This window comes from Burkholderia sp. AU4i (assembly GCF_000466765.1).
In the GTDB taxonomy this organism is placed as follows: Bacteria; Pseudomonadota; Gammaproteobacteria; order Burkholderiales; family Burkholderiaceae; genus Burkholderia; species Burkholderia cepacia.
In genome coordinates this window covers 1-57,671 of record NZ_ASSI01000012.1, presented here as the reverse complement: position 1 = coordinate 57,671, position 57,671 = coordinate 1, and the positions used below count along the sequence as shown (strand labels likewise).

General features: G+C 66.7%; 42 protein-coding genes and 1 pseudogene (1 of these 43 running past the window's edge). 7 read left to right on the top strand and 36 right to left on the bottom strand.

From position 1 onward, the window contains the following. From L810_RS01475 to uvrA, 10 genes are all read right to left on the bottom strand, one after another. A protein-coding gene (locus L810_RS01475; RefSeq protein WP_021156572.1) for an MFS transporter crosses the window boundary here: on the bottom strand, positions 1–559 show its 5' end (the start). The gene continues 800 nt to the left of window position 1, outside the view; the window shows 559 of its 1,359 coding nt (coding positions 1–559); the start codon lies at positions 557–559; the stop codon falls past the left edge of the window. Next, entirely contained in the window at positions 552–1,262 is a 711-nt protein-coding gene (locus tag L810_RS01470) for a hypothetical protein (RefSeq protein WP_021156571.1), read from the bottom strand. Before L810_RS01470 ends, L810_RS01475 begins: the two co-directional genes overlap by 8 nt. A 2-nt stretch (positions 1,263–1,264) precedes the next feature. Further along, positions 1,265–2,068 (bottom strand): 2OG-Fe(II)-dependent halogenase WelO5 family protein, encoded by an 804-nt coding sequence (locus tag L810_RS01465; protein WP_051392124.1) that lies wholly within the window; start codon positions 2,066–2,068, stop codon positions 1,265–1,267. Positions 2,069–2,114: 46 nt separating this feature from the next. Further along, the gene (locus L810_RS01460) at positions 2,115–4,499 is read right to left on the bottom strand and encodes a TonB-dependent receptor plug domain-containing protein (RefSeq protein WP_226193276.1); all 2,385 of its coding nucleotides are present in this window, start codon (positions 4,497–4,499) and stop codon (positions 2,115–2,117) included. A gap of 752 nt (positions 4,500–5,251) precedes the next feature. Beyond that, positions 5,252–5,683 (bottom strand): ExbD/TolR family protein, encoded by a 432-nt coding sequence (locus tag L810_RS01455; RefSeq protein WP_042972778.1) that lies wholly within the window; start codon positions 5,681–5,683, stop codon positions 5,252–5,254. A gap of 12 nt (positions 5,684–5,695) precedes the next feature. After that, positions 5,696–6,118, bottom strand: coding sequence for an ExbD/TolR family protein (locus L810_RS01450; RefSeq protein ID WP_021156566.1), 423 nt, complete (start codon positions 6,116–6,118; stop codon positions 5,696–5,698). 12 nt (positions 6,119–6,130) lie between these two features. Next, positions 6,131–7,066: a MotA/TolQ/ExbB proton channel family protein gene (locus tag L810_RS01445; RefSeq protein ID WP_021156565.1), complete on the bottom strand. Its 936-nt coding sequence runs from the start codon at positions 7,064–7,066 to the stop codon at positions 6,131–6,133. Between the two features lie 69 nt (positions 7,067–7,135). Beyond that, the gene (locus L810_RS01440; protein WP_021156564.1) at positions 7,136–7,831 is read right to left on the bottom strand and encodes an energy transducer TonB; all 696 of its coding nucleotides are present in this window, start codon (positions 7,829–7,831) and stop codon (positions 7,136–7,138) included. Between the two features lie 108 nt (positions 7,832–7,939). Further along, positions 7,940–8,980, bottom strand: a complete 1,041-nt coding sequence (locus L810_RS01435) for an LLM class flavin-dependent oxidoreductase (RefSeq protein WP_021156563.1) — start codon at positions 8,978–8,980, stop codon at positions 7,940–7,942. Between the two features lie 875 nt (positions 8,981–9,855). Then, a complete protein-coding gene (gene uvrA / locus L810_RS01430) occupies positions 9,856–15,756 on the bottom strand; it encodes an excinuclease ABC subunit UvrA (RefSeq protein WP_021156561.1) in 5,901 nt (1,966 codons plus the stop codon). 256 nt (positions 15,757–16,012) lie between these two features. On the opposite strand from uvrA, the gene L810_RS01425 reads away from it, so the two are divergent. Together L810_RS01425 and L810_RS01420 are read left to right on the top strand one after the other, a co-directional pair. Then, on the top strand, positions 16,013–16,396 hold the full coding sequence (locus tag L810_RS01425) for a c-type cytochrome (RefSeq protein WP_042972777.1): 384 nt from the start codon (positions 16,013–16,015) through the stop codon (positions 16,394–16,396). Positions 16,397–16,608: 212 nt separating this feature from the next. After that, positions 16,609–16,992: a hypothetical protein gene (locus tag L810_RS01420; protein WP_042972776.1), complete on the top strand. Its 384-nt coding sequence runs from the start codon at positions 16,609–16,611 to the stop codon at positions 16,990–16,992. 110 nt (positions 16,993–17,102) lie between these two features. Here the strand turns inward: L810_RS01420 and L810_RS01415 are convergent, their stop codons facing one another. The 9 genes from L810_RS01415 to L810_RS01375 form a co-directional block, all read right to left on the bottom strand. After that, positions 17,103–17,429, bottom strand: a complete 327-nt coding sequence (locus L810_RS01415; protein WP_021156559.1) for a high-potential iron-sulfur protein — start codon at positions 17,427–17,429, stop codon at positions 17,103–17,105. Between the two features lie 139 nt (positions 17,430–17,568). Next, entirely contained in the window at positions 17,569–17,910 is a 342-nt protein-coding gene (locus L810_RS01410) for a cytochrome C oxidase subunit IV family protein (RefSeq protein ID WP_021156558.1), read from the bottom strand. A gap of 8 nt (positions 17,911–17,918) precedes the next feature. Beyond that, positions 17,919–18,653 carry a heme-copper oxidase subunit III family protein gene (locus L810_RS01405; protein WP_021156557.1) on the bottom strand — a complete coding sequence of 245 codons (735 nt, stop codon included), beginning with the start codon at positions 18,651–18,653 and terminating at the stop codon, positions 17,919–17,921. Then, entirely contained in the window at positions 18,650–19,261 is a 612-nt protein-coding gene (locus L810_RS01400) for a cytochrome c oxidase subunit 3 (RefSeq protein ID WP_021156556.1), read from the bottom strand. Before L810_RS01400 ends, L810_RS01405 begins: the two co-directional genes overlap by 4 nt. After that, positions 19,258–21,012 carry a cytochrome c oxidase subunit I gene (gene ctaD / locus L810_RS01395; protein ID WP_021156555.1) on the bottom strand — a complete coding sequence of 585 codons (1,755 nt, stop codon included), beginning with the start codon at positions 21,010–21,012 and terminating at the stop codon, positions 19,258–19,260. The genes L810_RS01400 and ctaD overlap by 4 nt, the downstream gene beginning before the upstream one ends. Before the next feature lie 13 nt (positions 21,013–21,025). After that, complete coding sequence (locus L810_RS01390) at positions 21,026–22,177, bottom strand: c-type cytochrome (RefSeq protein ID WP_021156554.1); 1,152 nt, start codon at positions 22,175–22,177, stop codon at positions 21,026–21,028. Between the two features lie 104 nt (positions 22,178–22,281). Then, positions 22,282–22,797, bottom strand: coding sequence for a hypothetical protein (locus tag L810_RS01385; RefSeq protein WP_021156553.1), 516 nt, complete (start codon positions 22,795–22,797; stop codon positions 22,282–22,284). 197 nt (positions 22,798–22,994) lie between these two features. After that, entirely contained in the window at positions 22,995–23,504 is a 510-nt protein-coding gene (locus L810_RS01380) for a hypothetical protein (RefSeq protein WP_027792800.1), read from the bottom strand. A gap of 119 nt (positions 23,505–23,623) precedes the next feature. Then, entirely contained in the window at positions 23,624–23,839 is a 216-nt protein-coding gene (locus L810_RS01375) for a DUF3820 family protein (RefSeq protein WP_027792801.1), read from the bottom strand. A 164-nt stretch (positions 23,840–24,003) separates the two neighbouring features. Between L810_RS01375 and L810_RS01370 the strand changes: the two genes are divergently transcribed. Further along, the gene (locus tag L810_RS01370; protein ID WP_021156550.1) at positions 24,004–24,192 is read left to right on the top strand and encodes a hypothetical protein; all 189 of its coding nucleotides are present in this window, start codon (positions 24,004–24,006) and stop codon (positions 24,190–24,192) included. 308 nt (positions 24,193–24,500) lie between these two features. Here L810_RS01370 and L810_RS01365 read toward each other — a convergent pair whose 3' ends face one another. Together L810_RS01365 and L810_RS01360 are read right to left on the bottom strand one after the other, a co-directional pair. Then, positions 24,501–25,163, bottom strand: coding sequence for an OmpA family protein (locus L810_RS01365; protein ID WP_021156548.1), 663 nt, complete (start codon positions 25,161–25,163; stop codon positions 24,501–24,503). A 127-nt stretch (positions 25,164–25,290) separates the two neighbouring features. Next, the gene (locus L810_RS01360) at positions 25,291–29,943 is read right to left on the bottom strand and encodes a YadA-like family protein (protein ID WP_021156546.1); all 4,653 of its coding nucleotides are present in this window, start codon (positions 29,941–29,943) and stop codon (positions 25,291–25,293) included. Positions 29,944–31,379: 1,436 nt separating this feature from the next. Here L810_RS01360 and L810_RS01355 point away from each other — a divergent pair. From L810_RS01355 to L810_RS01340, 4 genes are all read left to right on the top strand, one after another. After that, positions 31,380–32,213, top strand: a complete 834-nt coding sequence (locus L810_RS01355) for a response regulator transcription factor (protein ID WP_021156543.1) — start codon at positions 31,380–31,382, stop codon at positions 32,211–32,213. Further along, positions 32,206–34,554: a sensor histidine kinase gene (locus L810_RS01350; protein ID WP_042972773.1), complete on the top strand. Its 2,349-nt coding sequence runs from the start codon at positions 32,206–32,208 to the stop codon at positions 34,552–34,554. The genes L810_RS01355 and L810_RS01350 overlap by 8 nt, the downstream gene beginning before the upstream one ends. A 276-nt stretch (positions 34,555–34,830) precedes the next feature. After that, positions 34,831–36,351: a sensor domain-containing diguanylate cyclase gene (locus L810_RS01345; protein ID WP_021156540.1), complete on the top strand. Its 1,521-nt coding sequence runs from the start codon at positions 34,831–34,833 to the stop codon at positions 36,349–36,351. A 336-nt stretch (positions 36,352–36,687) separates the two neighbouring features. Next, on the top strand, positions 36,688–38,646 hold the full coding sequence (locus L810_RS01340) for a phosphatase PAP2 family protein (RefSeq protein ID WP_021156538.1): 1,959 nt from the start codon (positions 36,688–36,690) through the stop codon (positions 38,644–38,646). A 169-nt stretch (positions 38,647–38,815) separates the two neighbouring features. On the opposite strand, the gene L810_RS01335 is transcribed toward L810_RS01340, so the two are convergent. From L810_RS01335 to L810_RS01270, 15 genes and pseudogenes are all read right to left on the bottom strand, one after another. Continuing rightward, positions 38,816–40,459: a DUF2334 domain-containing protein gene (locus tag L810_RS01335; protein ID WP_021156537.1), complete on the bottom strand. Its 1,644-nt coding sequence runs from the start codon at positions 40,457–40,459 to the stop codon at positions 38,816–38,818. A gap of 17 nt (positions 40,460–40,476) precedes the next feature. Then, the gene (locus L810_RS46800) at positions 40,477–40,743 is read right to left on the bottom strand and encodes a hypothetical protein (RefSeq protein ID WP_124467537.1); all 267 of its coding nucleotides are present in this window, start codon (positions 40,741–40,743) and stop codon (positions 40,477–40,479) included. 725 nt (positions 40,744–41,468) lie between these two features. Then, positions 41,469–41,744: pseudogene (locus L810_RS01330) on the bottom strand (hypothetical protein); the annotation flags it as partial. Between the two features lie 11 nt (positions 41,745–41,755). Further along, positions 41,756–42,943, bottom strand: a complete 1,188-nt coding sequence (locus tag L810_RS01325) for a M20 aminoacylase family protein (protein WP_042972770.1) — start codon at positions 42,941–42,943, stop codon at positions 41,756–41,758. Positions 42,944–43,012: 69 nt separating this feature from the next. Then, positions 43,013–44,482, bottom strand: a complete 1,470-nt coding sequence (locus L810_RS01320) for an aldehyde dehydrogenase family protein (RefSeq protein ID WP_021156533.1) — start codon at positions 44,480–44,482, stop codon at positions 43,013–43,015. Positions 44,483–44,674: 192 nt separating this feature from the next. Then, positions 44,675–46,000: an NAD(P)/FAD-dependent oxidoreductase gene (locus tag L810_RS01315; protein ID WP_021156532.1), complete on the bottom strand. Its 1,326-nt coding sequence runs from the start codon at positions 45,998–46,000 to the stop codon at positions 44,675–44,677. 2 nt (positions 46,001–46,002) lie between these two features. Then, positions 46,003–46,737 (bottom strand): cupin domain-containing protein, encoded by a 735-nt coding sequence (locus L810_RS01310; RefSeq protein WP_021156531.1) that lies wholly within the window; start codon positions 46,735–46,737, stop codon positions 46,003–46,005. Between the two features lie 91 nt (positions 46,738–46,828). Continuing rightward, positions 46,829–47,293, bottom strand: a complete 465-nt coding sequence (locus L810_RS01305) for a helix-turn-helix domain-containing protein (RefSeq protein ID WP_021156530.1) — start codon at positions 47,291–47,293, stop codon at positions 46,829–46,831. Positions 47,294–47,400: 107 nt separating this feature from the next. Next, a complete protein-coding gene (locus L810_RS01300; protein ID WP_042972807.1) occupies positions 47,401–48,678 on the bottom strand; it encodes an FAD-dependent oxidoreductase in 1,278 nt (425 codons plus the stop codon). Positions 48,679–48,875: 197 nt separating this feature from the next. Further along, the gene (locus tag L810_RS01295) at positions 48,876–50,750 is read right to left on the bottom strand and encodes an ABC transporter ATP-binding protein (RefSeq protein WP_021156527.1); all 1,875 of its coding nucleotides are present in this window, start codon (positions 50,748–50,750) and stop codon (positions 48,876–48,878) included. Continuing rightward, positions 50,750–51,709 (bottom strand): ABC transporter permease, encoded by a 960-nt coding sequence (locus L810_RS01290; protein WP_021156526.1) that lies wholly within the window; start codon positions 51,707–51,709, stop codon positions 50,750–50,752. The genes L810_RS01295 and L810_RS01290 overlap by 1 nt, the downstream gene beginning before the upstream one ends. Positions 51,710–51,739: 30 nt before the next feature. Then, the gene (locus L810_RS01285; protein WP_021156525.1) at positions 51,740–52,693 is read right to left on the bottom strand and encodes an ABC transporter permease; all 954 of its coding nucleotides are present in this window, start codon (positions 52,691–52,693) and stop codon (positions 51,740–51,742) included. Between the two features lie 79 nt (positions 52,694–52,772). Continuing rightward, positions 52,773–54,359, bottom strand: a complete 1,587-nt coding sequence (locus tag L810_RS01280; RefSeq protein ID WP_021156524.1) for an ABC transporter substrate-binding protein — start codon at positions 54,357–54,359, stop codon at positions 52,773–52,775. A 741-nt stretch (positions 54,360–55,100) separates the two neighbouring features. Beyond that, on the bottom strand, positions 55,101–56,639 hold the full coding sequence (locus L810_RS01275; RefSeq protein WP_021156522.1) for a methyl-accepting chemotaxis protein: 1,539 nt from the start codon (positions 56,637–56,639) through the stop codon (positions 55,101–55,103). Between the two features lie 173 nt (positions 56,640–56,812). Then, complete coding sequence (locus L810_RS01270; protein ID WP_021156521.1) at positions 56,813–57,481, bottom strand: haloacid dehalogenase type II; 669 nt, start codon at positions 57,479–57,481, stop codon at positions 56,813–56,815. Positions 57,482–57,671: the final 190 nt, after the last annotated feature.

Genomic DNA, 57,671 nt, shown 5'->3' with positions numbered 1-57,671 from the left:
TCGCCCAGGCGCAGAGCGCCAGGCTGATCGCGATGAACGGAATGTTGATCAGGAACGCGTCGTGCCAGTCGAGCGCGCCGGCGAACAGGCCGCCGATGATCGGGCCGAGCGCCAGCCCGACGCCGTTGGCGCCGAACAGGATCCCCAGCGCCTTGCCCTGTTCGTTCTCGTCGAACGTATAGCTGACGATCGCGCCCGATACCGTGTACAGGATCGCGCAGCCGATGCCCTGCAGGAAGCGGAACCCGACCAGCAGCCAGAACTGATGCGCGATACCGGCCAGCAACGAAGCCGCGCCGAAGATCACGAGGCCGACGATCAGCAGCTTCTTGCGGCCCAGGTTGTCGGCCAGCGTCGCAACCGGCACCATGAACGCGGACAGCGCGACCATGAAGATGGACGTGATCCACTGCGTCGTCTGGATCGGGATCGAAAAGTCGCGGCCGATCGCCGGAAGAATCGTGTTGACGACCGTGAGATCGATACATCCCAGGAAGCTCGCGATACAGATGCCGGTCAGCCCGACGTATTTCCGAACCTTGCTCGATGAATTAGTCATGCGCCAGTGCCTCGGTTTCCTCGTCTGCGTGCGACTGCGACTTTTTCTTGAACTTGACCGCCAGCCAGTTGGCGCGGGCATCGCTCCCGTTCTGCACGAAAATCTCGCGGGTCTTGCTCATCGCGGCGGTCATCTGCTTCGGGTAGATGATGAAATCGATGCCGTCCCGCGCCCACATCGGCATGATGATCGGGCATTCCTCGAGAATGTAGAAGAGCGAGCGATAGAACGCGTCCTCGTGTTCGCGGGTGCCCTGCACGAGCCCGTTCCGCTCCGCGAACACGCCGATGGTGTCGTTGATCGCATAACGGTATTCGGGATTCGAGTAGTACTCGTTCGTGATCATATGGTAGTACTGCGAATAGTCGTCGCGGCGCAGCAGGTCATCCCATCGCAGGATCTCGCGCCGCATCGACAGTTTCGCGAGGGTTCCCTCGTGGTCCCGCAGCCACGCGTCGCCGCGGTCGCGGCTTTTCTGATAGTTGCTGCGCGCGGAGCCGGTCGCATAGTTGTGGCGCTGCAGCGTATCGGCCACGCCGATCACGCATTGCCCGAACCCCGCCACGTTGATCTTGTCGACGGTCGCCGCCAGCTTTTCGCCTTCGTGATATTCCTTGCCGACGCTGATCAGCAGCAGTGCCGTCTTGCCGACGTACTCGTGTGCCTGAAATTTTCCTTGTGCCTGCAATGAAACCTTGTACATGGTCAGCTCCAGTAAACTAAGGGTTCGGTAACGGATTTGATGCCGACGAAGGCACTCAACGTGACCCGGTCGGTGCCCCGGACGGGGCGAACCGCGTGGATGAAACGCGGATTCAGGAAGATCAGGTCGCCCACCTCCGGCTTGATCACCAGGTCGGGCGCGCCCACCTGCTCGCGGCCGATCCCGTAGTGGCGATCGCCCTTGAGCGCTTCGTATTCGCGCGCATCGGGTGCGACGCGCCAGAGTTCCAGCTCGCCGCCTTGCGGCGGCACCTGCAGATAGATGTTGGCCGACAGCTGATACTGCAGCGCCCATCCGGTGCCTGCCGGCAGCGTCCATTCCAGGTTGTCGATGTGCGGCTCGAGATCCACGCCGGGCGTCAGGTAGCGGCACACGCCGACGAAGCACTTGCTCCCGTCCACGCTCAGCAGCCGTGCCCCTTCGGGCCACGCGTCGTCGAGCAGCGTGCGGAACCGGTCGACCGGCGACGCCAGCTCGCCGAACAACGTCCGAACGCGCTCGATGTTGGCGCGCGCATGCCGGTGATACGCCTGCCGCACCTCTTCGGATCGCACCTCCGCGTACGCGATGCCGAGCCGCGTAAATTCGGCTGCGTGACCCAGCGCGCCCCGGTCGGGATGGGCGAACAGCTGCTCCTCCGCTCGCCGGACGACCGCCGGCGGCGTGAACGCACGAATGCGTATCGCGAGCGCATTGCCTCTGCACAAATCGAGAATGTGATCGGCGCACAGCGACGTTTCGTCGACGTCGATCACTGCATGGTCAACCTCTGCCGGTCGGTTCATGGCGTGATGGAATGAAGGAGTGAAGGAAGTAAGGAAGCCACGCGCATCAGAGCAGGTAGCGGGCGCGCAGGTAATAGAAGCCGCCGTTGATGCCGATCGGCGACGACACGATGTCGTACTGCGTGCCCAGGAACTGGTTCTCGGACGGCAGCTTGCTCGGGTACACGTTGAACAGGTTGTTCGCGCCCACCGCAATTTCGAACTTGCGTGTCATCGCGTAGCGCAGCTCGACGTCGGTGACGTATCGCGCCGCGTTCGTGAAATGCGCGAAGCGCGTCGTCGAAAATGCATTCGGGCCGCTCCAGTAGCTCTCTTCGCCGGAGGTCGTGCCGTAACGCGTTTCATGCAGGCTGAGCGCCCATTTGTCACGGTGCCAGGTGCCGCCGACGATGATCTTGTTCTTCGGCGTCGACGACGTGATGTAGCCGACCTGCTGCGCGTTCAACAGCGTGTTGCCGTTGGTGTCGCGGCCCACGCTCGTCACGCTCGTCGTGTTGAAGTTGATGCCGAGATCCCAGTCGACGCTCCCCCACCTCGCGAAGTTGCTGTGATACGTGGCCAGGATGTCGAGGCCGCGCGTGCGCGTATTCACGCCGTTCGTGAAATAGTTCGCCGTCACCGACGGCAAGCCCGCCGGCAACGTGATGCCGGCCTGCGTCAACGCATCGATCGCGGCCTGTCCGCTATAGGTGCCGCCCTGCACGATCCGGTCGCGGATGTTGATCTGGTACGCGTCGATCGTCACGTTCAGGTTCGGCAGCGGGTTGAGCACGAGCCCGATATCGAAGTTGGTCGACTTCTCGGGCTTGAGCGGCGTCGCGCCGAGGTTGCGTGCGGCCTGCGAGTTCGGGGCCAGTTGCCCGTAGGCGGAAAGCGGCGAGATGTTCAGGTTCGTGAAGTACTGCTGCGCGAGCGACGGCGCGCGAAAGCCGGTGCCGACGCTTCCGCGGACCGCGATGCGCGGCGTGATGTCGTAGCGCGTCGAGACCTTGCCGTTGGTCGTGCTGCCGACGTCGTTGTAATGCTCGAAGCGCCCCGCGAGATCCACCTGCCAGTTCGGCGCGAGCCGGGTAGCGAGATCGATGTAGGTGCCGAGCACCTCGCGCGATTTCGACAGCGCACTGAGCGGCGACAGGCCCGGCAATGCCTGGCTGCCCGCACCGTAGGTCGACGCGGGATCACCCGCGCCGACCGTGTAGCTTTCGTGGCGATGCTCGGCGCCGACCGACACGTTGAGCGGCGCGGGCAGCAGCGGCAGGTGGAATGCACGCGACAGGTCCAGGTTGTTGGTCCACTGCGTGTTCGTGAAGGTCGACAGGCGGAAGCCGGTCGGCGTCGATCCGGTCGCGGCGAACAGGCTCGTGTTCGCCGAATTGACCATGCCGATGCCGATGTTGTCACGGCCGTAGGTCGAACTGATGTCCCATGCCCAGCCGAGCAGCCGGTCGCCTTTCACGCCCGCGGTCAGCGAAAAGTCGTTTTCGTTGATCGTTTCCTGCGGCGTGAAGCCGTTCGGATAGAGCGCGGGCAGGACCGACGGCAACCGGTAATTCTGGTAGCTGCCGCCGCTCCGGTGCGCATACGTGCCGAAGCCGTACAGCTTCGCGCCGCCTTCGAGCAGGTAACCCGCGTTGAAGGCGACCGATTCCCGCGTGCTGGCAGGCGACCCGAGAATCAGATTGTCGTTCCGGCCGGTTCGCGGATCGGCACCGGTTCGCACCGTGTGATTCTGCCGGTTGTATTCGGCGCTCAGGTCGACATAACCGGCATCGCCGAGCCTCAGCCCGATGGTGGCCGCATTGTTCTGCGCGAGGCCGTCGCCCTGATAGGTCTGGCCGGTCGTGTTCGACACCTCGCCACCCTGGTAATTCGACTTGAGGATGACGTTGATCACGCCGGCAATCGCATCCGAGCCGTATTGCGCAGATGCGCCGTCACGGAGAATCTCGACATGGTCGATCGCCGTGACCGGGATCAGGTCGACGTCGACACCGGTCGATCCTTGCTGCGGCCCGCGGTTCAGCGACACATTCGCGGTCGAATGGCGGCGCTTGCCGTTCACGAGCACCAGCACGTAATCGGGGCTCAGCCCGTGCAGCGTCAGCGCGCTGGTCAGGTTGCCCGCATCGCCGCGCATCGCCTGGCGCGCGATCGACGGCGAGAGCTGGACGAGTGCGTCGCGCAGGTTGCCCTGCCCGGTGCGCCGCAATGCGTCGCCGCTGATCACTTCCACCGGGGCGGCGGCATCGCGCACTTTGCGCGCGCTTTCGCGCGTGCCGGTCGTGACGACGACGTCCTGAACGGTGACGACGACGTCCCGGGTATCGCCGGCAGGCGCCGGTTCCGGCTTCGTGCCCTGTGCCCACGCGGCGCTGCCGGCGGTAATCCAGCAGGCGGCCAGCGCCAGCGAGCGGCAACGGGGGATCCTCACGCGCGCGATGTCGTTTCTCTGATCAACCACTTCAAGGCCCTCATTTCAGCGAGCCGCGAAGTATCGTTTCATTCTCGCGTCACGCTTCTCGTTTGTTTTGATATCAGTGCGTGACGAATCATCCTCCTGGTGTAATCGTTTGTTAAATAACAAATACGCATTTTCATTTATCAATTCATCCGACAATTAGCGGCCTTGCGCACGATTACGCAATCACGCAGAAAATGTTGCGATTGCGTGGCGAATGGAAATGGCGCCGGTTAAATCGGCAGATATTGACGATGCCCGATTTGAATAATTAAAGGGAATATGCGCACGTTTGTGAAATATCGATTTCGCTCGACAAGCTGCGCATTGCATGTCCGAACCGATGGGCCGGAAAGTATCGTGACGATGTCGACATCATTGCGATGGCGGAACGATCGCAGCCCGGCGGCCCCGCTCCGCTTCGAGCCGTCTCCGCTGATGGGGGTGGCCGGCTTAGGAGGAAAGTATCGGTTTCTCGATGCGAATGGATGGCCGGTCGCCCGGCGTATCCGTTTGCAGCGTGGCAGGTGATCTGCTCGTGCGGAAGCGCCGGGCCTGGGCAACACGTTTGCGTCACCCGGCCGGCAAATGCGATTCACGCGGGGTTGCGCGAAGTTTCGTGACAGTGCGGCGATTGCGCATGCAGCGGCACCCGAGAGGATCGCGCGATCGCGTGCGACCCGGCGGGATACGACTCGATCCACGCCATCGTTCTTTCGAGCCGCTCACTCCATGTACTGCTCGTTGCCGATCAGGCCGATCTTCGTCGCGCCTTCGCGCTGGGCCGAGGCCAGCACTTCGGCCACCGCCTTGTACGGTGCGGACTTGTCCGGGCGCAGCCGGATCTCGTCCTGGTCGGCCTCGGCCGCCACCGCGTGGAACTTCGCATCCAGCGCGGCCCCGCCGCTCACTGCCGCGCCGTTCCAGTTGACTGCCCCGTCCGCACCGATGTCGATCTGCACCACCTGGGGCGGATGCGGCGGTGGCGGCGGCGTCCCCACCGGCAGGTTCATCTTCACCGAGTGCATCTGGATCGGGATCGTGATGATCAACATGATCAGCAGCACCAGCATCACGTCGATCAACGGCGTGGTGTTGATGTCCACCATCACGTCCGGCTCGTCCTTGCTCCCTCCGGAGCCTACGTTCATACCCATCGTTCGAACTCCCTAGCCCCCGCGCGCGGGCGGCTGCGTGATGAAGGCGACCTTGACGACCCCGGCCCGCTCGCATGCCGCGACGACCCGGCCGATGTACTGATACGGCGTCGCCTGATCGCCGCGCACGTGCACGTCCGGCTGCGGCGCCTGCGTCGAAATCTCCTTCAGCCGCGACACCAGCGTCGGAAGGTTCACATGCTCGGTGCCCCAGAAAAGGTCGCCCTGCCGGTTCACCGCGATCTCGATGCTTTTCGGCTGGGTCTGCAGCGGCTGGACGCGCTCCGCCGGCAACTGCACCTGGATCGTGTGCGTCACCACCGGGATCGTGATCAGGAAGATGATCAGCAGCACCAGCATCACGTCCACGAGCGGCGTCGTGTTGATCGCCGAGATCACCTCGTCGTTGTCGTCACCGCCGACACTGATTGCCATGACGCGCCCCGCTTACGACTGAACCGCCAGCGCCTGCGGCGACTGTGCCGCCGGCGTCGCGATGCGGCCCGCCGCGCGCCTGCCGCCCGCGAGCAACACCGTGTGCAGTTGCGCGCCGAAATCGCGCACGCGTTCCATCACGGACTTGTTGCGACGCACGAGGAAGTTGTAGCCGAGCACGGCCGGCACGGCGACCGCCAGGCCGATCGCGGTCATGATCAGCGCCTCGCCCACCGGGCCGGCAACCTTGTCGATCGACGCCTGGCCCGCGATGCCGATGGCCGTCAGCGCGTGATAGATGCCCCACACGGTGCCGAACAGCCCGACGAACGGCGCGGTGGAGCCCACCGTGCCGAGAAACGCCAGGCCGTCCTGCAGGCGGTTCGACACGCTGGTGATCGAGCGCTCGATGTTCAGCTCGATCCAGGTGTTGCGGTCGACCGAATCGAGCAGCGCGGTGTCGTGGTGCTCGCCCGCCTCGATCGCATTCTCGGCGATGAAGCGAAACGGCGACGTATCGTCGAGCTGGGCGGCACCCTCGGCCAGCGTCGGCGCATTCCAGACCTGCTCGTCGGCCGACTTCGCGCGGCCGTTCGCGCGTGCCTGCTCGATGAACTTGGTGACCATGACGTACCAGCTGCCGAGCGACATCACCACGAGCAGCCCCAGTACGAAACGCGCGACGAAGTCGCCGTTCGCCCACAGCGCGCCCAGGCCGTACGGGTTCTCGACGGTGGCCGACGTCGCGGGTTCGGGCGGCGGCACTGCATGATCAGCCGCACTTGAGGCAGCCGGTGCCGCCGAGGTCAGTGCCACGCCGGAGGTTGTCTGGCTCGCGGATGCCGGCGCTTGCTGTGCAAGCACGGCTTGCGGGGCGATCAGCGTGCCGCCGATGCCGGCCGATATCATCAGACTTGCCGCGACTGCGGCGCGAAAACGCTTGTTCATAAGGACTCCGTATGCGTCATGTGTCGATTCGAAAAACCGGCCCGGTCGAACGGCTTGCCGTGGCCTGCGTCAATTCAGGTTGAAGGAAAACGGTACCCGCACACGCACGGATTGCCCCTGGGCGATACAGTTGAAGCGCTTGACCGCGTTGAGCGCCGCACGATTGAGCACCGGGTCGGCCGGCTGCGCGACCCGCAGGTTCGTGACGCGGCCGTCCGGATCGACGGTGAATTCGACGGTCACGTCGCCCGTGATGTTGTTGTCCTGCGCCTCCGCCGGGTAGACGATCGACGACCGCACCTCGTCCGAATTCGGGCAGACCACACCGATCTCGCGATTCACCGGCTTGGCAACCGGCACGGGCGCCGGCGCGGGCGGCGCCTCGTGCACCGGTGCGCTCGGCGCGGGCACGTCCTGATGCGTGATGGTGGCGGGCGGCGCGGCCTGCACGTGCACCTCCGGCGGCGGCACGAACGGCGGCGGCGGCGCCGTCACCCGCGGCTTCGACACGACCTTTTCGACCGGCTTCGGTGGCGGCGGCGGAGGCGGCGGCTTCACCGATGCGATGATGCGTGCCTCGATCGGTTGCTGGACGATCTGGACGACCCGGGTCGCGAGACCGTTCACGAGCGCCCAGATCAGGACGAGATGCAGCGCAATGGCGATCGCGATGCCGCCGAAGCGGCGTACCGGATGCGTCTGCTTGTTGCCGAAGCGGCGCGGGCGGCCGATTGCCGCGAGCCGGGATGGAGAAGCGGTGGTCATGTTCGGTCCAGTTGCAACGAGATCGAAGGTGCGGCGTGCCCGGCGGCATCCGGTCCGTCGCCGACTCCGATCACGTGCGCCATTCGATGGAATGTCATGTCGATCGCATCAGGCCGCGGCGGGCTCGCGTCGGTCAACCGGCTGCCACCCGAGTGCCGGGGCGATACGCGTGATGAAATCGTCGAGGATCTGCCGGTAGTTCTCGAACGGCAGGTCGTAAGGCAATTCGAGGCGCAGCTCCCGCACCTGCCCGACCACCGGGTCGGCCAGCAGCCGCTCCACGATCTCGTCCGAGCTGCCGACGAGATCCGGCGCGAACAGCGTGCGCCGCTCGCCCTGCGGCGCCAGCGTGCGGGCGTGGCGCGCGTCGGCAAATGCGCGATAGCGTTCGCGCTCCTTCGCGCTCGCGCCGTCGGTCGGGACGATCACACGCCCCAGCGCGATCCGCGGTTCGTGAGCTTCATGCCAATGGTCGCGATACAGATCCAGTTGCCGCAACTGGGCGTCGATATGGCTATCGGTGCCCTCGCCCGTGGTTATATTGCCGATCAGCAGGTTGAACCCGTTCCTGGCGGCCCATTCGATCGAGCGCCTGGAACCGCCCCCGTACCAGAGTCGCCCCGTCAGGCCCGGCGCAAACGGGCTCACGCGAGGCCTGACCCGCCCCGCAGCCGATTCGACGAACGTGTCGTCGTCGCCGAGCCAGTCGCCGGCGAGATTGCGGCGCAGGCGTGCCACACGCGCATGCGAGAAGTCGACGAGATCCGGATCGGTGTCGAACAGCCGCTCGCCCAGCAGCGCGCCGTGATTCGGCGCGCCCGCGCTGAGCCCGACATTGAGCCGCCCGCGCGAGAGCACGTCGACGGTGGCGAGATCCTCGGCCAGCCGGAACGGATTCTCGTATCCCATCTGGATGACCGCGGCGCCCAATCCGATCCGGGTCGTGCGCTGGCTCGCCGCCGCGAGAAACGTGGCGGCCGACGACACGGCGCGCTCGAGATGACGTTGCCGCACCCACGCGCTGTCGTAACCGAGCGCCTCGCCCGCGCTGAACAGTTCGAGCGTCTGCTCGAATCCCGCCGCCGCGTCTTCACCGGCGTAATTGCCCGGTGTCAGGAAGGCAATGTGATCAATGCGGACGTTGCTCACTTTCGTATCCTTCGTCATTGGGTCTGTCTGGTGGTACACGCGCCGCGCGCTGTCGGCCCGGGATCTGCCCGATCCGCCTGTCGACAGGCATGACGTACGACCGGCACGGCACCATCGACCGGAACGCGCGCGTTCACCTCTTTGGCGATCGGTTTTTTATCGGGGATCGAAAAAAGGAAACGAGACATCGAACTCAACCTCGCGAATGGCCGGGCTGACCGGATTCAAACTTTCATGAAAAAGCGTCGAACAGGCAGGCAATCTCGGATGTCGATTATGGAGAACGTGCGACTGACCCGTTGCAGTCATTTCTTCTATGGATATGACGCGCGCATCAAAACAGATAGCGCGTGCACACATAATGAAAATCGAGATTGATTCAGGCGTGGCCGTACAAACCCGGGCAGTCGCACAAGGGGAACGTGCGATTCATGCGCCCGCGATAATGCGGCCCGGAAACCTGGACGATGAAGAAGAGAACCCGACCGTCACACCCGACGGGGTTCGATGCAAAGGTGCTGCACTTGAAACGCCAAAGGCAAGCGGACGCTGGCCGCTCTGGCGCAACGATTCGACGCGCAGCCGAACCCGATCACGCAATGGATGCGACAGCGCAGAAACGCGTGGGGGATATGTTTCAACTGACGGGCACGCAATCGAGCGAGCGATCGACAGACCTGACGGCGCCGCATGCAGGAATGGCGCCGGTCTACACCAGAAAACGAAGCTCCGATAGCGCGAGGCTTCGCGCATCGGAAGCGGGGTAACGGCGCCACACCGGAGCCATTACCCCACGGCTTGAAAGAACAGAACCGAGCCCGTTAGCCAGGAGGCAATCCCCCTGGCACCGGTGCCGTCAACACGAAGTGTCGCGCTCACCCGACCCGCGCTTCTCCCTCGCGCTCGGCTTCCCCTTCGCCCGTGCCCGTGCCCGTTCGCGCGAGCACCGGCTTGAGCGCCTGCCCCGTATGGCTCGCGCGCACCTGCACGAGCGCTTCCGGCGGCGCCGCCGCGACGATCGTGCCGCCGCCCACGCCGCCTTCCGGCCCGAGATCGATGATCCAGTCGGCTTCCGCGATCACGTCGAGGTCGTGCTCGATCACGACGACGCTGTGCCCCGCATCGACGAGCCGGTGCAGCACGCGTATCAGCTTCGCGACGTCCGCCATGTGCAGGCCGACCGTGGGCTCGTCGAGCACGTACAGCGTGTGCGGCGCCTTCTGGCCGCGCCGCGTGATGTCGTCGCGCACCTTCGTCAGCTCGGTGACGAGCTTGATGCGCTGCGCCTCGCCGCCCGACAACGTCGGCGACGGCTGGCCGAGCGTCAGGTAGCCGAGGCCGACATCCTTCATCAGCTGCAACGGATGCGCGATGTTCGAGATCGGCGCAAAAAACTCCACCGCCTCGTCGATCTCCATCGTCAGCACGTCGCCGATGTTCCGGCCGCGCCACGTGACGGCGAGCGTCTCCGGGTTGAAACGCTGCCCGTGGCACACGTCGCACGGCACCTTCACGTCGGGCAGGAAGCTCATCCCGATCGTGCGCACGCCTTGCCCTTCGCATGCGGGGCAACGCCCGTCGCCGGTGTTGAACGAGAAGCGCGACGCCGTGTAGCCGCGCGCACGCGCTTCCAGCGTATCGGCGAACAGCTTGCGGATCGTGTCCCACACGCCGATATAGGTGGCCGGACACGAGCGCGGCGTCTTGCCGATCGGCGTCTGGTCGACTTCGAGCACGCGGTCGATCTGCTCCCAGCCGCTCAGCGATTCGCAGCCCTGCCACGCATGCGTGACGTTCAGCGACGGCCGCGGCGCACTGCGCGCGAGCACGCTCGAACGGCGGTTGGCGGCCGGCGCGTCCTGCTGCGCGGCCTTGCGCGCGCGGCGCGTGGCCGGCGACGACAGCACCGAGCGGCCGACCGCGTCGAGCAGGTTCGTCATCAGCACGTCGCGCGCGAGCGTCGACTTGCCCGAACCGCTCACGCCCGTGACCGCGACGAGCCGCGCGAGCGGAATGCCGACCGTGACGTCGCGCAGGTTGTGCAGCCGCGCGCCGTGCACGGTCAGCCAGGCTTCCGGCACGGCCGCGCCGCCCTTCCTGCCCGGCAGGCTCACGCTGCGGCGTGGCTGCAGCGGATGCGTCATCGGCTGCGCGAGCAGGCGGCCCGTCACGGAATTCGGCTGCGCGGCCAGATCGGCGACCGCGCCCTCGGCGACCAGCGTGCCGCCGCGCTTGCCCGCGCCCGGGCCGACGTCGATGATGTGATCGGCACGGCGGATCGTGTCCTCGTCATGTTCGACGACGACGAGCGTGTTGCCCTTGTCGCCGAGCTTGCGCAGCGCATCCAGCAGGATCTGGTTGTCGCGCGGATGCAGGCCGATCGTCGGTTCGTCGAGCACGTAGCAGACACCCTGCAGGTTGCTGCCGAGCTGCGCGGCGAGCCGGATGCGCTGCGCTTCGCCGCCCGACAGGCTCGGCGCCGCGCGATCGAGGCTCAGGTAGCCGAGCCCGACTTCCTCGAGAAACGCGAGGCGGCTGCCGATCTCGCTGACGATGTCGCGCGCGATCTGCGCGTCGCGCCCCGTCAGCTCCAGCCCGTCGATCCAGCGGCGCGTGTCCGACACCGTCCATTGCGCGACCTCGACGATCGGATGCGCGTCGAACGTCACCGCCCGCGCGGACGGGTTCAGCCGCGTGCCGTTGCAATCCGGGCACGGCTCGTTGCCGACGCCTTCCGGTTCCTGTTCGTCCGACGGCAGCGTCTGCTCGCGGCCGCGATCGTCCCCGGCGAGCACCGTGTCGTCATACGCGGCGCGCTGTTCGCGCGTGAGCGTGACGCCGGTGCCGACGCAGGTCGTGCACCAGCCGTGCTTGCTGTTGTACGAGAACATCCGCGGGTCCAGCTCCGGGTAGCTCGTGCCGCACACCGGGCACGCGCGCTTGACCGACAGCACCTTGACCGTGCCGACCCGCGCGGTCGAATGATCGTTCTGCATCGCGTCGTGCAGCCCGTCGAGCGGCGCGAGCAGATGCATCACGCCCTTGCCGAGTTCGAGCGTCTCGTCGAGCACGCGTCGCAGTTCGGCTTCGTTGTCGGGGGACACGACGATATCGGCGACCGGCAGCTCGATCGTATGCTCGCGGAAGCGGTCGAGCTTCGGCCACGGATCGACCGGCACGAACTCGCCGTCGACGCGCAGATGCGTGCTGCCGCGCGCCTTCGCCCACTTCGCGAGATCCGTATACACGCCCTTGCGGTTCACGACGAGCGGCGCGAGCAGCCCGACGTGTTCGCCGCGATGATCGCGCAGCAACTGCGCGGCGATCGATTCGACGGATTGCGACGTGACCGGCGTGCCGTCGTGGATGCAATGCTGCAGGCCGAGCTTCACGTACAGCAGCCGCAGGAAGTGCCACACCTCGGACGTGGTCGCGACCGTGCTCTTGCGCCCGCCGCGCGACAGCCGCTGCTCGATCGCGACGGTCGGCGGGATGCCGTACACCGCGTCGACCTCGGGGCGGCCGGCCGGCTGCACGATCGAGCGCGCATACGCGTTCAGCGATTCGAGGTAACGGCGCTGGCCTTCGTGGAACAGGATGTCGAACGCGAGCGTCGACTTGCCGGAACCCGACACGCCGGTGATCACGTTGAACTTGCCGTGCGGAATGTCGACGTCGAGCGCCTTCAGGTTGTGCTCGCGCGCGTTGACGATCCGCACGACGTCCTCGCCTTCGATCGCACGCCGCTCGCGCGCCGCGTTCAGCACGGCCTGCAGCGGCTTGCCTTCGTCGGCGAGCGCCATGTCGGCGTCCATCGCGCGTTCGTACTGCAGCAGCGCCACGCCGGTATGCGATTCGGCGCAGGCTTTCACGTCGTCGGGCGTGCCCGCACACAGCACGAGGCCGCCGCCGTCACCGCCTTCCGGGCCGAGATCGATCAGCCAGTCGGCCGCGCGGATCACGTCGAGGTTGTGCTCGATCACGATCAGCGAATGGCCGGCCGCGAGCAGCTTGCCGAACGCCTGCATCAGCTTCGCGATGTCGTCGAAGTGCAGCCCGGTGGTCGGCTCGTCGAACATGAACAGCTTCGCCCGCGCGATGCGCGCCTCTTCCGTGACGACCCGGCGGCCGTTCACGGCCGCCGCCGATTCGGCGAGGAAGCCGGCCAGCTTCAGGCGCTGCGCTTCGCCGCCCGACAGCGTCGGCACCGGCTGGCCGAGCTTCACGTATTCGAGACCGACGTCGACGATCGGCTGCAACACGCGCAGCACCTCGGCGTCGGTCGCGAAGAACGCGGCCGCTTCGCTGACGGTGAGATCGAGCACGTCGGCGATGCTCAGCGCGCGGCCGTCGCGCTCGATGCGCACTTCGAGAATCTCCGCGCGGTAGCGGCTGCCGTCGCAGTCCGGGCAGCGCAGGTAGACGTCGCTCAGGAACTGCATCTCGATGTGCTCGAAACCCGAGCCGCCGCAGGTCGGGCAACGGCCGTCGCCCGAGTTGAAGCTGAACGTGCCGGCGCCGTAGCCGCGTTGCAGCGCGAGCGGCGCCTTCGCGAACAGCTTGCGGATCTCGTCGAACGCGCCGACGTAGCTCGCCGGGTTCGAACGGGTGGTCTTGCCGATCGGCGACTGGTCGACGAACACGACGTCGCCCACCTGGTCGGCGCCCGTGAGGCTGCGGTACGCACCCGGCGACTCGGTCGCCTTGCCGTGGTGCCGCGCCATCGCCGGATAGAGCACGTCCTGCAGCAGCGTGGACTTGCCTGACCCCGACACGCCCGTCACGCAGACGAGCCGCTGCAGCGGAATCTCGACCGTCACGTCGCGCAGGTTGTGTTCGCTCGCGCCTTCGAGCACGATGCGCGGCGTATTCGCGTCGACCACCCGGCGCGCCCAGTTCGACGCATGCGCGACCTGCTTGCGGCCGCCGAGATACTCGCCCGTCAGCGTGTGCGCCGAACGGATGTCGGCCGGCGTGCCGTCATAGACGATCGTGCCGCCGCGCTCGCCCGGGCCGGGCCCCATGTCGATCAGGCGATCGGCCGCGAGCATCACCGACGGATCGTGTTCGACCACCACCAGCGTATTGCCCGCGTCGCGCAACCGCTGCATCGCCTCGACGATCCGCGTGAGATCGCGCGGATGCAGCCCGATGCTCGGTTCGTCGAGCACGAACAGGGTTTTCGTGAGCGACGTGCCGAGCGCCGTCGTCAGGTTGATCCGCTGCACCTCGCCGCCCGACAGCGTGCGGCTCTGCCGGTCGAGCGTCAGGTAGCCGAGCCCGACGTCGCACAGGTATTTCAGGCGCGTGCGCACCTCGGCGAGCAGCAGCTTCAATGCGTCGTCGAGCAGCGCGCTCGGCAGGCTGATGTCGTCGAAGAAGCGGCGGATGCGCTCGATCGGCAGCAGCATCAGGTCGTGCACCGTCAGGCCCGGCAGCGCCTCGAGCTGCGCGCGGCTCCAGTCGACACCGCGCGGCATGAAGCGGCCGGCCGGCGCGAGCACGCCGTCGGCGTTCTCTTTCGAGCCGAGCCGCCACTGCAGCGATTCCGTCTTCAGGCGCGCGCCGCCGCATACGTCGCACGGCGTGTAGCTGCGGTATTTCGACAGCAGCACGCGGATATGCATCTTGTACGCTTTCGACTCGAGATAGCCGAAGAAGCGCTTCACGCCGTACCACTGGCTCTGCCACTTGCCGTTCCAGTCGGGCGAACCGTTGACGACCCAGTCGCGCTCGGCGTCCGACAGCTCGGACCACGCCACGTCGCGCCGGATGCCGGCCTTCGCCGCGTAGCGCATCAGGTCGTCCTGGCACTCTTTCCACGCGGGCGTCTGCATCGGCTTGATCGCGCCGCCGCGCAGCGTCTTGCGCGCGTCGGGAATCACGAGGCCGAGATCGACGCCGATCACGCGGCCGAAGCCGCGGCACGTTTCGCATGCGCCGTACGCCGAATTGAACGAGAACAGCGCCGCCTGCGGCTCCGCGTAGCGCAGGTCGCTGTCGGGATCGTGGAGCCCGGTGGAGAAGCGCCAGATCAACGGCTCGGCCGTTGCGTTTTCCGCGTCCGCGGCCAGCACGTATACGTTCACGCGGCCACCGCCGCGCTTCAGCGACGCCTCGATCGCCTCGACCACGCGCACCTTGTCGGCCTGCTGCACGCGGAAGCGGTCGGCCACCACGTCGAGCACCTTGCGCGGCCCGGTGGGCGACGCGACCTCGCGCTGCGCCTGCACGCGCGTGTAACCGCTCGCGGACAGCCACTGCGCGACTTCTTCATCGGACGCCGTTTCGGGCAGCTCGACCGGGAACGTGACGACGACGCGCGGATCGTCCGCCTGCGTGCGCGCGACGAGCTCCGCGTAGATCGTCTCCGGCGTGTCGTGCCGCACCTGCCGCGCGGTCTTGCGGTCGAACAGCTCGGCCGCGCGCGCGTACAGCAGCTTCAGGTGATCGTTCAACTCGGTCATCGTGCCGACGGTCGAGCGCGAACTGCGCACCGGGTTGGTCTGGTCGATCGCGATCGCGGGCGGCACGCCGTCGACCCGCTCGACCTGCGGGCGGTCCATCCGGTCGAGGAACTGCCGCGCGTACGCGCTGAACGTCTCGACGTAGCGCCGCTGGCCTTCCGCGTACAGCGTGTCGAACACGAGACTCGACTTGCCGGAGCCCGACGGGCCGGTGACGACCGTCATCTCGCCGGTGCGCAGGTCGAGATCGAGGTTCTTGAGGTTGTGCTGACGTGCTCCGCGAATGCGGATCAGATTGCTGGATGACAATTTGCCTGCCCGTCTGAATGAGTTAACCAGAGTGCCCGGTGCCGGAACGCTGCGGCGGATGCCCGCAGGCGCGGCGCACGCGCCGCAAGGGTTGCACCTGTGCGGCCCGATTTCGACGGACACTATACTGTACATTCATACAGTTTTCCATGACGACCCTGAGGGCGGCATGGGATGGCGGTTGGAGGCGCGGCCCATTCCGCGATAACGCGTTTATACTCCCCGGCCGGGCAATCCGCGTGATACGACAAGGAAAATGAAAGCAAGAACATGGCTCATCACTTCGCTGGGAGCGTGGGTGTTGACTCAGCCTTCACTCGCCTTCTCGCAAAACATCAACGGAAAAAATCTCTTCATACAGAGATGCGCGATGTGCCATGGCGCAGATATCAAGGGCACCGGGCCATTGGCCGGAAAAAGCAATCCCCCCACGCCCGACCTCACGACTGCCGCGTTCAAGAAGCGGCTCCATGATTATCCAGGCGTCATCGTTTCATCGGTAATACTTCGCCCGAACGGGGACCTGATTCCGAGAACCTTGCGGGAGAACGGCGTCAAGCTGGCGCCGCATGCCTGGACCGTTCAGGATTTTCGCGACCTGAATCAATACATGAGCGACGTGATTTCCAGCAGCCGATGATTCCGTGTCGACCGGCTGACCGCTCCGGGTCGTTTCGAGCCGGTAACATACCGCCGACGAGCTATCCGGCGGAGGCATCCCCCTTCCGAAAATGGTGCCGTTGCCCGGGTCGGACTTCGGCACACAAGCCGTGTGTTGCGCCATCCGGATCCAACGTACCTGCCCGGGTGCAGCCCGTGCGATGATGCGCGCTGACCAACATGAGAGATGGAATGACGACTACCTTCGACGAGGCGACAACGGCGGCGATCGCCGCGTTTGCCGAACTGGATTTCTACACGGCCGTGCAAGCGATGCGCGCCGAAGCCGACTACGACCGCGAAATAGACCAGTGGATCTCGCGCTACATCGACGAGCACGGCGGCGGCGCGGACGACGCGGAATACGACGCGTTGCACGCGCAGGCCCAGGCAACCCCGGAATTCGCGCAGTTCGTCGATGGGGTTCGCCGGGAAATCCTGGAATACTTCGACGTGACCGACGATCAACTGGACTGGATGGTCCAGTTGCGCAATGACGACAGCGACGCGCTTTGGGCGGAAGTCAACCGGCAGCGGACCGCGCTGGGAACCGGTGAAGTGCGCGGCGATCTCTGACCCTTGCCTGCCATCCGGATTTCGCGTCGCGCCGGGCGCGTGGCTCGAGTCCGATCAGTCATGGAGGGCCGGGCATCACGTATCCCGGCCACCCGCTCGCCCCTGCCCTGCTACGCCTTTTTCGCGTAAGCGCCGCACCAGCCTTTCGCATTGACCTGCTTGCCGCCGAAAATGGCGCACGGCGCCATCGGCGCACCGGTCTTGCCCTGGAAGAACTGGCAATTCGCGCAAGCCTCGCCCGCCTGAAATTTCGGGAATTTCGCATGGTCGACCCGGCTTGCATCCGTCTTGTAGCCGAGGGCCTGGGCGTTTGCATCCGTTTCCTGCACGGCACCGGCACCGGCCGCGGCATCTGCCGCGGCCGCGCGGCGCCCAACGGCCAGCGCGGATGCCAGAACGGTGGTGGCAGCAATAAAACGTCGGCGTGAAAACTTCATCTTGCCCTCCTCGATGTTTGCGTGGCCGGATGACCGGCTCCTTCGACGCCACGACGCCGCCCGGCGCACAACCGCGGCCCGTCACCGTGCCCGTCGCGCCGCGACACGTTCATCCCCTGCGAACCGCCTTGCGAAGGAATCAGCGAAAAAACAATTCCCGCATCCCGAACGTGTGATGCGCCTCGGCCGCCATCAGCACCATGAGCACCAGCAGGCACAGCGGCGGCACGAGAATCGCGTACACCAGCGCCAGCCGCTCCCACATCATGTGCATGAAGACCGACACGATCAGCCCGGCCTTGGCGATCATCAGCACGACGATCAGTACCCAGCGCAACAGGCCCTGCACGTTGAAATAGTCGACCAGGTACGACAACGTGCTCAGCACGAACAGCAGGCCCCAGATCTTCAGGTAGAGGCCGATCGGATGCTGCTGGCCGTGCGCGGCGTCGGGTCGATCGGCGGGATCGGTATGGTCCATGGCCTGCCTCACCACAAGTAGAACAGCGCGAAGATGAACACCCACACCAGGTCGACGAAGTGCCAGTACAGGCCGGCGATCTCGACGATCTGGAAGTTGCCGTGTTCGGTGAACCCCGGCTGCAGGATCCTGCGTGCGATCAGCAGCAGGTAGATCACGCCGCAGGTCACGTGAAAGCCGTGGAACCCGGTGATCGTGAAGAAGCACGCGCCGAACTGCGCCGCGCCCAGCGGATTGCCCCACGGGCGGATGCCTTCCCGGAAGATCAGGTTGCTCCATTCGAACGCCTGCAGCGACACGAAGGTGGCGCCCAGCAGCGCGGTCGCCAGCAGCAGCGCGGCGGCGGGCCTCGCGTTGCGCCGGTAGCCGAAGTTGACGGCCATCGCCATGGTGCCGCTGCTGCTGATCAGCGTGAACGTCATGATCGCAATCAGCAGCAACGGCACCTCCACGCCGCCCACGCTGAGCCCGAACACCTTCGCGGTATCGGGCCACGGCGCCGTGGTCGACATGCGCACCGTCATGTAGCCAATCAGGAAACTGCTGAAGACGAACGTGTCCGACAGCAGGAAGATCCACATCATCGCCTTGCCCCACGGCACCTTGAAGACTTCACGATCGGCCGACCAGTCCGTGACGATGCCGCGCCAGCCGTCGGGCCGGGTGTCGGCAGATGACGCATCGGCAGGCGGGGCCGCGGGCGAACCGGCGGCGGGTCCGGTGGGGGCCGTGGGCGCGGTCATGGCGCAGCTCCATACAACGGCCCGCAGACGGCGGCGACGATCCCGGGGGTCAGCCACCACATCGCCGCCAACAGCACGAGCCACACCGTGAGCAGGAAATGCCAGTAGAGCGCGCACAGATCGATGACGCGCCGGGCCCGGAACGGGTCCGCGCGCCGGAGCCGCGCGATCGTCACCGCCCACGCCGCCAGCCCGCCCAGCACATGCAATCCGTGCAGGCCGGTGAGCAGGTAGAGGAAGCTGTTCGACGGATTGACCTCAACGGTCTGCCCGCCAGCCGACAGCAGGTGCCAGGCGGTCAGTTGCCCGGCCACGAACGCGGCCGCCAGCACGCCGCCGCACACGAGCCACGCGGTGCGGTGCAAGGCCGGTTGCCGGGCTCGCTGCATGGCGACGCTGGCCAGCGCCAGCGCGCCGGTGTTCCACCACAGCAGCGCCGGATGCGGGATCGGCTGCCAGTCGGGCTCGCGCATGCGCATCGCATAGGCGAGCAGCAACAGCGAGAACAACGTCGTCGCGACCGCCATGAAGACGATCAGGCCGGTGCGGCCCGCATTCGGCGAGCCGGGTCGCGCGTCGTGAACGAAGAGGCGCGGCAGCGTGGTCATTCGTGGGCCTCGCCGGGGTGAAGCGCCGGGTGGGCCGGTTCAGGCACCGTCGCGGGCGGCTGGTTTTGCGGCACGAAATCTTCCTCTTGCCCCGGCGGACTGTATTCGTATGCCCAGCGGTAGACGACGGGAAGCGCCGCGCCCCAGTTGCCGTGCGCGGGCGGCGTTTGCGGCGTCTGCCATTCCAGCGTGGTGGCCCGCCACGGGTTGCCGTCGGCGCGCCGGCCGTGCACGAGGCTCCACGCCAGGTTGAACAGGAACAGCAACTGCGCGGCCGCGACGATCAGCGCGACGACGGTGATGAACGTGTTGAGCGTCTGCGCCGAATGCGGGATGAAGCTGTAGCCCTGGTACGCGTAATAACGCCGCGGCATGCCGAGGATGCCGAGATAGTGCATCGGGAAGTAGATCGCATAGGTGCCGACGAAGGTGATCCAGAAGTGCGCGCGCCCGAGCGTGTCGTCGAGCATGCGGCCCGTCACCTTCGGGTACCAGTGGTAGAGGCCGCCGAACACCACCAGGATCGGCGACACGGCCATCACCATATGGAAGTGCGCGACCACGAAATACGTGTTCGACAGCGGGATGTCCACGCTCACGTTGCCGAGGTAGAGCCCGGTCAGCCCGCCCAGCACGAAGGTGCTGATGAAGCCGATGGCGAACAGCATCGGCACGGTCAGGTGGATGTCGCCGCGCCATAGCGTCAGCACCCAGTTGTAGACCTTGAGGGCGGTCGGCACGGCGATGATGAGCGTGGTGGTGGCGAAGAAGAAACCGAAATACGGGTTCATGCCGGCGATGAACATGTGGTGCGCCCAGACCACGAAGCTCAGCGCGCCGATGACGACGATGGCCCACACCATCATCCGGTAGCCGAAGATGCTCTTGCGCGCGTGTGTGCTGATCAGGTCCGATGCGATGCCGAAGGCCGGCAGCGCGACGATGTAGACCTCCGGATGCCCGAAGAACCAGAACAGGTGCTGGAACAGCAGCGGGCTGCCGCCGGCATGCGTGAGCGTCTGCCCCATCGACACCACGGCCGGCACGAAGAAACTGGTGCCGAGCGTCCTGTCGAACAGCATCATCACCGCCGACACGAACAGCGCCGGAAACGCCAGCAGCGCCATGATGGTCGCGATGAAGATGCCCCACACCGTGAGCGGCATGCGCATCAGCGTCATGCCGCGCGTGCGTGCCTGCAGCGTGGTGGTCACGTAATTCAGGCCGCCCATCGTCGCCGCGACGATGAAGATCGCCAGCGACACGAGCATCAGCACGATGCCCCATTCGACGCCCGGCGTGCCCGGCAGGATGGCCTGCGGCGGATACAGCGTCCAGCCCGCGCCGGTCGGCCCGCCCGGCACGAAGAAGCTCGCCACCAGCACCAGCACGGCCAGCAGGTAGACCCAGTAGCTCAGCATGTTGAGAAACGGGAACACCATGTCGCGCGCGCCGAGCATCAGCGGGATCAGGTAGTTGCCGAAGCCGCCCAGGAACAGCGCCGTCAGCAGGTAGATCACCATGATCATCCCGTGCATCGTGACGAACTGGTAGTAGTGGTTCGCGTCGATGAACGCGAACTTGCCCGGGAAGCCGAGCTGCAGCCGCATCAGGTCGGACAATACGAGGCCGACCAGCCCGATCGCGATGGCCGTCATCGCATACTGCACCGCGATGACCTTGTGGTCCTGGCTCCAGACATAGCGGGTCCAGAAGCTCTGCGGGGCGTGGTCGCCGTGCGCGTAGGTCATGGTTTCTGCTCCGCTATTGCCTGGCCGCGGTACCGGCCGGAGGCGGCCCGCCTTGCGCCTCGATGTACGCCACCAGTGCGGACAGTTCCTGGTCGCTCAGGTCGAAGTGCGGCATGATCGGCGAGAACCCCTTCACGACCCGCGCCGCCGGATTGCGGATGAACGCGCGCAGATAGGCTTCGTCCACCTTCGCGGTGCTGCCGTCGGCCATCGTTTCGGTTTTGCCGTACAGTCCCTTCCAGGTCGGGCCCACGAGCGGGCTGCCGTCCACGGTGTGGCAGGCGACGCAGCCCTTGGCCGCCGCGAGCGTCTTGCCCAGTTCGGCGAGTGCGTGCGCGCCGCCGCCGGCAGCGGCGGGGGTTGCCTGCACGTGGGCGAGTTGCTGCTGCGCGAAGGTGGTCTGCTGCGCCAGCCAGCGCGAGAACGCGGCTTCGTCTTCCACGACCACCACGCCGCGCATGCCGGAGTGCCCGATCCCGCAGAGCTGCGCGCACAGGATGTCGTAGCGCCCTGCCCTGGTCGGCGTGAACCAGAAGGTGGTCACCATGCCCGGCACCATGTTCATCCGCGCCCGGAACGGCGGAACGTAGAAATCGTGCAGCACGTCGCGCGAGCGCGTCAGCACCTGGACCGGCCGGTTGAGCGGCAGGTGTACCTCAGGCGTCTCGATCAGGTAATTGTCACGGCCGTTGGGGTCGGCGGGGTTCAGGCCGAACGGGTTGTCGTTGCTGATGTAGCGCACGTCCGTCGTGCCCAGCTTGCCGCCGGGGCCCGCGAAACGGAAACGCCATTGCCATTGCTGGCCGAGCACTTCCATCTGCAGCACGTTGCGCGGCGGCCGGATGTAGTCCGCGTAGACGAACAGCCCCGGCGCCAGCAACGCCGCCACGCCGATCGCGGTCAGGCCGATCAGCCACCATTCCAGCCGGCGGTTGTGCGGCTCGTAGGCCGCGCGATGCCCGCTGCGGTGCCGATAGCGCACCAGTGCGACGACGATGAACAGGTTGATGGCGACGAAGAATGCACCGGTGATGACGAGCGTGATCGTCAGCATGTCGTCCATGCGCACCCAGTTCGATGCGATCGGCGTGATCCACCACGGACTGGCAAAGTGAAACCCCACCGCCAACAGGATGATCAGGACCAGGGCAATCGCAAGGGCCATAGGCCGCCTCGCTGCATATCACTCGCCGGCGCCGCCGACACCGGGTTCCGTGTCTCCCGCGAACGCCGGGTGGTCAGGATCGGCGCGGCGGGAAACGCGATGTATCAGTCGTCCACGTTGTGCTTGCGCACTCGCTCGAGCCTGCCGTAGGTGATGGCCGCAACCACGCCGAACAACAGGTTGGCCAGCAACGGCCCGGCACCCCGCTCGGAGACGAACCACGGGAACACGGCCGTCATGACGTAGAAGTTCCACCCATACGCGACGATCCCGAACGCCAGCCCGATGGCGGCTTCCATGCCCACGCTCGAATCGAGGCGGAACGGCGCCATGATCGCCGCGAGCATCACCCCCATGATCGCGCCGAGCACGTAGTGCAGCAGCAGCGCCATCGCGACGATTTCAAGGTTGAATTGCGTCATCTGGCCGAGCGCGCTGCGGCCCATCACCATCGCCGCGATCTTGTGCGTCGGTTGCCACGGGCTCGAGCCGAGCACGAGTGTCGACCAGACGAATTCCAGCGCGATCACCAGCGCACCGCCTGCGAGACCGGCCACGGCGGCGGCGACCCAGTCCGGCGTCCGACGCGCCCAATGGTGCGATTGCATGTGCAGTTCCATACGACCTCCTTGCCGACGCTTCGACGTCGGCGCTTCGGTTCCGAGGGCGTCACGCGCGTCGGGCCTGCGTCACTCGAGCGATCCGGAAGCAGGGTTGCGGGCGCAACGTGCGAACGCCCTTCTCCGCGCGCGGCCGTGCGTTCGACGAAATGCGTCGATGAACCCGGGTATCGGGCAGGCCGGCTTGCTGTCGCGCGTCAGGGGAAGATCGGTGTCGTGGGCTCGGCGCCTTCCAGGTCCGCCGTCGGAAAATGTCTGGCGACCATCTCCTCGATTTCCTGCTCTCGCAATGCCGGCACATCGGCCATGATCAGGATCTGGCCTTCCTGTATGGCCTCGCGAAATCGCTGGAGCCGCGCGTTCGGCTCGGCGATGCCGATCATCGCGGCGGTCCACGCGCCGAAACCCGCTCCCGCCAGCGTCAACCCGACAACGGCGCCGCCCGCGATCACGAGTTCCGCCGGGGGAAATACCAGCGCGACGAGGCCGATCAGTGCACCCGCCGCGCCGCCAAGCGCGACGCCGCGCTCGAGCGCATGCACGACATCGCTGCTTTGCAGCAACGATGCTTCGGGTAACTGATCGAGTGTGACGCTGTGATCGGCGAGGACGTGGATATGGCGCCAGATGATACGTGCGCGCAATAGATCGTCGACGATGGCCTTGGCCATCTGCGTATCGGGTACGAGGAAATAAAGGCGTCTCATGTTGGCACCTCTTTGTGCCGTCGACTACGCTTTCCATTCTATGTCAGCAACGGCAACACAGTAGGTGCGCGCGGGCCAGCGCCGCTGCCGCATGCGAAGCCGTTCGGCACCGAGCGACGCTATCCGCGTTTGCGCAACGGCTCCAGCAAGTCGCGCAGGCCGTTGTGGTCGATTTCATGCATCAGCGCAAGCTGCCGGCCGATTTCGCCGCGCGGGAATCCTTCGCGAGCCAGCCAGTTGAGGTAAGGCCCGGGCAGGTCGGCAATGAGTCGGCCCTTGTACTTTCCAAAGGGCATGGTGACGGTGACGAGGTGTTCGAGATCTGGGGTCTGCATGCCGGTATTGTGCACGGCTTTCCGCTCCCGTCGCATGCCAGGCTGACATCCGACGCGGCAAACCCTCCGGCGACAGCCTCGCGGAAACGGGCGCTGCAAACCGCCCGAGCCCCTTTTCCGGCCTGCTAGACTGAAATTTCCCCCTGCAAACGATGGAGGGAATCATGTTGTCCGTCTATGTCGTGAAGACCGGCGAGCAGTTCCTGTGCACCGCCGAGGATGGCGATATCGGCATGGCACCGGCGGTTGAGGATGCCACGTCGTTTCGTTCGTATGAGGAAGCGGAAATGGCGGCGCACCTGCATGCCGACCCCGGATACGAAATCGTCGCTGTTTGCGTGCTCAGACACTGACGTGGCGCCCGCTACCGGGCGCCCGGTTTGTCGGCCTCGGGAAACCGCTTCGTCACGTGCGCGGTCGTCGTTGAATCGCACAAGACCGGCATCGGCTGATCCACGCCTGCGCCGCCCGAACCACGCGGCACATCGGACACCCGCCGGCCGCCGCATCGAAGGCGGCGCGGCCGAAGGGGTCACCCGACCTCGAGTTCAGGCACCGGCAGCCGTCGCATACGCCACGCATTGGCGCGCGAGCACGTCGGTCGGATCGACCAGCGTCGCACGCGCACCGTTCGGCGCGACATATTCGCGGCCCCCACCCGCTACTTCTGCAGCAGGATCTCCACGCGTCGATTGCTCGCCCGCCCTTCGGCGGTCTCGTTGGAGCCCACCGGATCGGCGTCCCCCTTTCCGGTGGCCGTCACGGAATCCGCGTTCACGCCATGCTCGCGCAAATACGACCCGACCGCCTCCGCGCGGCGCATCGACAGCGCCAGATTGTGTGCATCCGAGCCGACCGAGTCGGTATAGCCGGTCACCTTCAGCAACGAGAAATGCCGGTCCGCCTGACGGTTCAGCAATGCGTCGAGCGAAGCGCGCGCGGCGGGCGTCAGCGTTGCGGAGTCGGTCGCGAAATACGTGTCGCCGGTCAGGCTGACCTTTTCCGCAGCGGCCGGTGCCGCCGCCACCGGCGCCGGAAGCGGCGCGGGTGCCGCGCCGCACTGGAACTCGATCGACCGCGGATCCGCGCCGTCGCGGAACGGCGCCTCCGAATCGACCCGCCGAACCGGCTGCGTGTCGCACATGCGCGTCGCGACCTTCATGCAGGTCTTTTCGCTCGACAGGATGCCGTGACAATCGACGCGAAACGTCCGCACGCCGTTCCTCGGCTGCAGTTCGTAGGCATTGAACGTCGGCCCGGACGCGCTCGAGCAGGCGGCCAGGGAGACCACGGACACGAGCAGGGCAAGAGAGGTTTTCTTCACTGATTCACTCCCGAAAATCGGTTCGATATCGCGCATGCGGCGCGGCAGTGCGGCCGCATGCGGATGCGTTCTCGTTCAGCGCGAACCGTTCCGGCGCTGCACGCCGGAACGGTTCGCCGCGCACGGATCACTTCCACTGATACAACATACCGGCGCCGACCACGCGCTGACTGCCGGCGAAACCGCCGTTCAGCGTCGCCTTCAGGTTCTCCGTGAGGCGCGCCTGCATGCCGACGGCCATCGCCTTCTGGCCGAGGAAGCTCGCCGTACCGACCCCCATCGCGAAATTCGAGTCGCGGTCCATGTGCGGGATCGACGCCATCGCGGCCGTCGCGGCAATCCCGTCGCGCGCCATCGAATCGGTCTGCTGGATCTGCTGCTGCATCTGCGTGAGCTGGTTGTTGACCGTGTTCAGCGATTGCGTGAACTGGTTCGATACCGCGTTCAGCTGGTTCACGTTCACCGCGTCGGTGCCCTGCGTGCCGGCCGCGACGTTGACGACCTGGCGCGCCGACTCCGCCGAGCCGACCGCGACGACGTTCGAGCGCCCGCCGTCGTTGCTGCCCGTGCCGATCGCGGTCGACCCGTTGCCCGTTGCGGTCGAGCCGACGCCGATCGCGGTCGATCCGTTGCCGGACGCCAGCGACCCGTTGCCGACCGCCGTGCTGTTCGAGCCCGATGCGACCGCGCCCGAGCCGCCCGCCGACGAATTCGGCCCCGTCGAGCCCGGCGGCACGTTCGTGCCGGCCGGGTTCGTCGTGTACGACCCGCCGAGGTTGGACGTGCGCTGGGTGATCAGCGTCGTCAACTGGTTGGCGACCGAGTCGAGCTGCGACACGTTGACCGCATCGGTGCCGCTCTTGCCGGCCGCGAGGCCGGTGATCTGCCGGTTGCCGATGTTGACTTCGCCGGCCGACGACTGCGGACTGCTCAGGCCGTACGCGATGTAGTTCGCCTGCGCACCGACAGTGGTCAGCGAACCCGAACCGAGCGCGATGCTGTTCGCGAGCGTCGCCGACGCCCCGGCCCCGAATGCGAGCGCATCGGTTGCCGTGGCGTGCGCGCCCGAACCGAGCGCGACGCTGCCGACGCTCGCCGCGACCGCGTTGGCACCCTGCGCGACCGACTGCGCGCCGGTGGCCGTCGCGCCGCTGCCGAGCGCCATCGCATCGGCCTGCGCGGCGCTCGCCGCCTGGCCGATCGCGACGCCGCCCGGCGCGGTGGCATCGACGATCGCACCGTTGCCGATCCCCACGCCGTTGTCGCCGTTGACCACCGTCGTCGGGCCGACCGCGACCGACTCCGCGCCGACCGCGAGCGAATCGACGGCCGTCGAGTTCGCGTGGAAGTACTTCGTGGTCGTGACCGCGAACGACTGCAGCGCGCCGGCCAGCTGCCGCACGGTCACCGCGTCCTGCTGGCCGGTGCCATCCGCGACGTTGGTGATCTGGCGATACGTCTTGCTCGTCGCGTCGCCGACCGATACCGCGCCCAGCAGCGTCTGGTCGGTCGTGTTGAACGGAATCGACGCGCTGCCGTTGCGGATGGTCCCCGACGCCGGCACCGTCGCGCGATCGGACACCGACCCGGCGCCGAGCGCGATGCTGCCGTCCACCTTCGCGACCGCGTTCGGGCCGATCGCGACGCTGTCGAGCCCGAGCGCCTGGCTGTCCGGCGCCGTGGAGTTAGCGTGGAAATACTTGATGCCGTGCGCGTTGATGTTGTCGATCGCCGAACCGACGTTGTTGTTGACCGTCGTCGAACCGTCGCTGTTGTACGTCACGTACGAAGGCGCGGAGATCGTGCCGGTCGTCGGGTCGTAGGTGGCCCCGCCGCCGATCGCGCCGGCCGTGCTGTTGCCGAGGTTGGTGTTGTTCGACGCGATCGAGCTGAGGCCGGTCGACAGCGAACCGATGCCCGTCGACGTCGCGGTGGACAGCGACGTCAGGTTGCTGTTCGTGCTCGACAGGCCGGTGGACAGCGAGCCGACGGTCGTCGAGGTCGACGTCGACAGCGACGAAATCGAGCTGGTCGTCGAGCTGAGGCCGGTGGACAACGAGCCGATGCTCGTCGACGTCGCGGTGGACAGCGACGTCACGGTGCTGTTGGTCGTGCTCAGGCCGGTGGACAGCGAGGCGACGCCGGTCGACGTCGAAGTCGACAGCGACGTGACCGCGCTGTTCGTCGAACTCAGGCCGGTGGACAACGAGCTGATGCCGGTCGATGTCGAAGTCGACAGCGACGTGACCGTGCTGTTCGTCGAACTCAGGCCGGTGGACAACGAGCTGATACCCGTCGACGTCGATGTGGACAGCGACGTGACCGTGCTGTTGGTCGAGCTCAGGCCGGTGGACAGCGAGCTGATGCCGGTCGACGTCGAAGTCGACAGCGAAGCCACCGAGCTGTTGGTCGAGCTCAGGCCGGTCGACGTCGACGTGGACAGTGATGAAATCGCGCTGTTGGCCGACGACAGGCCGGTCGACGTGGACGTCGACAATGACGTCACGGTGCTGTTGGTCGAACTCAAGCCCGTGGACAACGAGCTAATGCCGGTCGACGTCGACGTGGACAGCGACGAAATCGCGCTGTTGGCCGACGACAGGCCGGTCGATGTGGAGGTCGACAATGACGTCACCGAGCTGTTGGTCGAACTCAAGCCCGTGGACAACGAGGTAATGCCGGTCGATGTCGACGTGGACAGCGACGAAATCGCGCTGTTGGCCGACGACAACCCGGTCGACGTGGACGTCGACAACGAAGTCACCGAGCTGTTGGTCGAACTCAACCCCGTGGACAACGAGGTGATGCCGGTCGACGTCGAAGTGGACAGCGACGAGATCGCGCTATTGGCCGAGGACAACCCGGTCGACGTGGAGGTCGACAACGAAGTCACCGAGCTGTCGGTCGAACTCAACCCCGTCGACAACGAGCTAATGCCGGTCGACGTCGACGTGGACAACGACGTGATCGCGCTATTGGCCGACGACAGCCCGGTCGACAACGACGACACCCCCGTCGACAACGAACTGACGCTCGACGCGGTCGACGTCGACAGCGAATTGACCGCCTGGTTCGTCGCATCGAGCTGCGACCCGTTGATCGCATCCGTGCTCGCCGAATTGATGCGCCCGGCCGCGACGTTGGTGATCTGGCGCTCGGTGCCCGCCGCACCGACGCTGACGACGCTGGTCGGGTTGGTGCCGTTGAAGTTGTAGGTGACGCCGCCAATCACCGCGCTCGCCGTCGGATTCGGCGCGGCCGTCGTCGACCCGGAGCCGAGCGCGACGTCGTTTGCATTGTTCGCCACGGCCGATGCGCCGAACGCCACCGCACCGGCTGCCGCTGCCGTCGACGTATTGCCGAGCGCGAGCGAGCCCGTGCCCTGCGCGATGTTCGAATTGCCGATCGCAACCGCGCCGTCGCCGTTCGCGGTGTTGTTCGAACCCATCGTGACCGCGCCGGTGCCGATCGCGGTGCTCGGGTCGCCGATCGCCACCGCACCGTTGCCGCTGACCGTCTGCCCCAGGCCGAGCGCGACCGCCCCGACGCCGCTCAACACCTTCGAGCTGTTGCCGCCTGCGATCGACCCCGCGCCTGCCGCGGCCGCGATCGAGTTGCTGTCGCCGATCGCCACGGTGGACGCCGCGGCCGCGACACTGTTGATGCCGATGGCCGTCGCATTCGTGGCCGACGCCGTCGCCCCCGAGCCCAGGGCCGTCGCCGAGACGCCGCTGCCGAGCGCGAGATTGCCGAGCGCGACCGCGAATTGCTGGGTCGCGGTCGACTGTACGCCTGCCGCAATCGAACTGACGCCCGATGCGTTCGCGCTCAAGCCGAGCGCCATCGCCTGATTGGCCGCGGCCGTCGTGGCTGAACCCAATGCAATCGAACTGGTGCCGAGCGACTGCGTGCCCGAGCCCGGTACGCCGGCCGTCCCGCCCCAGCCGATCGCGATCGACGTCGCGCCCTTCGCGCCGCTGTTGACACCCATCGCGATCGAGGAATTGCCGGTCGTCAACGCACCGCTGCCCACCGCCACGCCGGCTGCGCCGGAACTCGTCGACTGGTTGCCGAGCGCAATCGCGCCCTGATTGGTCGCCTGCGACGAATAACCGAGCGCAACGCCGCCGATGCCCGACGAAACCGCACCGAGTCCAAGCGCAACCGCATACTGACCCGATGCCGTTGCATTGTTCCCGAGGCCGACGGCGGACGTGCCGTTCGCGGTCGCGCCACTGCCGATCGCCACCGTGCCCGTCTGCGTCGCCTGCGCCGAATTACCGACGGCCACCGAATATGCGCCCGAACCGATCGCCTGCACGCCGAGCGATGCGCTGTTGACGCCGGTCGCCTGCGCGTTGATGCCGACGGCCGTCGAACCGTCCGCCATCGCATGCGCGCCCGGACCCAGCGCCGTGGCAGAAACGCCTGCTGCCGTCGACAGGTTGCCCAGCGCGGTCGAGTTCTGCTGCGCGGCACTCGACCCGACGCCGATCGAGATCGACGTCACACCGCCGGTCGCGGACCCGCCGTCCGGCGCGTATTGCGCGTGCGCCCCCGCATGGAACAACGCAAGATACGTGGACGCCATCAGCACGGCCAGCCGTCGCGGCGACGGCGCCGAAAGCAGGCCCGCGCGTCGCGCGGCGCCCTCGTTCGCCGCATGCTCGCGCGGGCCGCTCGCCGACGCGACACGCTTGCCGCGCGCACGGTCAAGCTCGGAAGCCGCGACCCAGGCCCCCAGTGCTTCGTTCCAGATCGACTTGAACGACTTGTTCATCTTGTGTTCCCTCGGTTCTCATGTGCTGGATGACGCGGCAGCAAACGCGACGGCAGGCGATGACGCACCGGTCTGCCTCCTCGTCCGTGCCGCGACGCTTCGCGCTTCACTTTGGATAGCTAACTAAACGATCGAACAACACTGCTCGGTAATCGCGATCGCGCGGGCGATCGCACGACTGCACGCCGCACGCGTGCATCGGCACGCGGCGCGGCGGCATTCGCCGGTTATCGGTTCATCGAAGCCGATGTCGCGCGAAAGACGGCGGCGCGCGACCCCGCGCATCGCGAATCCGCGTGCGCGTGCCGTCGCGCCGAGCCGGCGGCGACCTCGAATTTCATGGGAAGGCGTCGTTCAGACGCAGGATGGACGGATGCCGACCCGAACCCCGGGACGGCCCGTCACGATTCATTCAGGAGGAGGATGACGCCGCGTGGTCCCCGGGTATGAAGCATGCGCACCCGGTTCGCTCGAACCGGTGCGTTGACCTGCCATGCCTGTCGCATTCATGTTTTTCGTGCCCGCCTGATTCGAGAACGCGCTGCGCGATCGTGCCCGGACGGATCAGACCACCGGGCTGCGCACGCAACCGCTCACTCTCTCCGCCGGCAGTCAAACGCTTTTCCGGATTTCCGGAAATAGCGTCTGACTTGCCGAACGCCCCCGCATCGATTTAATCGATCGAATTTTCTTGACGATTTTTCCGGTCGATGCGTCACACCCTGACCAACCTCACAATCTTTCCGCTTGTCTTTTATACGTACTCGTTCGGAAAATTATGAAATTTGTATTATCCTCGTGCCAATTTTCTTGTCCGTCGTCGCATTCTCACATCCTGAGAATTGCCATCATTCGATGTCACATTGGATATCGCGCCATCCGAATATGGCAGCGGCAGGAATCCTTGCAAAACCGTTCCCCTCGAAGAACCGATTCCAACCGCGCCGGGGCTAGTGTGCGGTCATCCATTCAAACGCATCTTTTCTAGAGCGGAAAAAAGCTTTTCCCGAGCGGACGGCATTCACATTCATACATTCACGCCCGAAATACGGTTTTCACCAAGATAAATCTTGACCATCCCGCAAAAAGACATTAATCAGGCGGGCGTCGATTCAGCGCATCCATTTCCCACTGAAACGCATCGTCTCTCGACACAACTCGCTCGAATTCATTCTGCGGGCCAATTCGATTCGGCAACCGATAAAATCCGGAAATAAAGACCGATATTAAAATGCAATTCGGCATGTTTTTCCACTCCGATTCCATTCGGCGGAGCGCCGGTGCCGAAATCGCACAGCGCCACGCCGGATATGCCCACACGGGCCGCACGGAATCCTCACAATCGGTACTGTTGTCGACATATAATTTTTCGCAACAATCGCGCTGAAAGCGAAGCTTTCAATCCGACCGACCACCCTTCCACCGCGTCCGCCACCATGTCATCCCGCTCGTCCAGTCCGGCGTCGCTTCGCTCCACGCCGGATCTCGCCGACGCCCATATTCTTGTCGTCGACGATCGCCCGAACGACCTGCGGCTCCTGACCGAAATCCTGCGTGCCGCGCGGTGCCGGATCAGCGTCGCGTTCGACGGGCTGCAGGCGTATCACCGCGCCCAGGCGATCGCGCCCGACCTGATCCTGATGGATGTCCGCATGCCGCGCATGGACGGCTTCGCCGCGTGCCGGCTGCTGGCGTCGACGCCGTCGACGCAGTCCATCCCGGTCATCATCCTCACGGCCGCGGGCGATCTCGAGGATCGCATCGCGGGGCTCGAAACCGGCGCGATCGACTACATCGTCAAGCCGTTCGAGCCGACCGAAGTGCTGGCCCGGATCCGCAACCACCTGAAGCGCGCGCGGCGCAGCCAGCCGTTCGCGCACCTGCCCGAGATGCCCGACAACCCGGAGGCGGCCCTCGTGCGCGCGGCGGCCGAGGTCCTGCTGCGCGACCTGCGCCATCCGCCGGCGCTCGAGGATCTCGCCCGGCAGGTCGGCACCCACGAAAAGCGGCTGTCGCGCGTGTTCCGCGACCAGCTCGGCCAGACCGTGTTCGAGTACCTGCGCGATACGCGCCTGCGCGCCGCGATGCATTTCCTCGCGGAGACGTCGATGGGGATCGGCGACATCGCCGAGGAAATCGGCTTTTCCACGCCCGGCAATTTCGCGACGGCGTTCCGCGAACGCTTCGGCATCACGCCGTCCGACTGGCGACGCCAGCGCCATGCGGTCAGCGCGCCGCCCACACCCGGCGGGCATCATCCCGATGTGTAGTCGCAGCGCGGCATGGGCAGCCGGATGGCGCGCGGTGCTGCTGCTTCTGATCGCACTGGCCGTCACCTGCGCGACGGCCCGCGCGGCAGCGACGCCGAACCCCGCGCAACTGGAAGCCGTGTCGGTGTTCGAGGACACGAGCACGACGATGACCGCCGCACAGGTCGCCGCGCGCGTTGCCGATCGACCGCACGATGCGGCCACGACGGCCGCGCCCTCGTTCAACATCGCGTTTTCGCGGTCGGCATGGTGGGTCAGCGCGACGCTGACCAACCGCGACAGCGCCGCCCGGCCGCTGGTGCTGGCGATTCGCGATGCGCGCGTCGACCATGCCGACTTCTATGTCGGCCGGAACGGCCGGTGGACGCTCGGCAGCCGCTTCCCGGCCGCCGACGCCGGCGGAGATACGGCCGGCCCCCCGTCGCGCTACCCCGCACTCGACGTCACGCTGCCCGCCGGCGCAAGCATCCCCGTGCTGATCCGCGTCACGTCGCGCAAGGAGATGCGGCTCGCGCCGGCGGCATTCACCCGCGCGGCATGGGATGCGCTGGAACGGCGCGCGACGATGTGGGACTTCGGTTTCTTCGGCGGGCTGCTCGCGCTCGTGTGGTGCGCGCTGCTGATCGGGTTCTTTTCGCGCAGCGGCGTGTTCTACGTACTGGCCGGGCTTGCGCTGGGCACGACGCTGTTCGAAGCGGCCTACCGCGGTTATACGGCGATGGCGCTGCCGCCCGCGCTGCGCGAGTGGTCGGCACGCGGCGAGATCATCTTCGTGTACCTCGCGATCGCCTGCTTCATCGTCTTCATCCTGACGGTCGCCCGGCGCGAGCAGGCCAGGCTGCCGTTGCGCGCGGTCTACATGGCATTCCTCGCGCTCGAGTTCGTCGGCACGGCCGGCGCCGCTTTCGGCGACCTGCTGACCTTCACGTGGTTCTGCCTGCGGCTGAACGCGGCGCTGGGGATCGTCAACATCAGCCTCGCGCTGTGGCTCGCCATCCGCCGCACGCCGACCGGCCGCGTGATGCTGATCGCGATCGCGTTCGCCACCTTCAACATGCTGATCCGCGTGCTCGACGGCATCGACGCGTTGCCGCCGGTGCTCTCCTGGCTCAAATCCGACATCTATCCGAACCCCGTCATCGCGATCGTCGGGCTTGCCACGCACCTGCTGGTGCTGGCCGCGTGGATTCATCACGTGGGCCGCCAGCGCACCGAGGCACGCAAGCGGCTCGAACACTGGCAGCTCACCGAACAGGATCGCCTGCGCGACGAAGTCGCACGGCGCACGCTCGCGCTCAACGACGCGCTCCAGCAGGTCACGACGCACATGCAGCAGAAGATCGAGACGCTCGGCTACGTCAGCCACGACCTGCGCGCGCCGCTGTCGACGATCAACGGCTACGCGAAGCTGCTGCTGCAAGGCGCGACGCGCGGCCAGGCGCGGCTGATCCGCTCGATCGACCGCAGCATCCGCTACCAGCTCACGCTGATCGACGAACTCCTTGCGTTCACGAAAGCCGAGCTGCAGCCGCTCGGCGTGTCGCCGGACACGACCGACCTGCCCGGCCTGCTCGACGACATCGGCCACTATGCGCTCGCGCTGTGCGCGCAGCAGGACAACCGGTTCGTGTACCGGCCGGCCAGCCCGCTGCCGCGCACGATGTCGATCGACGGGATGCGGCTGCAGCAGGTGCTGCTGAACCTGCTGTCCAACGCATCGAAGTTCACGCGCGACGGCACGGTCACGCTGTCGGTGCATGCGTCGCGCGAAGGCGACGCATGGCGCCTGCTGTTCGAGGTCGCCGATACGGGCATCGGCATCGACATCAGCGGCACCCGCGACATCTTTCGCGCGTACCAGCAGGTTCAGGCCGTCAACGGCGGCACCGGGCTCGGCCTGTTCATCGCACAGCGCATCGTCGGTGCGATGGGCGGCGAACTGGCCGTCGCGAGCCAGCCCGGCGTCGGCACGTCGTTCTCGTTCGCGATCGTCGCGCCGGCCGTCGGGCACGTGCTCGTGCCGGCATCGGAGCTCGTGCGGCGGTTTCATGCGGCGGACGAGGTCGTGCCGGGCGGCACCGCGCCCGCGATGGGCTGCCCGCCCGACGATGCGCTCGACGCGCTGATCCGGCTCGCCGGCAACGGGCAGCTCACCGATATCGAGGAATGGCTCGGCCAGTACGCGGACGAACAGGATTACACGGCCTTCGTGCGGGAGGTGCGCGAGCATCTCGATACGCTGGACCTGCATGCGATCGAGAAGCTGGCCGATACGCTGAAACGCGCGCGCCACGCGGCGGCGACGGACGACGCGGAGACGGACGCGGCCGGGCCGGCCTGATCGCGCGGGCGGGACACCGCCGGCACCGCGTCAGGCCCGCGTTCCGGGTTCCGCCGCACCGAACGTCGAGCCCGCGACGCGATCGCTTCGCCAGCCGTCCCCCCGCTCGCGCTTGCCGATACGCGCCCCGTCGAGCACCCGGCACGCACACGTTTGCGCGCCGCGCCGCGCCCACTTGCGTTGCATCCAGGCCTCGATTTCCGCGACGACCTGCCGTTAACCCGGGTTTCAGCGCAGCCCGGTTCATCGCGCCGGGCCTCCCCTGCGAGCGCCAGCATGTCCGCATCCACCTCCATCGAGAAAATCGCCGACTGGGCGGGACGAAACCATCTTGTCGTCGGCGCGCTGGGCACACTGATGTCGTTCGCGGCGATCGGCATCAGCGCGGCCACGCTCTGGGCCACGAGAAGCGAAGTCGTCGAGCACGCGCACGAAACCTCGCGCAACGTCGCCGCCGTGCTGGTCAGCGAGATCGCGCGGACCGTCGAAACGTCCAACAACGCGCTGATCGCACTCTCCGCCGATCTCGGCAAGCCGGCGGTGCGACGCATGGACGCCGGGCTGCGGCACGACCTGCTGTTCCAGCGCGCGGCCGCGCAATACGTGACGGGGATGGGCGTGACGGACCGCGAAGGCCAGCTGATCGACGCGTGCTGCGGCCCGTCCCATCACTGGAACTTCGCCGATCGCGACTATTTCAAGGTCCATCGCGACTCGCCGAACGTCGGCCTTTACGTGTCGGAGGCCTATCGTGCACGCTCGCGCGGCGGCACGGAATCGATCGCGCTCTCCCGGCGCATCGAACGGCCGGACCACACGTTCAACGGCATCGCGGTGGTCGCGATCGACCTCGCCTATTTCGATCAGCTGCTGTCCCGGCTGGACGTCGGGCCGCACGGCATCAGCGCGATCGTGCGCGCGGACGGCACCATCCTCGCCCGCAATCCGTCGCTGAACGATCACCAGATGATCCGCCTGCGCCGCTCGAAAGCCTTCGATCGCATGCTGAACCAGGATTCGGGCTTTTATGCGGCGTATTCGCGCATCGACGGAACGCTGCGGCTCTATACGTTCCAGCGGGTGCCCGGCACACCGTTGATCGCCGTCGTCGCGCCGGCCGAAGCCGACGTGCTGGCCGGTTTCATCCGGATGTCGTGGTCGGTCGGCGTGTCGGCGTCGCTCCTGTGCGCGCTCTTCTGCGCGGTCGTCTGGCTGCTCGCGTTCGCGTTGCGGGACAACCTTCGCAAGCAGACGCTGCTCACCGACCTCACGCGCACCGATCCGTTGACCGGCCTGCACAACCGCCGCGCGCTCGACGTCGCGCTGGCCGACGAATGGGAACGGCTCCAGCGCGGCCACGACGGCAGCCTGTCGGTGCTGTTCATCGATGCCGACCACTTCAAGCAGTACAACGACCGATACGGGCATGCACGCGGCGACACGGCGCTCCGGTTCCTCGCCGCATGCATCCGTGCCCATACGCAGCGGCGCGGCGACTTCGCCGCGCGTTACGGCGGCGAAGAGTTCGTCGCGGTGCTGCCCGACACCGACGAACGCGGTGCCGCGAAGGTCGCGGAGGCGATTCGCCGCGAGGTCGAACGCAACCGGCTCGACGGGTTTGCGGAACCCGTTCCGCCGTTCACCGTCAGCATCGGCTGCGCGACCGGCCATCGCGCACGCCCCGCCTCCGTGCACGCGCTGTCGCATCAGGCGGACATGGCGCTGTACCGTGCGAAGCGGGAAGGCAGAAACCGGGTGTGTTGCGCGGAAACGGAGCCGCTCGCGCGCTCGGCATGACGGCCATGGGGCGAGTCGCGGTTCCTGGCCGCGGGTTGCACACAAACGATTGCCCCGGGCCACTGTCACGCCTCGTGTCGTGGCGGCAACAGGGATCGTCATTCGATATCGAAGCCGCCGGACTTTCCATCCACACGCATGGCCGGCGCGTAGCGGCACGCCGCCCAATATCCGTCTCGGGCGAGAAAAAATGGCATCCGCGATGTTCAGTATCGGGAATTAACCAGATAGTGGGAATTTTCGCGCACGGAGCACGGCGCGCAACAAATCCTTAACGGCCGCGTAACGAATCGTCACCACAATTCGCCATCTTTGACCATCAGGATGGAGTCTTGCATGTTTGCGTCACGAAGCCGTTTCCCGCTGCATGTCGCCGCGCTGTCGAGCGCGATCGTTCTCGCCGCGTGCGGCGGCGGCGACGATGTCGCGTCGACCACCCCGACCAGCGCGGCCATGCCGGCGCCGCCGGCCGACCCCGGTTTCGTCGACAGCGCGCCGGTTCCGAGCGTGCCCGCCTTCGTCGACAACGTCGCGACCAACCAGCGCGGCGACGCGCGTTACGCCACGCTGTCGACGAACGCCGCGGTACGCGTGGTGAGCCGCTTCCTCGACCTGTGGCAGCCGGCGACGATGCTCGTCGATGCGGGCGTGAGCGCGCCGGCCAACGGCGCGTTTCCGGCCATTTCGCCGTCGACCTGCACGGGGCTGCCCGGCAACGGCACGCCGTGCGGCACGATCCTGAACGACGCGGTGCTGCAGGCGAACGTGCAATACGTGGTCAACGCGACGACCGCACGCACGCCGCAGCAAGCCGACGCCGCGTACTACGACGACCGGCGCGGCAAGGGCTACAGCGTGACCGACGGCATGGGGCCGCTCACCTCGGCATGGCGCACCGCCGCGCAGCAGACGACCAGCATCACCAGCGTGCCGGCCGACGCGACGACCGTCCTGTACAACGACACGGGCAACAACGTGGGTGTGGGCGGCAGCGCGAACGCGAGCTTCGGGAAGGTCGTCGACCTGCTCAACGAGATGGGCAACAACGCGTCGACCGAACCCGCGAAACGCTTCTACAAGTATGCGCGGCCGTACCGCTGGAGCACGAGCGTCGTCGTCGCTCCCACGCTCGTGCCGGCGGAAAGCACGACGCCCGCGACCGACGGCGGGTTCATCAGCGGCCATCAGGCGGAAGCGATGCGCGACGCCGTGACGATGGCGTGGCTCGTGCCGGAGCGCTACCAGGAAATGGTCAGCCGCGGCCTCGAACTCGGCGAGAACCGCATCCTCGCCGGCATGCACTCGCCGCTCGACGTGATCGGCGGGCGCATGCTCGCGCTGGCGATCAGCGCGGCCAATCTCGCGGCATACGCGAACGACGCGCAGGCCGCCTACGGGCAGGCGCACCAGACGCTGCAGCAGCTCACCGGCACGACCGATTCGACGTTCCCGGCATTCGCGCGCTCGGGCACGACGGCGACCGACCGCTTCGCCGATTACGCGACGAACAAGGCGGCCTTCGCGCGCCGCATGACCTACGGGTTCGGCGCGCTCGACGCGACCGGCGCGCCGCCGGTCGTGCCGAAGGGGGCGGAGATCCTGCTGCAGACGCGTTTCCCGTACCTGGGCGCGGATCAGCGGCGCGTCGTGCTGAAGACCACCGAGCTGCCGTCCGGCTACCCGGTGATGGACGACGCGGAAGGCTGGGGCCGGCTTAACCTGTTCGCCGCCGCCGACGGTTACGGCGCATTCAACGGCAACGTGATCGTCGCGATGGATGCGTCGAAGGGCGGCCTCAACGCCGCCGACCTGTGGCGCAACGACATCGCGGGCACCGGCAAGCTGACGCTGCAAGGCAGCGGCGCGCTGACGCTGGCGGGCAACAACAGCTATACGGGCGGCACGCAGGTCAGCGGCGGCACGCTCGCCGCGGCGTCCGCGACGGCGTTCGGCAACGGCGACGTGTATGTCGGCGCCGGCGGCGGCATCCGGATCGCGGCGGGTGCGCCCGTCACGATCGCGACGCGCTATACGCAGCTCGACAACACGACGCTCGAACTCGACATCGACGGCAACGGCGGCGGCCGCCTGCGCGTGGGCGGCGCGTTCACCGTCGCGGGCGGCACGCTGCACGTGAAGTTCGTGAACGGTTATGCGCCGAAGGCCGGCGACACCATCGCACTGATCGACGCGGCAGCGGGCGCGGCGAAATTCGCGACGGTGACCGTCGACGGCTTCAAGGCGACGCCGGTCTATACGGCGACGGGCGTGTCGATCGTGCTGTCGGCGGCATAACCGGCACCGCGATCGATCCGCGCGACGTCGCCTCCGACCGACGGCGACGTCCATGCGAAACGACCGTGCGCCGCGTCCCGTTCGTTCCGACGAAGCGAAACGTGGCGCCATCGAACCCGGTGAGGGAGTCGAGCCCGGTTCCCCGGCTCGCTCCCGAATCCGGAATCATCTACTTGACGCCATTCCCGGCGACCCACTGATAGCCGAGACCGGTGATCCCGTTCACCAGGCTCTGGAAATCCTGGAACCCGGGCGTGCCGAGGTCGGGCTCGAGCCAGAACGGATGGAAGAAGAAGGACGCAAAACCATCCCGAACCGTCAGCGCGTACTGTGCATTCGTGTAGAGATCCTGCCACGTGTAGGACAGGCACGAGAACGGATCGATACTGCAGATGTTGTATTCGACGTTCCCGAGGTTCTCGGGCAGCACCCGTTGCCCGTAATAGTCGGAATTGATGATGTACGGGAAGAATTGCCCGACCGAATAATCGTGATTCGGCGCGGTCGAATTCAGGTTCGGCTGATCCGACGTGTAGTAGACGACCCGCTGGTACGTCGTCTTGAACAGCGGCGGAACGGCCTTGATCGAAAGGGGCGACGACTGGTAGTGCGGCGCTTCCCACGCAAAGGGAACAAAGCCGTTCGTCGACAGTTCCAGCAGGCCCGCTTTCAGACGGTTCGATGCCCACTGTGTCGAATCTTCGTCCACCGGACGGTTCTGCGTCGCCAGCCAGAACTCGTAGTCATTGCCGCTGACCGCGTTGTCGATGTTCGGCGTCGAATTGTATTGATGCGTGTAACCGTGCATCACGATACTGCCGCCCCGGATCAGCGCGTAATTGAGCGCCTGCTTCAGGCTGCTCGCCTGCGCGAGGTGTACGATCAGCGGCACACCGCCGTTATAGGCACCGAGCGGATCTTCGTACAGCGGGATGGTTGCAATCGAAAACGGAATATTCTTGGAATACATGTAGTCGGTCAGCGTCTTCATCGACGCCGAGGTCGTGAACGCGTTGACGTCTTCCAGACGCACCATCGCGCGATGCAGCACCGGCTGGTTGGTCCCGAGAATGTCATGCAGCAGATCGCAGATCACCAGGTACCGGTCGCGCGGCCCGATGTACGAGAACGGCATGTCGGCGAAGTACCAGAAATTACCCGCGCGCATGACATAGGGCGCCTGCGCACCGGTCTGACTGTCCTTGATGGTGACGAGTACACTGGCCTTCGTCGCATCGGACACCGCGGTGACGCCGATGTCGGGGTCCGCGCTGACGACGCCGGTGCTCGCGTTGAACGCATAGTATTTGACCATGCTCATGTTCTTGTAGAGCACCGTGTCAAAGAAGTCCGGGTTCGGGTTGCTGCTGGTCGGCGCGTAGGCCAGCCCGCTGATCCCGCTAAAGGTGAATCCGTAGCGGGCCGTGAAGTTGTACGACGGGTCCCACGCGACTTCCCACAGGTTGTCCTTGAACCAGACGACCGTCTTCGACGTCTTGGCGACGTCCGACAGAAATGCGGCAGGAAGGGTGTTGTTGTAATAGCTCCCCAGATAGAAAGTCGCCTGGTACTTTTCGACGGTTCCTGCCGTATAGCTGTCGACGGGCGCAAGCGTGACGTTGGTGTTGAAATGGCCAAGCAGGTTGCGCAGCATGATCGCGTAAGCCATGCCGAGCTTCGTGTACGGGTCGTTCGGCGGGGCGTCATAGAGCACGAGGACGTTCGCCGTGGTGGTCTGGGCGAGCACGGAGGATGGCATCTGGCCGAATGCGAATCCGAGCACCAGCACCCATGCGAGAACGAGCTTTTTCATTGTGATCTCCTTCGTGCTTAATCGCGCTGAATGTCGCCGTTGGCCCGACGATGTTTGCCTTCGTTGAAGTTCGGTTCCCTGCCATGCTCGCGCTCGGCATTCCGCTTCTCTTCTTCCGGCACGCCTGGCACGATCTCCGTCACGACGGCCGCGCGCGGTGGCGGCTCGACGCGTTTGTGTGAGGCGGAAGCACCGGACGCTCCCGCGTTGCAAACGGGGCTCATCAATGCCGTCGCGGACAAGATCGCTGCACATGCCACGGCAAGCTTGAGTGGGGATTTCATTGGAGAACTCCTTTCACTGGTCTCTGCGCGAAAACCGGGGGTCTGTCATCGGAACAACGCCTGGCCTGAGCATTGAATGTCTGGGGATCGCGAACCCTGGGGGATGTCGATGCCTGAAACAACCTCGTACGAATTGCGCCACGCATCGTCACTTGCGTGACGACGGAACCGCCACGGGCGTCGGTCACGTCGCCCTGTGATGACCGCGACTGCACCCGCAAACGGCAGACACCCGATGCGTATGTCGAGCGTGCAGTTGCGGCCCTCGTTTTGCTCATCACACCGACCACGCATGCATTAACGATGCCAGGCACCATTCCACCGAAGCGGGACGGCAACAGACGAAGGAGGAGGACGTCGCAACGCAAAAAAAACGTAACGCCAAAGAAACGCGGGGCGACGATGCAGCGTGGTACCGGCTCCATGGATCATCGATGCCGGCAGGGGGAGAGGAAATGCGTTTCGACTCTGCGCGTGGTTTGCGGCCGAGCCGGTGGGGTGAAAAATGCTATGGATCACGAATCGTGAGTTCCCGACGGCCTACATGTCGGAATGTTTCGATCCTGAGAATTCGCGCTGCCCCGTGAAGACGGTCCTGTCTGACGCAAATCGCCCGCGGCCACGCGAACTTGTCCGGGAGCGTGAACCCTTTGTCGTATGACAAAAGACGATCTTCCTGCAATCGTCAATCAGGTACCAGGATGGCGTTCATCGCATGCGGCCATTCAGCGACGCGCCTCGGCAGCGTGGCCTGACGATACGACGGCCGTGACATAGCGGAGGTTGACACCGAACACGGCCGGCCAGGCCATGCGGCCGAATACGTCCGCCAGAAAGTCGACGCACACCCGCACCTTCGCCGACGCAGCCAGCCGTGCCGGATACACCGCCCACACGTTCGCGGGCTGCGCGACGCCGGGCAGCACCTGCATGGGCGCGCCGCTGTCGAGCAGCGCGCGCACGTCCCATATCTGGCGCAGCCCGATGCCGCGCGCCGACATCAGGCATGCGTTCACGACGATCGCCTGTAGTAATGCTGCGCCAGCGCGACCCAATACCGGACACCGGCCGGGATGATTTCGTCGTTGAAATCGTATTTCGGGTGATGCAGCGAAGGTGCCGCCGCGCCCTCCGGCGCATTGCCGATCAGCACGTAAGCGCCGGGCCGCTCCTCCAGCATGAAGCCGAAATCCTCCGACGTCATGTTCGGCGGCACGTCGCGGTACAGGCGTTCGCCACCGAACGTGTCGCCGATCACCGCTTCGCACAGCGCCGTCTCGGCCGGCGTGTTGACCGTCGCCGGGTAGTACTGGAAAAACTCGACGTCGACCTGCGCGCCATACGCGCGCGCCAGCCCGTCGCACGTGAGCTGCACATCCGTCTGCAGTTTCTGCTGCAACGCGGACGACAGCGTGCGGATCGTCCCGCGCAGCTCGACGCTGTCCGGAATGACGTTGTCCGTCGTACCCGCGTGGATCATGCAGACGGAAATGACCGCAGGGTCCACGGGATCCTTGTGCCGCGCGGCGATGGTCTGACACTGCAGCACCATCGAACACGCGAGCGGAACGGGATCGATGCCCAGATGCGGCTGCGCCGCATGCGCGCCCTTGCCGGTGACCTTGATCCTGAAGCGCGAGCCCGCGGCCATGATCGGGCCGGTACGCAATCCGAAATGCCCTGCAGGCAAGCCGGGCCAGTTGTGCATGCCGAACACCGCTTCGGTCGGGTATTGCTCGAACAACCCGTCGTCGATCATCTTGCGCGCGCCCGCGCCGCCCTCTTCGCCCGGTTGAAAAACGAAATGAACGGCACCCGGCAATGGCGGCAGTTCCTTCAGGATGCGCGCGGCGCCGAGCAACATGACGGTATGGCCGTCATGCCCGCATGCGTGCATGATCCCGTGCGTGCCCGATGCGTGCGCGAAGTCGTTGGCTTCCTGGATCGGCAACGCATCCAGATCCGCCCGCAGCACGATGCCGCGCGCCGGGTCCGCACCCGGCAGGCTCGCGACGACACCCGTGCCGCCCAGCCCACGCGATACCGCATAACCGAGCGCGTCAAGCTCGCGGGCAACGACGTCGGCGGTCCGGTGTTCTTCGAATCGCAGCTCGGGATGCGCATGCAGATCGCGCCGCAGGCTAGCCCAGTGCGCGTGATGCGCCTGCAGCGACGTATCGGGAATGACAGGTTTTTCCAATTTCGGCACCTTCCGAAAGTAAGCGGCTTCCAGTCCGTGCTGCCGCCGCGTTCGCACGCAGCGGCTGCGTCAGTCGTAAAAGCCGATGATCGACTTGATTTCCATGTAGTCCTCCATCCCTTCGATCCCGTACTCGCGGCCGTTGCCCGACTGCTTGTAGCCGCCGAACGGCGCCTGCGGATCCCATGCCGGATAGTTCAGATGCACCTGTCCGGCCCGGATGCGGGCGGCCACCGCGCGCACGCTTTCGTGGTCGCTGCCCTGCACATGCGCGCCGAGCCCGTACACCGTGTCGTTCGCGATGGCGATCGCTTCTTCCACGGTGTCGTAGGGAAGGATCGCGAGCACCGGACCAAAAATCTCCTGTTGCGCGATCGTCATGTCGGTGCGCACGTCGGAAAAAATGGTCGGCCGTGCGTAGAAGCCCCGGTCGAATCCCGCCGGCCGCCCCGGGCCGCCGGCGACGAGCTTCGCCCCTTCGTCGATGCCTGCGTCGATCATCTGCGCGACCCGCCCGAATTGCGCGTGATTGGCAAGCGGCCCATGCGTCGTTGCCTCGGCGAACGGATCGCCGACCACCAGCCGCTCCACTGCCGCGACGGCCAGCGCCTCGACCGCGCCGAGCGCGGCGCGCGGCACGATCATGCGGGTCGGCGCGCTGCACGACTGGCCCATGTTCCTGAATGCGGCGGCCACGCCGGGTGCGATCGCCTGCTGCAAGTCCGCATCCGGCAACACGATGTTGGGCGATTTGCCGCCGAGCTCCTGCGCGACGCGCTTGACGGTCGGCGCGGCTGCCTGCGCGACCAGCACGCCCGCGCGGGTCGACCCGGTGATCGACACCATGTCGACCTCCGGATGCGACGAAAGCGCGGAGCCGACCTCCGCACCATTGCCGCTCACCAGGTTGAATACGCCTGCCGGCACCCCCGCGTCGGCGATCACTTCCGCGAACAGCAATGCGCTGAGCGGCGACAGCTCGCTGGGTTTCAGGACGACCGTACAACCGGCCGCGAGCGCCGGGCCGACCTTCGCGGTGATCTGGTAGATCGGCCAGTTCCACGGCGTGATCAGCGCGCACACGCCGATCGGCTCGCGTACGATCGCGGTCGTCCCGCGTCGGGAAACGAACGGATAGCGCGCGAGATTGTCGCGCGCGACCCGGATATGCTCGGCCGCGAGCGGCACGTGCGCGGCGCGCGCATAGGCGATCGGCGCGCCCATCTCGGTGGCCAGCGCGATGGCGAACAGTTCCGTTCGCTCCAGCATCAACGTGTGGACGCGATCGAGCAGCGCGGCGCGCGCCTGCGGCGAAGTGGCCGACCACCGTTCGAACGCCCGGCGCGCGGCGGCGACGGCCCGGTCGGCGTCACGTGCGCTGCCGAGCGGGATGTCGCACACCGTGTCCTCGGTGGACGGGCACACGACCGCGAACCGCTCGCCACCGTCGGGCAGGACCCAGTCGCCGTCGATGAAGAAACGATCCAGCCTGCCGGCCTGCATCAGGTGACGAACGGGGGAAATGACGGATGAATTCATTGCAGGATGTCCTTGAGGCGGTACTGCACGCCCGCGAACGGCACGAACGACGGTCTGCCGAAGCGGTCGGATATAACGGGCCGGTCGAAGCTTGCCGACGGGTTGAGATGGGCGCGTCCGTCGACCGTCCGTCGATGATTCGCGCCATCGGCATGACCACGGTTCGCGCCGTGGCCGCCATCGCCCCGCGTACTAGAAATCCGCGACCTTGCCCCACGCGGAATCGCTGAACCGTTCCGGCCGATACGGCACCGGGTCGACCAGCGGTTGCGCACCGGTCGCGAGATCCGCGATCAGATGCCCGGCGCCCGGCCCGATTCCGAAGCCGTGGCCGGAAAAACCCGCGGCAAGGATCAGCCCCGGCACACCCGGCACTTCGCCGATGCCCGGCACGCCGTCCGGCGTGCTGTCGACGAACCCGGCCCATGCGTGCGTGATCTTCGCGTCGCGAAGTTCGGGAAACAGTTCGGCGGCGCGCCGGTAGGTTTCGTTGACCGTCGGCATGTCCGGTTTCGGATCCAGAATGCGCACCGCCTCCATCGGCGTCGGTTCATCGAGCTGCCAGCGCTTCAGCGTTTCATGCCCGCCGCGCACGCCTTCGAGCCAGCCCGGCAGAAGATTGCGCCAGCGCTTCGCGAACATCGGCAAGAACTGCGGCGCGAATCGCAGGAACTGCGGCGTCACGTCCACGCGCGCGCGACCGCTGATCGCGAGCGCGTAGCGTCCGTCGCTGCGGCGTGTCACGGACACGCCGGACGTATACATCGCATCCGGCAGCGGATGCTCGACAGGCGACACGCTCAGGATCGACTGACGGATCGACGCCTGCGGAAAGCGGATGCCGAGCTGGCGGCAGAACGACGACGCCCATGCGCCGCCGGCAAGCACGACGGTCCTGGTCTTGATGACACCGGCCTCCGTGACGACACCGCCGACACGCCCGCCCTCCAGTTCGATGCCGCGCGCCGCGCAGTGCTGGTGGACACTGCCGCCGAGCTTCATCAGCGCGGCGGCGACGGCCGGCGCGGCCTTCTCCGGGTCGGCCGTGCCGTCGGTCGGCGAAAAAACGCCGCCTTTCCACGTCCGCCCGGTCGCGTGTCCGCGCTCGGTGGCCTGCTTGCGGTCGAGCATGTAGGTCGTCACGCCCGCGGTCTTCGCGAACTCGCCCCAGCTGGCCCAGCGCGACAGCTCGGCCTCGTCGTTACTCAGGTACAACAGCCCGCAGCGATGAAAACCGGTGTCTTCGCCGGATTCGGCGGCGAATCGTTCCCACAGATCGATGCTCTTGCTCGCCATCGGCAATTCGCGTTCGTCGCGGTTCTGCTGCCGGCACCAGCCCCAGTTGCGGCTCGACTGCTCGGCACCGATTCGCCCCTTCTCGACGAGCGCGACCGATACCCCGCGCCGGGCCAGGTAATAGGCGGTAAAGACGCCGATGATGCCGCCGCCGATCACGACGACGTCGGCCGATGCCGGCGGCGTGGGCGAGGTTTCTATAAGGCGCAGCGGTGGGGACATGGTCAGTCTCGTTCGGTTGAGGCAGGGACGTTCTGCACGACGTAAAACTTCGCGACGCGTTCGCTGCTTTCCCACCCGATCGATGCGCCGCGCGGCACGAACAGCGCATCGCCGGTGCCTAGCGACAGCACGCTGCCGTCGGGGTCGGCGAACCGCACGCTGCCGGCCAGCAGGAGCATGAACTCGTTGACGCGATGCGGGCGAACGATCCGGTGATAGGGCGTCGAATCCCACGTACCGGCGCAATACCCGGCGCCGTCGTCGAGGAACACGTTGTCGCTGCGGCATTGTGGTGCGGGGCCGAGCAGCACGTCGGGCGGCAGCGATGCGGAAGGCTTGAAGTCGGCGTCGGCCCGCAGCGGAAACAGGCCGTGTTTCGTCGGCGTCGTGCACGCGGCTGCGCAGAACATCAGCAACACGCGCGATTCCGCGCGGATGCGAACCGCCGTGCCGGCGCCGATGACTGCCCCTTCCCCCGGCCCGAGCACCAGCGGAGCGGCCCCGGCCGCTTCGAGCGTCAGCTCGCCTTCGATGACCGCGATCGTTTCGATGTGCGGAAAGCGCGACACGTCGAGTTCCCCGACGAAGGCGATACGTCCCGCGGCCATCGAGTCGGGGCCTTCCCACGCGATCTCCCGATGTCGCGCAAAAGGATCGCCCTCGCCGAACGCCTGCTTGCGGAACGAGGTGGAACAAGGCGCGCCGTCGGCACGATGCAACACGAAAGCTGCGGTCATTTCTGCTCCTCTGCAGTGCGCGGCGGCCGGATCGAAAACCGTCGCGCAATATTGGAAATCTCCGTTCGCCGGCGAACCCGCCGGAATTCCGTCAGGTATGCAAACCGCCCGCACTTGCGCCCGCGCGGCGTTCGGTGTGCGCGCGCGCCGACGTCGTGCGCGCCGATGCACCGCCCGGTCGCGCGACCACGCAAGCGCGCGGCGTGATCCCGAGCACGCGCCGAAAATGCCGGCACAGATGGCTCTGGTCGAAGAAACCGACGTCGGTCGCAACGACCGACGGCGCAACGCCGGCACGCAACAGGTCCTGCGCGCGCCGCACCCGGACGAGGCACAGATACCGGTGCGGGGACAATCCGGTTTCGCTGCGAAAGCGCGCGGTGAAACGCGATACGCTCAACCCGGCCACCGCCGCGAGCGTGTCGAGATTCAGCGGCTGCGCGAACGACGCGTCGATCGTGCGCAGCACATCGCCGATCGCCGGCGAGACGGGCCGCGCGACGCGCGGTGTGCATGGCGTCGTGTCTTCGACCGAATCGTGAATCAGGTCGAGCATGCTGGCAGTCCTCATGTCGCCGCCTGCGGTGTCACGCCCGGCAAGGCGGCGCCCGCTGACGGGCAAACGAAACGCGCTGTCATGTTGAATTCTCCCCGGCGCCCGCTTCAGTGCAGAAAATCCTGCACCCGGTAATACGCGCCGACGAACGGCAGGAACCACGCGTACCCGAAATGCCCGGGCATCGCCGGCCAGTCGAGCTCGCGCCACGGATTCGAGGCCGTCGCGCCATACAGCACGTCGGCCATGACGCGGCCCATGTGCACCGACATCTGCACGCCGTGGCCGCTGTAGCCCATCGAGTAATAGAGCCCGTCGTGCTGGCCCGCGCGCGGCAGCCGGTCGGCGGTGATGTCCACCAGCCCGCCCCAGCAGTAGTCGAGCCGGACGTCTGCCAGTTCCGGGAAATAACCGGCCATGCCGGCGCGCAGGATGTCGCCGCTTTTCGCGTCGGAGCGCGGGCTCGACATCGCGAAGCGGGCGCGGCCGCCGAACAGCAGCCGGTTGTCGGGCGTCACGCGGAAGTAGTTGCCGATCTGGCGCGACGTCACGTACGCACGGCGATGCGGCAACAGCCGGTTCAACTGCGCGTCGGCGAGCGGCTCGGTCACGACGATGAAGCTGCCGACCGGCGCGATGCGCCGCCGGAACCATCCGAACGGGCCGTGCTGCGATGCGCCGGTCGCGACGAGCACGCGATCGGCGACGATCCTGCCGCGCGTGCAGGTGATCGCGTGCCGCTCGCCGTCGAGCCGGTCCAGTTGCGTGACGGCCGCATGTTCGTAGACGCGTGCGCCCGCGCGCACCGCCGCGTGCGCAAGCCCGACACCGAACTTGCCCATGTGCATCTGCGCACCGTTGCGCTGCAGGAGCCCGCCGTAGAAGCCGTCGGACGCGACTTCATCGCGAATCCGCTCGGGTTCGATCAGTTCGATGTCCGGATCGACGTCGCGCCGCAACGCGTCGAACGTCTTCGCCAGCCCCGCGAAATGCTGCGGCTTCGCGGCGAGCTTCAGCTTGCCCGCGCGCCGGAAATCGCAGTCGATCGCGTGTTCGGCGACGATCGTCTCGACGCTCTTCACCGCGCTTTCGTATGCGCGATAGAACTGCTTCGCCGGCTCCGCGCCCATGCGCGCGGCCAATGACGCGTAATCCTGCGCGACGCCCGTGTTGCACTGGCCGCCGTTGCGGCCGGACGCTTCGCCCGCGACCTGCGCGGCTTCGAGCACGACCACCGATACGCCGCGCTGCGCGAGCGCGAGCGCCGCCGACAAGCCGGTAAAGCCGCCGCCGATCACGACCACGTCGGCGCGCCCTTCGACGGGGCCCTCGCAGCCCGCGCGAAATGCGGGGCGGGTATCCAGCCAGTACGATTCGAATTTCATCGGGTCCTTCTCGAGCTTGTCGGCGACGACGATCGGCTGCCGTTCATGGGAAATCATTTAATCACCATCAAAAACCGCAGTTGCCGCGTATTCGCGCACGGCACGCGCGCAAATCGCCGTTTTGCGCGACCGCCGCAGCAGACTATGCGGTGCGCCAGCCGCCGCGTCGCGCACGCCGAACGGCGGCGTGTCGCGCATCACAGCCGCACGGGCTGCACGGGCGCGACACCGGCCTGCGTCGGCTCGGCCTGGAAGCGCGCCAGGTCTTCCTCGTTGCGATGGCACAGCACCTGCGCGCCGTTGTCGAGCTTGCGCAGCACCGGGGGCGTCCGGTTGCAGACGCCGTCGACGCGCATCGCGCAGCGCGACAGGAACGGGCACAGCTCGCCGTCGTCCGCGCGCTCGCCGATCGGCACCAGCGGCCGATGGCAGCGCTCGGCCGCATCGTCGAGCCAGCCCGCGCGCAGCTCCGGCGCGGACGACACGAGCAGGTGCGAATACGGGTGATAAGGCGGCGCGCACAACGCGTCGCGGCTGCCCGTCTCCACGCGGCGGCCCGCATACAGCACGACGATGTCGTCGCTGATCGCGCGCACCTTCGCGATGTCGTGCGTGATGAACACGTAGGACACGCCGAGCTTCGCCTGCAGGTCGCGCAGCAGGTCCATGATCGCGGCGCCGACCACGGTGTCGAGCGCCGACGTGACTTCGTCGCACAGGATCAGGTCGGGTTCGGCCGCGAGCGCGCGCGCGAGGTTCACGCGCTGCTTCTGCCCGCCCGATAGCTCGCCGGTGCGCCGCGCGGCCACCGCCGGCGGCAGCCGCACGAGTTCGAGCAGCTCCGCGACGCGCTGCCGCGCACGCGCGCCCTTGATCCCGTGGTAGAACGCGAGCGGCCGCGCGAGCGTGCGCTCGACGGTATGCACCGGATTGAGCGCGGTGTCGGCGTTCTGGAACACGATCTGCACGCGGCGGTGCTGCTCCTTGGTGCGCTTGCCGATATCGCGCGCGAGCGGCTCGCCGTCGAGCAGGATCTTCCCGGCCGCCGCCGGCACCAGGCCCGCGATCACCTTGGCGAGCGTCGTCTTGCCGGAGCCCGATTCGCCGATCACGCCGACCGTCTGTCCGCGCCCGATGCGCAGGTCGACTTCGTTCAGGATCAGCTTCGCGGGCCAGCCCTTCGCGTTGCGGCCGCCGTAACCGGCGACCGCGCCGCGCACCTCGAGCAACGGCGCCGGGTCGGCCGGCGCCGGTTTCCCGTCGCGGTGCGCATCGTTCGGCGTGACCGCCGCGATCAGGCTCTGCGTGTACGGGTGCGCCGGTGCATGCAGGATCTGTTCGGTATCGCCCGTCTCGCGGATCACGCCGTCGCTCAGCACGACGATCCGGTCGGCCATCTGCGCGACCACGGCCAGGTCGTGCGACACGTATACCGCGCTCATCCCGTAGCGCCGGATCACGCTCTTGAACGCCTGCAGCACGTCGATCTGCGTGGTGACGTCGAGCGCCGTGGTCGGTTCGTCGAGAATCACGAGCTCCGGATCGGTGATCAGCGCCATCGCGGCCATCAGCCGCTGCAACTGCCCGCCCGACACCTGGTGCGGATAACGCTTGCCGATCGTCTCCGGCTCCGGCAGCGCGAGCGCGCGGAACAGCTCGACCGCCTTTGCCTGCGCATCGCGCTTCGACATCGTCCGGTGAATCAGCGCGCTCTCGATCACCTGGTCGAGGATCGTGCGCGACGGATTGAACGAGGCAGCCGCGCTCTGCGCGATATACGCGACCTTGCGCCCGCGCAGCGCGGCCAGGCCCGACGCCGACAGCCTGCACACGTCCGTGCCGCCGATCTTCACCGAGCCGCCGGCGATCCGGCAGCCGGTGCGCGCGTGGCCCATCAGCGACAGCGCGATCGTCGTCTTGCCCGAGCCGGATTCGCCGATCAGCGCGAGCACCTCGCCGCGCCCGATCTCGAAGTCGACGTCGTGGACGATCGTCGTTTCCGCCGCGCCCGGGCGACCGCCGACAACGCGCAGCCCGCGCACCTCGACGAGCGGAGTCGATTGATCTCGCATCAGTGTTCTCCGGCGGCCGCGGCCGCGCCCTTGCGGCGGCCGCGATGCGGCAGACCGTCGATCAACAGGTTGACGCCCACCGTCAGGATCGCGATCGCGACCGCGGGCATGATCGCGACAGCCGAACCGTCGCCGAGGCTCGCGATGTTCTCGCGCACGAGCGAGCCGAGGTCCGCATACGGCGGCTGCACGCCGAGCCCGAGAAAGCTCAGGCCGCTCAGCAGCAGCACGACGAACGTGAAGCGCAGGCCCGTATCGGCGAGCATCGGATGAATCATGTTCGGCAGCATCTCGACGCACGCGATGTACAGCGCGCTCTCGCCGCGCGCCTTCGCGACCTGCACGAATTCGAGCGTGCTGATGTTGACCGCCAGCGCGCGCGCGATCCGGTACGAGCCCGGCATGTAGCTGACCGCTGCGGTCAGGACGAGCAGCGGCAGCGACGAGCCGAACGCGGCGACGAACATCAGCGCGAACATCTTCGACGGAATCGACGTGAGCGCGTCGAGCAGCCGGCTCATCGTCTCGTCGACCGCGCGGCCCGACACGGTCGCGAGCAGCCCGAGCGTCGTGCCGGTCAGCGCGGCGAGCAGCACCGCGGCGAGCGCGAGCAGCACGGTGAGCCGCGTGCCGTACAGGATCCGGCTCAGCATGTCGCGGCCGAGGAAATCGGAGCCGAACGGCAGCTTCGCGCTGAACCGCGCGAACACGTCCGGCGTGACGATCGCGCCCACGTCGTGCGGCGCGAGCAGCGGGGCGAACACCGCGATGAACAGCATCAGCCCGACCATCGACAGCCCGACACGGCCGCCGGCCGTCAAGTCGATGCGTGCGGCACGGCGCTTGCGCGGCTGGTCGGGGGCCGGGGCGGCGGGCGGCGTCGCGCCGCCCCATGGCGGGCGCGGTTCGCCGGACGGCGGCAGCGTGTTGCTGCGTTGAACGGGGTCGGTCGGGTGCATGGGCGGCATCTCGGAGGAAGGACGGGACGGTCAGGTCCGCAGTCGCGGGTTCGACACGATCGAGCACAGGTCGGCGAACAGCACGAGCGTCAGGTACGCAACGCAGAAGATCATCGTGCACGCCTGGACCAACGGGAAATCGCGGTTGCTGACGGCGTCGACCATCAGGCTCGCGAGGCCCGGATAGTTGAAGATCGTCTCGACGACGATCACGCCGCCGAGCAGATACGACAGGCTCAACGCGATCGCATTGGCGATCGGGCCGATCGCGTTCGGCAACGCATGGCGCAGCACGACGCGTGCGGGGCTCGCGCCCTTGAGCACGGCCATCTCGACGTACGACGCGCTCAACTGCTCGATCACCGCGGCGCGCGTCATGCGTGCCATCTGCGCGATCACGACCGCGCACAGCGTCAGCACCGGCATCGCATACGCACGCAGGAAATCGTGCAGGCTTTCGATCTCGCCGCTGTACGACAACGCGGACAGCCAGCGCAGCTTCACGGCGAACACGAGCACGGCGACGGTCGCGATCAGGAACTCCGGCGTCGCGACGAGCGACAGCGTACCGAGACTGATCACGCGGTCGACCAGCGACTCGCGCTTGACCGCCGCGAGGATGCCGAGCAGCAGCGCGATCGGCACCGACACGGCGGTCGTGATCGCCGCAAGCGTGAGCGACTTCGGCAGGCGTCCGCCGATCATCTCCGACACCGGCATGTCGCCGGACAGCGAACGGCCGAAATCGCCGTGCATCAGGCCGGCGAGCCAGTGCGCGTAACGCACGTGCGCGGGCATGTCGAGGCCGAACTGCTGGCGCAGCGCGGCAACCGTCTCCGGGGTCGCCGACTGGCCGAGCGCGGCCTGCGCGGCGTCGCCGGGCAGCAGGTTCGTGATCGTGAAGATGACCGCGGACACGATCAGCAACGTCAGCGCGGTGACCGCGATGCGTCGGACGATCAGGCCGATGAGAATTCGGTTCATGAAACGGCACTCCCGAAAAGACCGCGCGTGGCCGGCGCGGTCGCCCGCACCGGCCGCACGGCGGCCGCCAGCAACGACGTCACGCGTTCCACCACACGTGCTCGGCGAACATGAAGCCCATCATCCCGCCGGTCGGGATCGAACCGAGACCGGCGAGCCGCTTGTCGTAACCGTCGAGGAAGCTGATGAAAGCCGGAATGCCGACCCGCCCCTGCTGCGCCACGATCACCTGCATGTCGCCGTACATCTGCTTGCGCTTCGCGTCGTCGGTTTCCGAACGCGCGGCGAGCAGCAGCTGGTCGAACTTCGCGTTCTTCCAGCCCGACTCGTTCCACGGCGCATCCGACTTGAAGAACTGCGTGAACAGCACGTCGGCGCTCGAGCGCGGGTTGATGTTGCCGAAGGTGAGCGGGTGCTTCATCCAGTGGTTCGACCAGTAGCCGTCGGGCGACGCGCGGTTGACCTGCAGGTTCAGCCCGATCTTCTGGCCGGCCTGCTGCAGCAGTACGGCCATCTCGACCGACCCGTTCGCGTCGGACGTCGCATACATCGGCGGCAGCGTGACGCCCAGCGCGCCCGCCTTCTGGAGCAGGAATTTCGCCTTGTCCGGATCGTGCGCGCGCTGCGGCAGCGACGCGTTGAAGTAACGATGCCCCGGCGGAATCGGCTGGTCGTTGCCGATCACCGAGTAGCCGCGGAACACCGCCGAGCGGATCTGCTCGCGATCGAACAGGTACTTCATCCCTTCGACGAAATCGGGATTCGAGACGATCGGGTTGTCGCTGCGCATGATCAGGTCGGTATAGAGGCCCGACTTGGTTTCCTTCAGCGCGTAGCCCGGCGTCGACGAGACCCGCTGCGTCGAGCGCGGATCGATCGCGTTGATCAGATGCACGTCGCCCGAAAGCAGCGCGTTCAGGCGCGCGGCGCTGTCGCCGATGCCGATCAGCTCGATCTCGTCGAGATACGGCCGGCCCGGCTTGAAGTAGCTGTCGTTGCGCACGCCGACGGTCGACACGCCCGGCTTGAACGATTTGAGCTTGTAAGGGCCGCAACCGATGCCGGTGCTGAAGTCGGTCGTGCCGTCCTTGACGATCACGAGCTGCGGCGTTGCGAGAATCACCGGCAGATCGGCATTCGCGCTGACCAGCGTGAGCGTGACTTCGTCCGGGCCGCTTGCCTTCGCGTCGGCGAACTGGTCGGCGAGCGGCTTGACCTTCGATGCGGTGGCGGCGTTCTTGTGGCGCATCAGCGAATACACCACGTCGGCCGGGCCGACCGACTTGCCGTCGTGGAACGTGACGCCCTTGCGCAGCTTGATGACCCACGTCTTCGCATCGGTGGTCTGCAGCGACTCGGCGAGGTTCATCTGCGGCGTCAGGCTCGCGTCGAGCTGCGTGAGGCCGCTGTAGAACATGAAGAAGCGAATGTAGTCGGCGCCGGTCGAGCCCTTGGCCGGGTCGAGCGTATCGGCCGTCGAACCGGATTCGTTCGCGACCCGGATCTTGCCGCCGCGTTTCGCCGCGGGCGCCGCGAATGCGGACGCGGGGTTCATCAGGAGTCCGCCGGCGCCGGCGGCCATCATGCCGCTCGCCGCCATGACCTTCATCATGTCGCGGCGAGTGAAACCACCGTTGCCGCCGCCGTTGTCGATATCGTCGCTCATCCGAACTGCTCCTGACTGTTGAAAGTGGGTCCTGGGGTCCAGCGTGGTTCTCGAATCCCGCAGTGCCCGCTTGCTGGTGGCGGGCGCAACGTCGTACACATGCAATTCATTTAAGCATCGCCAAAATGCGGTTTGTCGCGATTCGGCCCGCCCGCACGATACGAATCGACCGTTTTGAACCGCCCGCGCAGCATGAATTGCTGCGTGCGCCCACGTGTCGCCGTGTGCCCGGCGGCGTGTCGCGGCGGCTGCCCAACCCGTGTCGATGCAGGAAATCGTAAGGCCGCAGCCGCCGCAGATTGCGCCGACAAAATTGTCCGTTCGGCATCCGGCGCGCGTTTGGCACACGCAAACCGCACGTTTGTGTCGAATGCGTGTCCGCATGCCGATGACGGCTGAAACGCACGATGTATTGCGGCAGATCGCCGCATGCACGGGCGTCGACGGTGGGGATCGCGACGGGACGTCGCGCGGGAAAGCTCAGAAGAATGCCGCTCGATCGGAACGGCTTGGCGGGAAGACGGGAGGATGACGGGGCCACCGGGAAACCGGACCCTTGCGGCCGTACAGTCGTGCAGTCGTGCAGTCGTGCAGTCGTGCAGTCGTGCAGTCGTCAGGAATCGTATCGCCATGCGGCGACGCGCGCGTCACCGGCATGTCGGCGCGCACGCCGGGCGCATGCCGGCGCGGCGCGACGCAGGCGCGATGATGCGCTGGCCGGCAGTGAGCGGCGCGAAGCCGTCAGGCAGCGAGCCGGAATACCGATACGGCGGCCCGCAGGCGCGCCGCCTGCTCGTCCAGCGACGAAGCGGCCGCCGCCGCCTGCTCGACGAGCGCGGCGTTCTGCTGGGTGACTTCGTCCATTTGCGCGACCGCCAGCCCGATCTGTTCGATGCCGGTGCTTTGCTCGGCCGACGCCGCTGAAATCTCGCCCATGATGCCGGCCACCCGGTCGATCGACCGGACGATCTCCGTCATGCGCTCGCCGGCCGTCTCGACGAGCCGGCTGCCGCTGCCGGCCCGCTCGACCGACGCGTCGATCAAGCCCTTGATGTCCTTCGCGGCCGCGGCACTGCGTTGCGCGAGCGAGCGGACTTCCGACGCGACGACGGCGAACCCGCGCCCCTCCTCGCCGGCCCGCGCGGCTTCCACCGCGGCGTTGAGCGCGAGAATGTTGGTCTGGAATGCGATGCTTTCGATCACGACGGTAATGTCGGCGATCCGCACCGACCCATCCGAGATCTGCCGCATCGTTTCGACGACCGCCTGCACGGCGGCGCCGCCGAGTTCGGTCGCATCCTTGGCCTGGGCCACGAGCGCATTCGCCTGGCGCGCGTTGTCGGCGTTCTGTTTGACCGTGGACGTGATCTGCTCCATGCTCGCCGCCGTTTCCTGCAGCGACGCGGCCTGCTGCTCCGTGCGCTGCGACAGATCCAGGTTGCCTTGCGCGATCTCGCCGGTGCCGGTGGCGATCGAGTGGGTCGTGGTCTGGATCTCGGCGATGGTGTCGGTCAGCCGCGCCTTCATGTCGCCGAGCGCGACGAGCAGGCTGCCGGGCGCGGCGTGCGCCGTATCGAACTGCACGTCCAGTTCGCCGGCCGCGATGCGGGCGGCGATCTGCGTCGCATGCGCGGGCTCGCCGCCCAGCGTGCGCCTGACGCTGCGCAGCACGCCCCAGGCGATGGCCGCAAGCGTCGCGGCGATGACGAGCGCGACGGCGCCGAGCACCATCGCGAGCCGGGCAAACGCCGCGTTGATGTCGTCGTAGAAAAATCCGGTGCCGATCCACCAGTTCCAGTCCGGAATCGCGACCACGCCCTGCAGCTTCGGCTCCAGGTCCGCGTCCGGGCTACGCTTGATCAGCACGTCGACGAGCGCGAAATGCGCCTGCGCCATCCCCGCGCGGTACGCCTCGCTGTCGGTCATGCCGCTGGTCGTGCGGTTGCCTTTCGCGCGCGTGCCGATGAATTTCGCGTTCGGGTGCACGAGGTTGACGCCGTCGGACGTCGTGACCCAGAAGTAGCTCTTCGAATTCGCGTTGAGCGCGGCCAGCGCGGCCTTGGCCTGCTGCTGCGCCTGCTCCTGCGTGAGCGTGCCGCTCGTTTGCAGCGCGCGATACGAATCGACCAGATGCTCGGCCTTGGTCAGCAGAATGACGATCTCTTCGCGGCGGCTGTCGATCAGCGCGTCGCGCAGCGTGTGCAGCGACAACGCGGCGAGCAGGACGACGCCGAGCAGCGCCGCGGCGACGAGCATCAGCAGTTTGGTGGACAACTTCATGCGGGGGCCTCGAAATATTAACCGTTCGGTACATATATCGGCCGGGGTGGCCCCGCCTTGAACGACTCGATATCGGTAATTACCCTCGTTTCGTACGCTGATCGAACGCGTGACGGGGCGCGCCGTCATCGCGGCCGCGTCCCGTCGCGCGATCGATCGGCCGCCCCGGCGGCTTACAGCCCGAGCTGCGTCGCGAGATGGCCGATATCCGACACTTCGTAATAGTTGTAGAACGGCGTGCCCGGCTCGTGGCCGCGATTGACGAACGCCTTGTGCTTGATGCCCAGATCCTCGGCCGTCATCAGGTCGTAGCGCAGGCTCGACGACACGTGCAGCACGTCCTCGGGCTTGCAGCCGAGCTTGCCGAACATGTATTCGAAGCCCTGCATCCGCGGCTTGTACGACTGCGCCTGCTGCGCGGTGAACACCGCATGGAACGGCGCGCCGAGCTTGTCGACGTTGCTCATGATCTGCTCGTCCATCGCGTTCGACAGGATCACGAGCTTGTACTTCGTCGCGAGCCGCGACAGGCCCGCCGGCACGTCCGGATGCGGGCCCCACGTCGGCACCGCATGATAGAAGCGCTCGGCCTCGGCCTCGTCGAACTTCACGCCGACGCGCGCGCAGGTGCGCCGGATCGCGTTGACGACGACGTCGCGGTACGGCTTCCACGCGCCGAGTACCTCGTCGAGCCGGTAAGCGGCGAACGCACGCACGAAATCCTCCATCGCGACCGGCGAGAGCCGGTCCGCGTAGATCTCGCGCGCCAGGTCCGCCATCTGGAAGCGGGTCAGCGTGCCGTAGCAGTCGAACGTGATGTACTTCGGTTCAAATTGGATCATGGTGACGTCCTGTCGGTGTGAAGCCCCGGCAGGGCCGGGGACGGGCTGGGGTGGTACGAAATTGAATCAGGGCAAAAAACCCGGCGCACGTCGTTCGACGCCGCCCAAAACGCAGAATCGCCGCGTGTTGCGCGGCGCGGGCAGCACGATCTGCGGCGCTTGCCGGCGCGGCCCCGCCGCACCGGCGGGG

What these genes read in the sequence shown, in the direction of transcription:
- L810_RS01290 (WP_021156526.1), bottom strand. Translation starts at nt 51,709, where the DNA reads ATGCACCCGACCGACCCCGTTCAACGCAGCAACACGCTGCCGCCGTCC.
- L810_RS01315 (WP_021156532.1), bottom strand. Translation starts at nt 46,000, where the DNA reads ATGTCCCCACCGCTGCGCCTTATAGAAACCTCGCCCACGCCGCCGGCA.
- L810_RS01310 (WP_021156531.1), bottom strand. Translation starts at nt 46,737, where the DNA reads ATGACCGCAGCTTTCGTGTTGCATCGTGCCGACGGCGCGCCTTGTTCC.
- L810_RS01455 (WP_042972778.1), bottom strand. Translation starts at nt 5,683, where the DNA reads ATGGGTATGAACGTAGGCTCCGGAGGGAGCAAGGACGAGCCGGACGTG.
- L810_RS01405 (WP_021156557.1), bottom strand. Translation starts at nt 18,653, where the DNA reads ATGACCGCGCCCACGGCCCCCACCGGACCCGCCGCCGGTTCGCCCGCG.
- L810_RS01410 (WP_021156558.1), bottom strand. Translation starts at nt 17,910, where the DNA reads ATGGACCATACCGATCCCGCCGATCGACCCGACGCCGCGCACGGCCAG.
- L810_RS01305 (WP_021156530.1), bottom strand. Translation starts at nt 47,293, where the DNA reads ATGCTCGACCTGATTCACGATTCGGTCGAAGACACGACGCCATGCACA.
- L810_RS01450 (WP_021156566.1), bottom strand. Translation starts at nt 6,118, where the DNA reads ATGGCAATCAGTGTCGGCGGTGACGACAACGACGAGGTGATCTCGGCG.
- L810_RS01320 (WP_021156533.1), bottom strand. Translation starts at nt 44,482, where the DNA reads ATGAATTCATCCGTCATTTCCCCCGTTCGTCACCTGATGCAGGCCGGC.
- L810_RS01400 (WP_021156556.1), bottom strand. Translation starts at nt 19,261, where the DNA reads ATGACCACGCTGCCGCGCCTCTTCGTTCACGACGCGCGACCCGGCTCG.
- ctaD (WP_021156555.1), bottom strand. Translation starts at nt 21,012, where the DNA reads ATGACCTACGCGCACGGCGACCACGCCCCGCAGAGCTTCTGGACCCGC.
- L810_RS01350 (WP_042972773.1), top strand. Translation starts at nt 32,206, where the DNA reads ATGTGTAGTCGCAGCGCGGCATGGGCAGCCGGATGGCGCGCGGTGCTG.
- L810_RS01470 (WP_021156571.1), bottom strand. Translation starts at nt 1,262, where the DNA reads ATGTACAAGGTTTCATTGCAGGCACAAGGAAAATTTCAGGCACACGAG.
- L810_RS01345 (WP_021156540.1), top strand. Translation starts at nt 34,831, where the DNA reads ATGTCCGCATCCACCTCCATCGAGAAAATCGCCGACTGGGCGGGACGA.
- L810_RS01415 (WP_021156559.1), bottom strand. Translation starts at nt 17,429, where the DNA reads ATGAAGTTTTCACGCCGACGTTTTATTGCTGCCACCACCGTTCTGGCA.
- L810_RS01445 (WP_021156565.1), bottom strand. Translation starts at nt 7,066, where the DNA reads ATGAACAAGCGTTTTCGCGCCGCAGTCGCGGCAAGTCTGATGATATCG.
- L810_RS01360 (WP_021156546.1), bottom strand. Translation starts at nt 29,943, where the DNA reads ATGAACAAGTCGTTCAAGTCGATCTGGAACGAAGCACTGGGGGCCTGG.
- L810_RS01385 (WP_021156553.1), bottom strand. Translation starts at nt 22,797, where the DNA reads ATGGAACTGCACATGCAATCGCACCATTGGGCGCGTCGGACGCCGGAC.
- L810_RS01465 (WP_051392124.1), bottom strand. Translation starts at nt 2,068, where the DNA reads ATGAACCGACCGGCAGAGGTTGACCATGCAGTGATCGACGTCGACGAA.
- L810_RS01285 (WP_021156525.1), bottom strand. Translation starts at nt 52,693, where the DNA reads ATGAACCGAATTCTCATCGGCCTGATCGTCCGACGCATCGCGGTCACC.
- L810_RS01380 (WP_027792800.1), bottom strand. Translation starts at nt 23,504, where the DNA reads ATGAGACGCCTTTATTTCCTCGTACCCGATACGCAGATGGCCAAGGCC.
- L810_RS01270 (WP_021156521.1), bottom strand. Translation starts at nt 57,481, where the DNA reads ATGATCCAATTTGAACCGAAGTACATCACGTTCGACTGCTACGGCACG.
- L810_RS01280 (WP_021156524.1), bottom strand. Translation starts at nt 54,359, where the DNA reads ATGAGCGACGATATCGACAACGGCGGCGGCAACGGTGGTTTCACTCGC.
- L810_RS01300 (WP_042972807.1), bottom strand. Translation starts at nt 48,678, where the DNA reads ATGAAATTCGAATCGTACTGGCTGGATACCCGCCCCGCATTTCGCGCG.
- L810_RS01340 (WP_021156538.1), top strand. Translation starts at nt 36,688, where the DNA reads ATGTTTGCGTCACGAAGCCGTTTCCCGCTGCATGTCGCCGCGCTGTCG.
- L810_RS01440 (WP_021156564.1), bottom strand. Translation starts at nt 7,831, where the DNA reads ATGACCACCGCTTCTCCATCCCGGCTCGCGGCAATCGGCCGCCCGCGC.
- L810_RS01275 (WP_021156522.1), bottom strand. Translation starts at nt 56,639, where the DNA reads ATGAAGTTGTCCACCAAACTGCTGATGCTCGTCGCCGCGGCGCTGCTC.
- L810_RS01335 (WP_021156537.1), bottom strand. Translation starts at nt 40,459, where the DNA reads ATGAAAAAGCTCGTTCTCGCATGGGTGCTGGTGCTCGGATTCGCATTC.
- L810_RS01375 (WP_027792801.1), bottom strand. Translation starts at nt 23,839, where the DNA reads ATGCAGACCCCAGATCTCGAACACCTCGTCACCGTCACCATGCCCTTT.
- L810_RS01425 (WP_042972777.1), top strand. Translation starts at nt 16,013, where the DNA reads ATGAAAGCAAGAACATGGCTCATCACTTCGCTGGGAGCGTGGGTGTTG.
- L810_RS01420 (WP_042972776.1), top strand. Translation starts at nt 16,609, where the DNA reads ATGACGACTACCTTCGACGAGGCGACAACGGCGGCGATCGCCGCGTTT.
- L810_RS01295 (WP_021156527.1), bottom strand. Translation starts at nt 50,750, where the DNA reads ATGCGAGATCAATCGACTCCGCTCGTCGAGGTGCGCGGGCTGCGCGTT.
- L810_RS01390 (WP_021156554.1), bottom strand. Translation starts at nt 22,177, where the DNA reads ATGGCCCTTGCGATTGCCCTGGTCCTGATCATCCTGTTGGCGGTGGGG.
- L810_RS46800 (WP_124467537.1), bottom strand. Translation starts at nt 40,743, where the DNA reads ATGAAATCCCCACTCAAGCTTGCCGTGGCATGTGCAGCGATCTTGTCC.
- L810_RS01355 (WP_021156543.1), top strand. Translation starts at nt 31,380, where the DNA reads ATGTCATCCCGCTCGTCCAGTCCGGCGTCGCTTCGCTCCACGCCGGAT.
- L810_RS01370 (WP_021156550.1), top strand. Translation starts at nt 24,004, where the DNA reads ATGTTGTCCGTCTATGTCGTGAAGACCGGCGAGCAGTTCCTGTGCACC.